A 56,430-nucleotide genomic window follows, 5' to 3' on the forward strand; every position below is an offset into this window, starting at 1 on the left:
CGGAAACCGGCTGCGCGCCTGCCTTTTCAGGGCGTGGCTTCACTTGTGCGGTGCATCACGACTTGGGCGGATCGCCGCGATTTGTGATTTGCATTGCGTCAAGGACGAGACATCGCGGCACGTCGTGGTTCCGCTCCACTCTTGCCTCATTCCAGGGTGTGGGCTAAGCCTCTGCCCGACTGGACATGTCTCCTCCCGTCCGGCTTTCCCGTGTGCGGCTTGCTGCCACGGGGCGTTGCGGCGAACGAACAAGCCTTTAGAATGCCTCAAAGCGATGATGCAGCGCCGCGGCCGGATCGGTCTCGGCCATGCGGCAGCGCGGCGGGGCGAAGGCGGTGACGGCGGCCCGTTCGGGCAGGCAGTCGCCGCGAGGCCAAAGTGAGGCTAAAGTCCCCGGGGAGCCGCCGACGGCGGGTTTCCGGTCTGTTGGATCGACAAGCGGATTGGATCGGACGTCTGATGGAAGACCTTCTGAGACAATATGCGGCGATCGTCGTGTTCCTCGGCATCGCGGGCGTGGTTGGGATCGCACTTCTGGTGATGCCCTTCATCGTCGCGTACCGGAATCCGGACAGCGAGAAGCTGTCGGCCTACGAATGCGGCTTCAATGCCTTTGACGACGCGCGCATGAAGTTCGACGTCCGGTTCTACCTGGTGTCGATCCTGTTCATCATCTTCGATCTCGAAGTCGCCTTCCTGTTCCCGTGGGCGGCGACCTTCGGCACGCTCGGCTGGTTCGGCTTCTGGTCGATGATGCTGTTCCTCGGCGTGCTGACCATCGGCTTCATCTACGAATGGAAGAAGGGGGCTCTGGAATGGGATTGAACCCGTCTGGCGGCACTCTCGTCGCTCCCGCGCCGAAGGGCGTGATCGATCCGAACACCGGCCGGCCGGTGGGCGAGGACGATCCGTTCTTCCTCGAGATCAATGACGAACTCGCCGACAAGGGCTTCGTCGTCACCACGACCGACAAGCTTGTGCAGTGGGCCCGGACGGGCTCGCTGATGTGGATGACGTTCGGCCTCGCCTGCTGCGCGGTCGAGATGATCCAGGTGTCGATGCCGCGCTACGACGTCGAGCGCTTCGGTCTGGCGCCGCGCGCCAGCCCGCGCCAGTCCGACGTGATGATCGTGGCCGGTACGCTGACGAACAAGATGGCGCCGGCGCTCCGCAAGGTCTACGACCAGATGCCGGAGCCGCGCTACGTCATCTCGATGGGGTCGTGCGCCAACGGCGGCGGCTACTACCACTATTCCTATTCCGTGGTGCGCGGCTGCGATCGCGTGGTTCCGGTGGACATCTACGTCCCCGGCTGCCCGCCGAGCGCGGAAGCGCTGCTTTACGGCTTCCTGCTCCTGCAGAAGAAGATCCGCCGCACGGGCACGATCGAGCGGTGAGCGCGATCGGACGGTGCGGGCTTCCGGCCTTGCCGGTGCGGAACTGATCGGAGACGGCGATGGACGAAACGCTGAAGGAACTCGGCGACTATCTGGCGGAGAAGCTCGGCTCCAGGATCGCGTCCTCGACGATCGCCCATGAGGAGCTGACGATCGGGGTCGAGGCCGAGAACCTGATCGCGGTCGCCCGGTTCCTGCGCGACGACGGCCGGTGCCGCTTCGTGAGCATCATCGACGTGTGCGGCGTGGACTGGCCGGCCCGGCCGCGCCGGTTCGATTCCGTGGTGCACCTGCTGTCGCCCACCCAGAACCTGCGCATCCGCATCAAGACGGAAACCGACGAGGTCACGCCGATCCCGTCGCTGACCGAGCTCTATCCGGGTGCGGACTGGTTCGAGCGGGAATCCTACGATCTGTACGGCATCCTCTATTCGAACCATCCGGATCTGCGCCGCATCCTGACGGACTACGGGTTCGACGGGCATCCGCTGCGCAAGGACTTCCCGGTCACGGGCTTCGTCGAGGTGCGCTACGACGACGAGCGCAAGCGCGTCGTCTACGAGCCGGTGCGCCTCAACCAGGAATTCCGCACCTTCGACTTCCTGTCGCCGTGGGAAGGGCCGCACTACGTGCTGCCGGGCGACGAGAAGGCGAAGCCGAACTGAGCTGCCGCCGACAGGCGGGGGCTGACGACAAGAGACGAACGAGCAGGGCGAGCCGGGACGAGATCATGACGGAATGCGAAGCGGGATCGGGGACGACGGGACGGGCGGCGGCGATGCCGGCGCGGTCCCTGCCGTTCCGGTTCCGCGCCGCCGGTTCCGCCCCGCGCCATGCCGATGCGCGCGTGGACGCCATGCGCATGGACGACGTGTGTTGGAGAGTGGCCGGCCGGTTCGGCCGCCCGTCCGCGACGAAGCAGGATAGAGCCGATGCCTGAGGCCGAGGTCCGCAATTTCAACATCAATTTCGGTCCGCAGCACCCTGCGGCCCACGGCGTTCTGCGCCTGGTGCTGGAACTCGACGGCGAAGTCGTGACCCGGGTGGACCCGCATATCGGGCTCCTCCACCGCGGCACCGAGAAACTGATCGAGCAGAAGACCTATCTGCAGGCCGTGCCCTATTTCGACCGGCTCGACTATTGCGCGCCGATGAACCAGGAGCATGCCTTCGCGCTCGCGACCGAGCGCCTGCTCGGCATCACCGTGCCGAAGCGTGGCCAGCTGATCCGCGTGCTCTATGCCGAGATCGGCCGTCTCCTGTCGCACATCCTCAACGTCACCACCCAGGCGATGGACGTCGGCGCGCTGACACCGCCGCTGTGGGGCTTCGAGGAACGCGAGAAGCTGATGGTGTTCTACGAGCGCGCGTCCGGCTCGCGGATGCACGCCGCCTATTTCCGTCCCGGCGGCGTCCACCAGGACCTGCCGAACGATCTGCTCGACGATCTCTACACGTTCTGCGATCCCTACCTGAAGCGGCTCGACGACATCGAGGGCCTGCTCACGGAGAATCGCATCTTCAAGCAGCGCAACGTCGATATCGGCGTCGTCTCGCTGGAGGATGCGTTCGCGTGGGGCTTCTCCGGCGTCATGGTGCGCGGCTCGGGCGCAGCGTGGGATCTGCGCAAGTCGCAGCCCTACGACTGCTACGAAGAGATGGAATTCGACATTCCCATCGGCAAGAACGGCGACTGCTACGACCGCTATCTCATCCGCATGGAAGAGATGCGCCAGTCGATCAGCATCATGAAGCAGTGCCTGAACAAGCTGCGTTCCGCCGAAGGGCAGGGGCCGGTTGCCTCGACCGAGGGCAAGGTCGTGCCGCCGAAGCGCGGCGAGATGAAGCGCTCGATGGAAGCGCTCATCCATCACTTCAAGCTCTATACCGAGGGCTACAAGGTGCCGGCCGGCGAGGTCTACGCGGCCGTCGAGGCGCCCAAGGGCGAGTTCGGCGTCTACGTGATCTCCGACGGCACCAACAAGCCCTATCGCTGCAAGATCCGCGCCCCCGGGTTCGCGCATCTGCAATCGATGGATTTCCTCTGCAGGGGGCACATGCTGGCCGACATCTCGGCCGTGCTCGGGTCCCTCGACATCGTGTTCGGTGAGGTGGATCGCTGATGTCCGTTCGTCGTCTGCATCACATCCAGCCGGAGAGCTTCGCGTTCACGCCCGACAATCAGGCGTGGGCGGAGAAGAAGATCCTGGATTATCCCGAAGGCCGCCAGCAGAGCGCTGTGATCCCGCTGCTGATGCGCGCCCAGGAGCAGGAAGGCTGGGTGAGCGAGCCGGCGATCCGCTATGTCGCCAAGATGCTGGACATGCCGAAGATCCGCGTCCTCGAGGTCGCGACCTTCTACACCCAGTTCCAGCTCGCCCCGGTCGGCCGCAAGGCGCACATCCAGGTCTGCGGCACCACGCCGTGCATGCTGCGCGGCGCGGAAGACCTGATGGGCGTCTGCAAGAAGCGCATCGCCCACGAGCCGTTCACGCTGTCGCCGGATGGCGATTTCTCGTGGGAAGAGGTCGAGTGCGCCGGCGCCTGCGTCAACGCGCCGATGGTGCAGGTGTTCAAGGACACCTACGAGGACCTGACGCCCGAGACCTTCAACGCGCTGCTCGACGGCTTCGCCGCCGGCACGCCGCCGAAGCCCGGCCCGCAGGTCGACCGCTGGTATTCGACGCCGCAGGGCGGCCCGACGTCGCTGACGGATACGGCGGCGTTCATGCGATCCACGCCGGTCGTTCCCGGCGCAGACACCGTCTCGGTCGGCCAGAGCGAGCTGACCGGCGTCCCCGAGGAACCGAAGCCGGCCGAGCCGGGCGCGGTTTCGTGACGCGGCAAGGGAGGATCGGGCATGCTTTCCGATAAGGACCGGATCTTCACGAACCTCTACGGCACCCAGGACTGGGGGCTGCAGGGCGCGCTCGCGCGCGGCTCGTGGGACGGCACCAAGGCGATCATCGCCAAGGGCCGCGATTGGATCATCGACCAGATGAAGGCCTCCGGCCTGCGCGGCCGTGGCGGCGCGGGCTTCTCGACCGGCCTCAAGTGGTCGTTCATGCCCAAGAATCCCGGGCCGAAGCCGCATTATCTCGTCGTCAACGCTGACGAATCCGAGCCCGGCACCTGCAAGGACCGCGAGATCCTGCGCCACGATCCCCATCACCTGATCGAAGGCTGCATGCTGGCCTCGTTCGCGATGGGGGCCCACGTCGCCTACATCTATGTGCGCGGCGAGTTCGTGCGCGAGCGGGAGCGGCTCGAGGCCGCCATCGCCCAGGCCTACGAGGCCCGGCTGATCGGCAAGAACAACATCCACGGCTACGACTTCGATCTCTACGTGCACCACGGCGCCGGCGCCTATATCTGCGGCGAGGAAACGGCGCTGCTGGAAAGCCTCGAGGGCAAGAAGGGCCAGCCGCGCCTGAAGCCGCCGTTCCCGGCCAATATGGGCCTCTACGGCTGCCCGACGACGGTGAACAACGTCGAATCGATCGCGGTGGCACCGACCATCCTGCGCCGCGGCGCTTCGTGGTTCTCCGGCCTCGGCCGGCCGAACAACACCGGCACCAAGCTCTTCTGCATCTCCGGCCACGTGAACCGGCCGTGCACGGTGGAAGAGGAGATGGGCATCACCTTCCGCGAGATGATCGACAAGCATTGCGGCGGCATCCGCGGCGGCTGGGACAATCTGCTCGCGGTCATTCCGGGCGGCGCCTCCGTGCCGCTGGTGCCGGCCGAGCAGATCGCCGACGCCAACATGGATTTCGACAGCCTGCGGGCGCTGCGCTCGGGCCTCGGCTCGGCCGCCGTGATCGTGATGGACAAGTCGACGGACGTCATCAAGGCGATCGCCCGGCTTTCGGCCTTCTACAAGCACGAGAGCTGCGGCCAGTGCACGCCGTGCCGCGAGGGCACCGGCTGGATGTGGCGGGTGATGGAGCGCCTGGTGAAGGGCGAGGCCGAGAAGAAGGAGATCGACCTCCTGCTTCAGGTCACGACCCAGGTCGAAGGCCACACCATCTGCGCGCTGGGCGATGCGGCGGCGTGGCCGATCCAGGGCCTGATCCGTCATTTCCGCCCGCTGATCGAGGCGCGGATCGACGCCTATCACAGCCGCACCGTGCAGGGTGCGACGCTGGTGGCGGCGGAGTGACGGCAATGCGTAAGGGTCCGGCTTCGGACGGTTTCGCGGCATCGGCCGCGGCGTCACGGGCAGGTTCCATCGGTCCGGCAACGGGCCGTTTCGAAGACAAGGTCCGCATCGGCGGGCGGCCCTCCACGGCCGCGGCCTGGTGAGCGGGGAGAACGATGGCCAAGATCAGCGTCGACGGAACCGTGATCGAAGTGCCGCCGGAGTTCACGCTCCTGCAGGCGGCCGAGGCGGCCGGTGCCGAAATTCCGCGGTTCTGTTTCCATGAGCGGCTGTCGATCGCCGGCAACTGCCGCATGTGCCTCGTCGAGGTGAAGGGCGGCCCGCCGAAGCCGGTGGCCTCCTGCGCCATGGCGGTGCGCGACCTGCGCCCGGGCCCGAACGGCGAGCCGCCGGAGATGTTCACCTCGACGCCGATGGTGAAGAAGGCGCGCGAAGGAACCATGGAGTTCCTGCTGATCAACCACCCGCTGGATTGCCCGATCTGCGATCAGGGCGGCGAGTGCGACCTGCAGGACCAGTCGATGGCCTACGGCGTCTCCGGCTCGCGCTTCAAGGAGAACAAGCGCGCCGTCGAGGACAAATATATCGGCCCGCTGGTGAAGACGGTGATGACGCGCTGCATCCACTGCACGCGCTGCGTCCGCTTCTCCACCGAGGTGGCCGGCGTCACCGACCTCGGCCTCACCGGCCGCGGCGAGAACGCCGAGATCACGACCTATCTCGAACATGCGATGACCTCGGAGCTGCAGGGCAACGTGGTCGATCTCTGCCCGGTCGGCGCGCTGACCTCCAAGCCCTACGCCTTCAAGGCGCGGCCGTGGGAACTCGGCAAGACCGAATCCGTGGACGTGATGGACGCGGTCGGCTCGAACATCCGCGTCGACAGCCGCGGCCGCGAAGTGATGCGCGTGCTGCCGCGCCTCAACGAGGCGGTCAACGAGGAGTGGATCTCCGACAAGACCCGCTACATCTGGGACGGCCTGCGAACCCAACGTCTCGATCGCCCCTATGTCCGCCGCAACGGCCGTCTGATGCCGGCGAGCTGGACCGAGGCGCTCGGCGCCGTCGCCGCCCGGATCAAGGCCTCGTCGCCCGACCGCATCGGCGCGATCGCCGGCGATCTCGTCTCGGTCGAGGAGCTCTATGCCCTGAAGGATCTGATGGTCCGCCTCGGCGTGAAGAACATCGACGGCCGCCAGGACGGCACCAAGCTCGATCCGGCTTTCGGCCGCGCGAGCTACCTGTTCAATCCCGGCATCCGCGGCATCGAGGCGGCGGACGCGATCATGCTCGTCGGCACCAATCCGCGCGCGGAAGCGGCCGTTCTGAACGCCCGCATCCGCAAGCGCTGGCGGTCGGAGCCGCTGCCGATCGGCGTGGTCGGCGCCCCGGCGGACTTCAACTACGACGTCTCCTATCTGGGCGCGGGTCCGGACACGCTGATCGAGATCGCCGAGGGCCGGCATTCGTTCGCCGAGGTGCTGAAGAAGGCGGAGCGTCCGCTAATCATCGTCGGCCAGGGCGCGCTCACCCGCGACGACGGCGCGGCGGTGCTGTCGCTCGCGGCGAAGATCGCCAGCGAGAGCGGCGCGGCCGGGCCTGACTGGAACGGTTTCGCGGTGCTGCACACCGCCGCCGCACGCGTCGGCGCGCTCGATGTCGGCTTCGTGCCGGCCGAAGGCGGGCTCGACACGCAGGGGATCGTCAGGGCCGCCGGCTCCGGCGCGCTCGACGTGGTGGTGCTGCTCGGCGCCGACGAGATCGATACGGCGGCGCTCGGCAATGCGTTCGTGGTCTATGTCGGCACTCACGGCGATGCCGGCGCGCACCGCGCCGACGTCGTGCTGCCGGGCGCGGCCTATACCGAGAAGTCGGGCGCCTGGGTCAACACCGAAGGCCGGGTCCAGCGGGGCAACCGCGCGGCGTTCCCGCCGGGCGAGGCCCGTGAGGACTGGGCGATCCTGCGGGCGCTCTCGGCGCTCGTCGGGGCGACGCTGCCTTACGACTCGCTTGCGGAGCTGCGTGCGGCACTGGTCGCGGCCCATCCGGTGCTGGGACAGCTCGACGATCTCGTCGCGGCCGATCCGGCGGCGGTGACGGCGCTGGCGTCGGTCGGTGGTGCGGTCTCGTCCGCGCCGTTCCGGCCGGCGATTGCGGATTTCTACCTGACGAACCCGATTGCACGGGCTTCGGCGATCATGGCGGAGTGCTCGGCGCTGGCACAGGCGCGGGTGGCGGAAGCGGCCGAGTAGGCCGCCGACGTCGCGGATTGGGCCACAGGGTTTTGGGCGAAGGGTTTTGTCGATGACGGCTGCGGGTTTCTGGACGGATTACGGGTTCCCGGTTCTGATGATGATCATCGAGAGCCTGGTCCTGATCGTCGTCCTCTTGGTCTGTATCGCCTTCGTCCTTCTGGCGGATCGCAAGATCTGGGCGGCGGCGCAGCTGCGGCGCGGCCCGAACGTGGTCGGTCCCTTCGGCCTGCTGCAATCGTTCGCCGACCTCCTGAAGTTCATCCTGAAGGAGCCGGTGATCCCGGCGACGTCGAACAAGGGGCTGTTCCTGCTGGCGCCGTTCCTCACGGTGCTGCTCGCGGTCGGCGCCTGGGCGGCGATCCCGGTCGCCGACGGCTGGGTGATCTCCGACCTCAATCTCGGCACGCTCTATATCTTCGCGATCTCCTCGCTCGGCGTTTACGGCACCATCATCGGCGGCTGGGCGTCGAACTCGAAATATCCGTTCCTGTCGGCGCTGCGGTCCGCGGCGCAGATGGTGTCCTATGAGGTGTCGATCGGTTTCGTGGTGGTGACGGTGCTCTTGTGCGCCGGCACGCTGAACCTGTCCGGGGTTGTGCATGCCCAGCACGACGCCGGCCTCGCCACCCTGATCGGGCTGCCGTGGCTGACGTTCCTGAACTGGTACTGGCTGCCGCTGTTCCCGATGTTCATCATCTTCTTCATCTCGGCGCTTGCCGAGACGAACCGCCCGCCGTTCGATCTGGCGGAGGCGGAATCGGAACTCGTCGCCGGCTTCATGGTCGAGTACGGCTCGACCCCGTACATGATGTTCATGCTCGGCGAGTACGTTGCCATCGCCTCGATGTGCGCGCTGACGACGCTGTTCTTCCTGGGCGGGTGGCTGCCGCCGATCGACGTCATCCCCTTCACCTGGGTGCCGGGCGTGATCTGGTTCGTGCTCAAGTGCCTGCTGGTGTTCTTCATGTTCGCCATGGTGAAGGCCATGGTGCCGCGCTACCGCTACGACCAGCTGATGCGGCTCGGCTGGAAGGTGTTCCTGCCGATCTCGCTGGCGATGGTGGTGATCGTGGCGTTCGTGCTGCAGCTCACCGGCTGGGCGCCGGGCATGGTTGCGGCGGGCTGAGGCGGGCGCCGAGGCTGGTTTGACGACGGCCGGCATGTGCGCCGGCCTTCTCGGAAGCGGTTCTGGTCAAGTCCGGCCGTGCGGTTCGCCGCCGGCCCGTGAAGTCAAGAGAGGCACAGGCGATGCGTCTGCAACAGGCTGCGAAGTCGCTCATGCTTCAGGAGTTCGTTTCGGCGTTCATCCTGACGATGCGGTATTTCTTCAAGCCGAAGACGACGCTGAACTACCCCTACGAAAAGGGGCCGCTCAGCCCGCGCTTCCGTGGCGAACATGCGCTGCGCCGTTATCCGAACGGCGAGGAGCGCTGCATCGCGTGCAAGCTCTGCGAGGCCATCTGCCCGGCGCAGGCCATCACCATTGAAGCGGGCCCGCGCCGCAATGACGGCACGCGCCGCACGACCCGCTACGACATCGACATGGTGAAGTGCATCTATTGCGGCTTCTGCCAGGAAGCCTGCCCGGTGGACGCCATCGTCGAAGGCCCGAACTTCGAGTTCTCCGTGGAGACCCGCGAGGAGCTCTACTACGACAAGGCCCGGCTGCTTGCGAACGGCGAGCGCTGGGAGCGTGAGATCCAGAATTCCATCGCGGCCGATTCCCCCTATCGCTGAGACGGGGGCATCGCCGCGAGGACGATGACGGACTGCCGCCCCGGCCCCGGCCGGGCGGTGAGGCAAGGCCGAGGCGCCGCGCGGGCGTGTCGGTGAAAGGTGTCAGCGCGCCGCAGGCGCGCTCGGTGGACAGCGCGGATGTGCCCCTCTATCGAGGAGCCCGCGGCAACACCGTCGACGGAAAGGCTCGAGGGGGCAGGGAATGGTCCAGACCCTATTTTTCTATCTGTTCGCCGCTGTCGCGGTGGCCTCCGCCTTTCTGGTGATCTCCTCCCGCAACCCGGTCTATTCGGTGTTGTTCCTGATCCTGACCTTCGTGAACGCCGCCGGGCTGTTCATGCTGGTGGGAGCGGAGTTCCTGGGGCTGATCCTCATCGTGGTCTATGTCGGCGCGGTGGCGGTGCTGTTCCTGTTCGTGGTGATGATGCTGGACGTCGACTTCGTCGCGCTGCGGCAGGGCTTCCTCCAGTACCTGCCGATCGGTGCCCTGGTCGGCCTGATCCTGCTCGTCGAACTGCTGCTGGTGCTGTCGGCCTGGGTGATCAATCCCGAACTGGCGCAGTTGCCGGTCGCGGCGCCGACGCCCGAGGGGCTGAGCAACATCGCGGCCATCGGCAGCCTGCTCTACACGCGCTACGTCTTCTTCTTCCAGACGGCCGGCCTGGTGCTGCTGGTTGCGATGATCGGCGCGATCGTGCTGACGCTGCGGCACAAGGTCGGCGTGAAGCGGCAGAACATCGCCGATCAGAATGCCCGCGGGCCGGCGACGGCCGTCGAGCTTCGCAAGGTCGCGTCCCGCAAGGGTATCTGAGGTTGAATTCGCCGACGGCGGCGGGGCAATCGCGCCCCGGCCCCGCGGCGGGCAAACGAACGAGAGGACCCCGATGGCGGTCGGTCTTTCGCACTATCTCGCGGTGGCGGCGATTCTGTTCACGCTCGGGATCTTCGGCATCTTCCTCAACCGGAAGAACGTGATCGTCATCCTGATGTCGGTCGAGCTGATCCTGCTTTCCGTCAACATCAACTTCGTCGCGTTCTCCGCGTTCCTCGGCGATCTCGTCGGGCAGGTGTTCGCGCTCCTGGTGCTGACGGTGGCCGCCGCGGAGGCCGCCATCGGCCTCGCCATCCTGGTCGCCTTCTACCGCAACCGCGGTTCGATCGCGGTCGAAGACATCAACACGATGAAGGGTTGAGGACGGATGTATCACCTCATCGTCTTCCTTCCTCTGCTGGGGTTCCTGATCGCGGGTGCGATCACCCTGCTCGGATCCCACGCCAACATCCCGCCACCGTCCGGCGGGCACGGCCACGGCGACGATCATGGCCACGGTCATGGCGCCCCGGCGCACGCTGCCCCGGCCCATGCCGCGGCGAGCGCGGCACATGCCGACGGCCACGGTCACGGCGGGCATGACGACCACCACGCCGCAGCGCCCGGTTCGCGCGCGGCCGAGATCATCACCACGAGCCTCCTGCTCGTGTCGGCGATCCTGTCGTGGGTGGCATTCTTCTCCGTCGGCGTCGGCGAGACGCAGGTTCCGACCGTCGACCTCCTTACCTGGGTCACGTCGGGCTCGCTGTCCTTCAACTGGGCGCTGCGGGTCGACACGCTGACGGTGGTGATGCTCGTCGTCGTCAACACCGTGTCGATGCTCGTGCATCTCTATTCGATGGGCTACATGGCCCACGACGAGCACCGGCCGCGGTTCTTCGCCTATCTGTCGCTGTTCACGTTCGCCATGCTGATGCTGGTGACGTCGGACAACCTGATGCAGATGTTCTTCGGCTGGGAAGGCGTCGGCCTCGCCAGCTACCTGCTGATCGGGTTCTGGTTCCAGAAGCCTTCGGCCTGCGCCGCCGCCATCAAGGCGTTCGTGGTCAACCGCGTCGGCGATTTCGGCTTCCTGCTCGGCATCTTCGCCCTCGTCTACATGACCGGCGTGCTGCAGTTCGACCAGGTGTTCGCCGCGGCGCCGAGCCTCGCCGAGAAGTCCATCCACTTCCTCGGCGGCGACTACAATGCCGTCACGGTGATCTGCCTGCTCCTGTTCATGGGCGCCATGGGCAAGTCGGCGCAGTTCCTGCTGCACACCTGGCTGCCGGACGCGATGGAAGGCCCGACGCCGGTTTCCGCGCTCATCCACGCGGCGACCATGGTGACCGCCGGCGTGTTCATGGTGGCGCGGATGTCGCCGCTGTTCTCGCTGTCGGCGGATGCGCTGACCTTCGTCACCCTGATCGGCGCCACCACGGCGTTCTTCGCGGCGACCATCGGCTGCGTGCAGAACGACATCAAGCGCGTCATCGCCTACTCGACCTGCTCGCAGCTCGGCTACATGTTCGCCGCGCTCGGCGTCGGCGCCTACAACGTCGCGGTGTTCCACCTCTTCACGCACGCGTTCTTCAAGGCGCTGCTGTTCCTCTCGGCCGGCTCGGTGATCCACGCCGTCGGCGGCGAGCAGGACATGCGCAAGATGGGTGGCCTTCGCAAGACCGTGCCGTTCACCTTCTGGGCGATGCTGTTCGGCGGTCTCGCGCTGACCGGCTTCCCGCTTACGGCCGGCTACTTCTCCAAGGACGCCATCATCGAGGCCACGTTCGTCGGCACCAACTCGATGCACGTCTACGCGTTCTGGATGACCACGATCGCGGCACTGCTGACGGCGTTCTACACTTGGCGGCAGATGTTCATGACGTTCTTCGGCAAGCCGCGCGCTTCCGCCGAGGTCATGGCGCATGCTCACGAGTCGCCGCTCGTCATGCTGATCCCGCTCGGCGTCCTCAGCCTCGGTGCGCTGTTCGGCGGCATCGTGTTCCACAATCTCTTCATCGGCGAGAGCTTCGAGGAGTTCTGGAAGCATGCCCTCGACATGGAGTCGGTGGAGCATGTGCTGCATGCCATGCACACCGAAGTGCCGGGCTGGGCACGCTGGGCGCCGACGGTCGCGATGCTGATCGGCCTGTTCTCGGCCTGGTACGCGTATATCCGGGTGCCGACCCTGCCGGCCGCGCTCGCCGCGCGGAACAAGGGGCTCTACGAATTCCTGCTCAACAAGTGGTATTTCGACGAGCTCTACGACTTCCTGTTCGTCCGTCCGGCCAAGCGCCTCGGGTCGTTCCTGTGGAAGCGCGGTGACGGCTGGCTGATCGACGGGTTCGGCCCGAACGGGGTTTCCGCCCGGGTCGTCGACATCACCAACCGCGTCGTGCGTCTGCAGACCGGCTACATCTACCACTATGCCTTCGTCATGCTGATCGGCATCGCCCTTCTCGTGACGTGGTCCATGTTCCATGGCGGAGGGAACCCGTGATGAGCGAGTGGCCGATTCTCTCGATCGTCACGTTTCTGCCTCTGGTCGGCGTGCTGTTCATCCTGCTGGTGCGGGGTGACGACGAGGCGGCGGTGATGAACATCCGCCGCGTGGCGCTGATCACGACGGTGTTCACCTTCCTCGTTTCGCTCATCATCTGGGCGAAGTTCGATCCGGCCGATGCCGGCTTCCAGTTCGTCGAGGAGACGGGCTGGCTCGGCGGCTCGATCAACTACAAGATGGGTGTCGACGGCATTTCCATGCTGTTCGTCATCCTGACCACGTTCCTGATGCCGTTCTGCATCCTGGCGAGCTGGGAATCGATCCACAATCGCGTCAAGGAATACATGATCGCCTTCCTGGTGCTGGAAACGCTGATGATCGGCGTGTTCAGTGCCCTGGATCTGGTGCTGTTCTATGTGTTCTTCGAAGGCGGCCTCATTCCGATGTTCATCATCATCGGCGTGTGGGGCGGACCGCGCCGCGTCTATGCCAGCTTCAAGTTCTTCCTCTACACGCTGACCGGCTCAGTGCTGATGCTCCTCGCCATCATGGCGATGTACTGGAACGCCGGCACCACCGACATCGTGGCGCTGCTGAACCACCCGTTCCCGGTCTCGATGCAGACCTGGCTGTGGCTGGCCTTCTTCGCCTCGTTCGCGGTGAAGATGCCGATGTGGCCGGTGCACACCTGGTTGCCGGATGCCCACGTCGAGGCACCCACGGCGGGTTCGGTGATCCTGGCCGGCATTCTGCTGAAGATGGGCGGTTACGGCTTCCTGCGGTTCTCGCTGCCGATGTTCCCGGTCGCGAGCGCGGACTTCGCTCCCCTCGTGTTCACGCTGTCGGTGGTAGCGATCGTCTACACCTCCCTCGTCGCGCTGATGCAGGAGGACATGAAGAAGCTGATCGCCTATTCGTCGGTCGCCCACATGGGCTACGTGACGATGGGCATCTTCGCCGCCAATGTCGAAGGCGTGCAGGGCAGCCTCTTCCAGATGATCTCCCACGGCTTCGTGTCGGGCGCGCTGTTCCTCTGCGTCGGCGTGGTCTACGACCGGATGCACACCCGCGAGATCGCGGCCTATGGCGGCCTCGTGAACCGGATGCCGGCCTATGCGCTGGCGTTCATGGTGTTCACCATGGCGAATGTGGGCCTGCCCGGCACGTCGGGCTTCATCGGCGAGTTCCTGACGCTGCTGGCGGTGTTCAAGGTGAACACCTGGGTCGCGCTATTCGCCACGACCGGCGTCATCCTGTCGGCCTCCTACGCGCTGTGGCTCTATCGCCGCGTCGTGTTCGGCGCGCTCGACAAGGAAAGCCTGAAGTCGATGATGGACCTGTCGCTGCGGGAGAAGGTGCTGCTGGTGCCGCTCATCGCGCTGACGATCCTGTTCGGCGTGTGGCCGGCCCCGATCATGAACGCGACGGCGACCTCGGTCGCGAGCCTCGTGAGCAAGGTCGAGACCTCGGTCGCAGCCGCTCGGGCCGGCGAAGGCGCCGTGGTCGCGGACGGCAAGACGCTGCTGATGCCCGCGGGCGCGGCGACGGCGTCGCCCTGATCCGGGCGGCGCGAAACGAACATTGAGGCGGCTCCCCCGGACCCGATGACGGGTCCGGCGCCGGGCCGAAACGAACGAGACTGAAGGACGAGAGGCAAGACGCAGATGGCGACGCTGCCCGATCTGATGCCGGCTTTGCCGGAGATTCTGCTGGCGCTCGGCGCGCTCGCGCTGCTGCTTGTCGGCCTGTTCTCCGGTGCGAACGCCGAGCGCGTCGTCTCGGCGCTGGCCATCGTGCTCCTGCTGGTGGTGGCGGCGGTGGTGGTCGCCTCCCCGGTGAACGGCGTCACCTTCTCCGGGGCCTTCGTGGCCGATGCGTTCGGGCGCTACCTGAAGGTGCTGACGCTTCTCGCATCCGCCGCCGCGATCCTGGTGTCCGGTCACTACAGCCGGCAGGAAAAGTTCGAGCGGTTCGAATATCCCGTGGTGGTGGTGATCTCGACGATCGGCATGCTGCTGCTGATCTCGGCCAACGACCTGATCTCGGTCTATCTGGGCGTGGAGCTGATGAGCCTCTCGCTCTATGTGCTCGCCGCCATCGACCGCGATTCCGTGCGCTCCACCGAGGCGGGCATCAAGTATTTCGTCCTCGGCGCGCTGTCGTCGGGCATGATGCTCTACGGCATGTCGCTGGTTTACGGCTTCACCGGCCACACCGAGTTCGGCCAGATCGCCCAGGCGGTCGCCAACGGCCACTCCGGCACCGGGTTCGCGTTCGGCATCGCCTTCGTGCTCGCCGGCTTCTGCTTCAAGGTCTCGGCCGTGCCGTTCCACATGTGGACGCCCGACGTCTACGAGGGCTCGCCGACCTCCGTCACCGTGCTGTTCGCCTCCGCGCCGAAGATCGCGGCGATGGCGGTATTCGTCCGCGTCGTGATCGAGGCTTTCGGCACCGTCGACGCCGCCTGGCAGCAGATCGTCGTGTTCGTCTCCATCGCCTCGATGCTGCTCGGCTCTTTCGCGGCGATCGGCCAGACCAACATCAAGCGCCTGATGGCCTATTCCTCCATCGGTCACATGGGCTTCGCGCTTGTCGGGCTCGCGGCCGGCACCGCCGAGGGCGTGACCGGTGTGATCGTCTACATGTCGATCTACCTGCCGATGACGCTCGGCGCGTTCGCGGTGATCCTGTCCATGCGCCGCAACGGCGCGGCGCTGGAGAACATCTCCGACCTCGCCGGTCTGGCGCGGTCGCGGCCGGTGATCTCGTTCGTCCTGGCGATGATCATGTTCTCGCTCGCGGGCATCCCGCCGCTCGCCGGCTTCTTCGCCAAGTTCTATGTCTTCGCCGCGGCGATCCATGCCGGCTTCTACTGGCTCTCGGTCATCGGCGTGCTGTCGTCGGTGGTGGGCGCGTTCTACTATCTGCGCGTCGTCAAGATCATGTATTTCGACGATCCGGCCGAGGCGTTCGAGCCGATGACCGGCTCGCTGAAGTTCGTGCTCGGGGTTAGCGGCTTGGCGGTGATGCTGTTCGTCGCCTTCGCCGGCCCTGTTGTCGACGCCGCGAATGCGGCGGCGGCGAGCCTGTTCTGAGCCTGTGGCAAGCGAAGCGACTCATGGGGCTGCCGGGGAACCCGGCGCCCCCGCGAATGCCGGCTACGCCCTCGGACCCGTCGCGATCGCGGCGGGTTTTCGTCTGGCGGCCTACGACGAACTCGGCTCCACCAATGCCGAGGCGATGGAGCGCGCGCGGAACGGCGATCCCGGCGATCTCTGGGTCGTGACGCGGCGGCAGACCGCCGGCCGGGGCCGACGCGGCCGGGCCTGGGTCGCACCGCCCGGCAATCTCTCGGCCTCACTTCTGAAAGTGATCGAGCTGCCGCCGGCCTGTGGCGCGACGCTCGGCTTCGTCGCCGGCCTCGCGCTCGACGCGGCGCTGGAGCGGCTGGCTCCGAACCTGTCGGTCGACATGGCGCTCGACGGCGCCGAGGGACCGGGCGAGGGCGCGCGGCGCGACCGGCTGCTGCTGAAGTGGCCGAACGATCTGATGCTCGACGGGGGCAAGCTTGCGGGCATCCTGCTCGAGGCCGAAAATCTCGGTGGCGGACGCACGGCCATCGTCATCGGCATCGGCGTGAATGTCGCCCACGAGCCTGAAGGCGTGCCATACAAGGCGACATCGCTGGCCTCCTGTGGCATAGGGATCGATGCGGAGATGCTGTTCGCAGCCCTCGGCGAGAGCTGGGTGGAAGCGGAGCGCGTCTGGGACGCCGGGCGCGGCTTTCCCGCCGTGCGGCAGGCATGGCTGCGCCGGGCCAAGGGGCTCGGCGGTCGGGTCGCGGTGCGGCTCGGCGACAAGGTGATCGACGGATTTTTTGAAACTCTGGACGACGACGGACGCCTGCTGGTGCGGGCGGCCGATGGCTCGCTGAAACAGATCGCGGCCGGCGACGTTCATTTCGGGGTGGCGGCTACAGCGGTTTGATGAAGACGGAAAAAGCGAGCGAACTGGTTTTCCTGGCTCTCGGTGGCGTCGGCGAAATCGGCATGAACATGGCGCTGTACGGGTTCGGGCCCGCGCGCCGCCGGCGGTGGCTGATGGTGGATTGCGGCGTCGGCTTCGGCGGGCAAGCCGAGCCGGGCGTCGACCTTGTGATGGCCGACCCCGCCTTTATCGAAGCGGAGCGGGAAAATCTGCTCGGCATCGTGCTGACCCACGCCCACGAGGACCACTATGGCGGCCTCGTCGACCTGTGGCCCCGGCTCGGGGTGCCGGTCTATGCGACGGCGTTCTCCGCGGCGATGCTGGAAGCCAAGCTCGACGGCGAGCCCGGCGCACCGGATATCGAGATCATCGAGGTCGATCAGGGCGCTCGGTTCGAGATCGGGCCGTTCGATATCGAGTTCGTGTCGATGTCGCACTCGATTCCGGAGCCGAACGCGCTCGTCATCCGCACCCCGGTCGGCACCGTCGTCCACACCGGCGACTGGAAGATTGACCTGAACCCTGGCCTCGGCCTTCCGATCGATCTCGCGCGGCTGGCGGAGATCGGCAAGGAGGGCGTGCGCGCGCTCGTGTGCGATTCCACCAACGCGACACGCGCCGGCCGCTCGCCGTCGGAGCGCGATGTCGCTGCGTCGCTGGCGGAGATCATCGCCAAGGCGCCGGCGCGCGTCGCCGTCACGACCTTCGCCTCCAATGCCGCGCGGCTGAGAGCCGTGATCGCGGCCGCGCAGGAGGCCGACCGCGAGGTCGTCGTGCTCGGGCGGGCGATGAAGCGCGTGCTCGATATCGCCGGTGAACTCGGCTATCTCGACGGCCTGCGTCCGGTGCTCGACGAGGAGGCCTATGGCTATCTCCCGCGCGACAAGGTCGTCGCGCTGCTGACGGGAAGCCAGGGCGAGCGCCGCGCCGCACTCGCGCGCATCGCCGGCGACGATCACAGGCTGGTCGCGCTTTCGCCGGGCGATCTCGTCATCTTCTCCTCGCGCACCATTCCCGGCAACGAGAAGGCGGTCGCCGAGATCGCCAATGCCCTCGCCGAGCGTGGCATCGATATCCTGACTGACCGCGACGGGCTGGTGCACGTTTCCGGCCATCCGCGGCGGGATGAACTGGCGGAACTCTATGGCCTGCTGAAGCCGCAGATGGCGCTGCCGGTGCACGGCGAGGCCCTGCATCTCGCCGAGCATGCCAAGCTTGCCCGTTCGCTAGGGGTGAAGGAGGTCGTCATCCCCCGCAACGGCCTGATGGTGCGGCTCGCGCCCGGTCCCGGCGAGGTGGTCGACGAGGTTCACGCCGGCGTTCTCTACAAGGACGGGCGGCTTCTCGTCGAGCCGGAGCAATCCGGCATGGAAGACCGTCGCCGGATGTCGTTCGCCGGCGTGGTGGTGGTGTCGCTTGCCCTCGATGCGAAGGGCGAGACCGTTGCCGCGCCCACCACGACGCTGATCGGCTTGCCGACGGCGACGGCGGAGGGCGTGCTGTTCTCGGCGATCGTGCAGAAGGCGGTCGTCGGCGCCATCGAGAGCATTCCCCGGCCGCGGCGCAAGGATCATGCCCTGGTCGCGGAAGCGGTGCGTCGGTCCGCTCGCTCCGCCGTCGCGGAGCGCTGGGGGAAGAAGCCGATCTGCCGGGTGGTCGTCGCCGACGTGTGACGCCTGCCGGCCGGACGCTGCGTCCGGCTCAGGCCGGCGCACCTCCGGCGTCGGCCATCGGCAGGGAGTCCGCCGGCGGCCGCATCTGCTCTGCTGCTGCCAGCAGGCGGTTCCGGCCCGCGGACTTGGCCGCGTAAAGTGCGACGTCCGCTCGCTTCATCAGGCTGCTCAGCGTCTCGCCATGCCGATAGCGGGCAATGCCCAGGCTGATGGTGACGTTCAGCTCGTCCGAGATCGTCGAGAACGACGCAGCCTGTACGGCACTGCGCAGCATCTCTGCCCGCTGCATGGCGTGATCGAAACCGACATCGGCGATCAGCAGGCCGAATTCCTCTCCGCCGATGCGCGCGACCCTCAGTCCGGACCGGCCGACGATCTCACCGATGCCGCGCAGCACCGCGTCACCGGCATCATGGCCGAAGCGATCGTTGATTGACTTGAAGTGGTCGATATCGAACAGGACGAGGGCGAGTTCGGAGCGCTCCTGTTCGGCGTGGCGGATCAGCGAGGCCGCGCGCAGGAAGAATGCACGGCGGTTCGGCAGGCCGGTCAGCAGATCGACGGTCGCGAGGCGAACGAGCTCGTTCTGGGCGAGAATAACCCGCTGGGCGGCGCGCAGCCGTGCGAAAAACTCGACCCGCGACGGCGGCTTGCCGATGAAATCATCGGCACCGCTGTCCAGCGCTTCGGCAATCCGGGCGTCGCTGACGCTCGCTGACATGGCGAAGATATAGAGCGGTGAGCGGTCTGCCGGCAGGCGGCGAGCCTCCCGGCACAGGTCGAGCCCGGTCATGTCCGGCAGTTCGAAGCTGGTGATCAGAATGTCGATGCTGTCGTCGGTCGCCAGCGCACCGAGTGCGTCGGTGCCGCAGAGCACCCCGACAGCCTCGTGGCCGACCTCCGAAAGTATAATTGCCAACACATGCTGCGTCGTACGGCTTGGGTCGGCGATCAGAATTCTCATCGCATACCAGCAACTATTCCCGGAGCGGGGCGATATTCTGTCCACCCTGCGCAGGGTGATTGAGGTCAGACATAGCAGCTATGTCGCTCTTCCTCCAGCGAGACTTGAAGCAGATTAAAGAAAGTGGCCGGACTATTTAGCGGAAGAACAGGGGTTGCCACCGTTGAACACGTGGACTGACCGCCGGGGCCTCGTGGCTCGCCCGTCCCGCGGGCGGCATCGCCAGCGCCGCTTGCGTTTCGGCGCCGCGCGCGCAAACTGGCGGAGAGGAAGCGCCGGCGGGATGCCCGCCGAACAACAAGACGGAACAGTCTGACGTGGCGTGGACAAGCGTACTGGCGATCTATTTCGTGATCTGGTGGACGGTGCTTTTCGCTGTGCTTCCGTGGGGCATGCGGACGCAGGAAGAGGAAGGCTCGGTCGTCCCTGGAACGGTGCCGAGCGCCCCGGCGCATCCGCGGATGCTGCGGACCGTTCTTGTGACCACCCTGGTCGCGGCCATCGTGTTCGCCGGGTTCCTCGCGCTGATCAACTCGGGATACAAGCTGGACGACTTCCCCTTCCTCAAGCCCCACGGCGCTCCGGTGGTCGGATCGGAATAGGCGAGCGGCGCCGGAACCGGCCGGGCACATTCTCACCCGGCCCGTCAAGCCCTGTGATGAACGCCGGCCGTCGAACCCCAATCGGCGCGCCCGATTCCCGAACCCCTGCCGCTCCCGCCGCGCACGGATCGTCCCGCCGCGCGGCTGCTGCCGTCATGCCGGATTCCGCGACAGGCCGATGCCACGACGTGATGAAGCACGACAGGATGAAGGGTTAACGGCCGATGAACGACGGCCGGACCGCGAAGGACGTTCGCCATCCGCCGGACAAGTATTGCGCTGTGTTTCAGGAGTACAAAAAAAATAAAGCACGGCGCTAAGGCCGTGCTGATTTAGTTCCGCGTCTTACCCTACAGCCGATAGCGGAGTTAAGGGGTGCCTCCCTCCTGTTTATCAGCGGCTGCTAGCTATTGCTGCGCCGAGGGTCTTCCTCCCAAGACTTAGACCGCGATGCCTCTTAAGCTGCCGTGCCGGCTCGGAGACCGACAGCCTTTTGTTATGAAGCCAACTTAGCTCATTGTTTCGGGCTTGTCATCATTTTGTGCATGACTCGCCCAACTTTTTTGCGTTTGACAGAAAAAGCCACCTTCCGGCCGCCATGCCGCTCTGTTACGGGGACTGGCTTGCGTTTTGCCGCCGGGGCGGCTTCACTCCGGACCGGCTCGCCGGCAACGGCTCCTTCCCCCGTTCGGGACACTTTCGGCCGAAAGGGCAGCGCCCCGGCCGGCCGGCGTCCCGATCGCACATTCTCTCGCGAACCCAGAGCATCCAGCATGCGCCTCTCCCGCTATTTTCTGCCGATTCTGAAGGAAACGCCGAAGGAAGCGGAAATCGTCTCCCACCGGCTGATGCTGCGCGCGAGCATGATCCGCCAGCAATCGGCCGGCATCTATTCCTGGCTGCCGCTGGGCCTGCGCGTTCTCGACCGCATCGCCGATATCGTGCGCGAGGAACAGAACCGCTCCGGCGCCATCGAGGTGCTGATGCCGACGGTGCAGTCGGCGGATCTCTGGCGTGAAAGCGGGCGCTACGACGCCTACGGCAAGGAGATGCTGCGCATCACCGACCGCCACGAGCGCGAGATGCTCTACGGCCCGACCAACGAGGAGATGATCACCGACATCTTCCGCGCCTCGGTCCGCTCGTATCGCGACCTGCCGCTCAATCTCTACCACATCCAGTGGAAGTTCCGGGACGAGGTCCGTCCGCGCTTCGGCGTGATGCGCGGCCGCGAGTTCCTGATGAAGGACGCCTATTCGTTCGACACCGACATGGAGCGGGCGAAGGAAGCCTACAACCGGATGTTCGTCGCCTATCTGCGCACCTTCCGGCGCCTCGGGCTGACGGCGATTCCGATGCGGGCCGACACCGGCCCGATCGGCGGCGATCTCTCCCACGAGTTCATCATCCTCGCCGACACCGGCGAGAGCGCGGTGTTCTGCGACAAGGCGCTGCTCGACCTGCCGATCCCGGGCGAGGACACCGACTTCACGGGCGATCTCAGCCCGATCGTGAAGGCCTGGACGACGCCCTATGCGGCGACGGAGGAAATGCACGACGAGACCGCGTTCGCCGGCGTTCCGGAAGAGCGCAAGGTCGCGGCGCGCGGCATCGAGGTCGGCCACATCTTCTATTTCGGCACCAAATATTCCGAGCCGATGGGCGCGAAGGTCGCCGGTCCGGACGGCACCGAGCGGCCGGTCCACATGGGCTCCTACGGCATCGGCGTCTCCCGCCTTCTCGGCGCCATCATTGAAGCCAGTCATGACGACGCCGGAATCATCTGGCCCGATTCGGTGGCGCCGTTCGACGTCGGTCTCATCAACCTGAAGCCGGGCGATGCTCCCACCGACGAAGCGGTCGCCGTGATCGAGCGTGAACTGGAAGCGGCCGGGCTTTCGGTGCTGACGGACGATGTCGATACCCGTGCGGGCGCGAAGTTCGCGGCGATGGACCTGATCGGCCTGCCGTGGCAGCTGATCGTCGGTCCGCGGGGGCTCGCGACCGGCGAGGTCGAACTGAAGCGGCGCGCCACCGGCGAGCGCGAGACGATCTCGCTCGAGGCGGCGATCAATCGCCTCACCGCCGGCCGGCGCTGACCGCAGCGCCGGTTTCCGGCGGCTGAAACGGACGACCGGCCCAGGGCCGGTCGATCTTGAACGGAGGAAGTGGATGGCGGCGAAAGCCGGTTCGGCCGGAAAGGCGCGCCCGCGTGGCGTCCGCCCGTTCTCGGCACTCGAATGGACGATCGCCGGACGCTACCTGCGTTCGCGCCGCCGCGAGACCTTCATTTCGGTGATCGCCGGGTTCTCCTTCCTCGGTATCATGCTCGGCGTCGCGACCCTGATCATCGTCATGGCGGTGATGAACGGCTTTCGCAACGAGCTGATGTCCAAGATTCTCGGCATCAACGGCCATGTCCTGGTGCAGCCGATCAACGGCACGTTCGACAACTACATGCCGGTGGTGGAGCGGCTTCAGAAGATCCACGGCGTGCGCTTCGCCATGCCGTTCGTCGAGGGGCAGGCGCTGATCTCCGGTCCTTCCGGCGCTTACGGCGCGCTTGTGCGCGGCGTGCGCCAGCAGGACCTCGATCGCCTGCCGCTGATCGCGAGCACCGTGCGCGCCGGCACGCTCAACGGCTTCGACCGTTCGAACGGTGTCGCCGTCGGCGGGCGGCTCGCCATGGCGCTCGGCGTCGCGCTCGGCGATCCGGTGACGCTGGTGACGCCCAAGGGCGAGGCGACGCCGTTCGGCGTGGTGCCGCGAACCCAGGCCTTCCCGGTGGTCGCCACCTTCGAGATCGGCATGTCCGAGTTCGATTCCTCGTTCGTGTTCATGCCGATGGCTGAGGCGCAAGCGTTCTTCAACAAGGAGAACGCCATCACCGGCATCGAAGTCTATCTCAACGATCCCGACGATATCGACCGGCTGCGGTCCGAGATCGAGCAAGCCGCCGGCCAGGCGCTCTATCTGACCGACTGGCGCATCCGGCAATCGACGTTCTTCTCCGCGCTCGAAGTGGAGCGCAACGTGATGTTCATGATCCTGACGCTGATCGTGCTCGTCGCCGCGCTGAACATCATTTCCGGCCTCACCATGCTGGTGAAGGACAAGGGCCGCGATATCGCCATTCTGCGCACCATGGGCGCGACGCGCGGCACCATCCTGCGGGTGTTCGTCATCACCGGCGCCGCCATCGGCACCGTGGGCACGGCCGCGGGGCTCGTGATCGGGCTCATCGTCTGCCATTATATCGAGCCGATCCGGCAGGGCGTGTCATGGCTGACCCGCACGCAGCTGTTCCCGCCCGAGCTCTACTATCTGAGCCAGCTTCCCGCCGACATCGATTCCGGCGAGACGGTCACGGTGGTGGTGATGGCACTGGTGCTTTCGTTCCTTGCGACGCTCTACCCGGCATGGAAGGCGGCACGGCTCGATCCGGTGGAAGGGCTGAGGCACGAATGAGCGACGACGCCAACCATGGTTCCGCGCCGGCTCCCGCCGCCGAGCCCCGGGATGCCGCCACCGAGAGCGTGGGCGCGCGCCCGAACGGGGCACGGCGCGAGGCGCTCGGCCTTTCCGGCGTCGTGCGCCGCTTCCGCGAGGGCGACAACCAGCTCGACGTGCTGAAGGGTGCCAATCTTTCGATCATGCCCGGCGAAACCGTGGCGCTGGTGGCGCCCTCCGGCGCCGGCAAGTCGACGCTCCTCCAGATCGCCGGTCTGCTGGAGCGTCCCGACGAGGGCGAGGTGAGGATCGGCGGACGGTCCTGCGCCACCCTGCACGACCGCGAGCGCACGCGCATCCGCCGCGACTCGGTCGGGTTCGTCTACCAGTTCCACCACCTGCTGCCGGACTTCACCGCGCTCGAGAACGTGCTGATCCCCCAGCGGCTCGCCGGGCTCGACCGCAAGGTGGCGGAAAAGCGCGCGCTGGCGCTCCTGCGCGTGATGCGGATCGACCATCGCGCGACGCACCATCCGGCGCAGATGTCGGGCGGCGAGCGTCAGCGCGTCGCCATCGCCCGTGCTGTCGCCAACGCGCCGCGCGTGCTGCTCGCCGACGAGCCGACCGGCAATCTCGATCCACGCACCGCCGAGCAGGTGTTCGATGCCCTGGACGCCCTCGTCCGGGCGTCGCGGCTCGCCGCGCTCGTCGCGACCCACAACATGGAGATCGCGGCTCGCATGAGCCGGCGTATCACCATCGCCGACGGCCGGATCGTGCCGCTCGACTGAGGGTTTCAGCCCGCGCTATCTGCTGGGCGCAGGCGCGACGGCAGCAGGGCGCCTTCCCGCTGCAGCACCGGCTCCGCCGCGGCGGCGACCAGGTGGGCGTTGATGCGGCGGATGTCGCGCAGGATGTCGAGGTGGAGCGTGTCCGTCTCGATGGTCTCGATCCGCCCCGCGCGCATGCGCTGGAAGTGGGCTTCCGACTCGTTCGCTTCCATTTCGCGGAAGGCTTCCTTTTCGGTCGTGAGCGCCCGGGCGGCGCGGGCATCGCCCGTCATCAGCAGCGACGCGGCATTGCGCAGGTTCACGATCAGCCGGTCGACCATGGCGACGAGCTCGGCCTGCCCCTCCTTGGAGAAGGTGAGGGCGCGTTTCACCCGCTTGTGCGCATCCGTCAGGAGGTTGCGGCTGACGATGTCGCCGGCGTGCTCGATATTGGTGGCGAAGGTCAGGATCTCCGACAGCCGTCGGTGATCGTCGTCGGTGAGCTGTTCGACGTCGAGCGCGGAGAGATACGTGCGGATCGCGGCGTTGATGCGGTCGATCTGGTCGTCCAGCCGCTTGGCGTCGACGATGCGCTTGGTGTCGCCGTTCTCGATCGCGTCGCGCCCGGCCCGCAGCAACTCCTCCAGAATGTCGGCGAGCCGCAGCGCCTCGCGCGCCGCCGCGCCGAGCGCGACCACGGGGATGCCGAGCGAGGCATGGTCGAGATAGAGCGGGCGCGAGGGATCGCTCGCCGCCGGCGCCGAAGGCAGCAGCCGCGTCAGCAGCCCCGCGAACCGGTCCAGCACCGGGAAGAACGCGAGCGCGACGACGATGTTGAACGCGGTGTGGAAGTCGGCGACGGCGCGCGCCTCGTTCGGTTCGATCGACACGATCAGCGGGCCGATCCACGGAAGCGCCGCGAGCACGACGGCGACACCGATCACGCGGTTGATGAGGTTGCCGATCGGCAGCCGCCGCGCGGCCGGGTCCTGGCCGCTGCCCGACTCGAACACCGGGTTCAGCGCTGTGCCGAGATTGGCGCCGAGCACCAGCGCGAAGGCGGCATCCGGGGTGACCACACCCTTCGATGCGAACGACATCGCCAGCAGCACGATCGTGACGCTGGAATGGGCCGCCCAGGTGATGACGGCCGAGAACAGCACAGCGAGCACCGGCTCCGTCGAGACGAGCCCGAGCAGCAGGCGCAGGCTCGGCGTGTCCTCGTAGGGTGTGATGAGGCCGAGGATCGCGTGCAGCGCGATGAGGATGAGGCCGAGCCCGATGAAGGCGCGGCCGAGATCGTGGCTGCGAGAGCCCGACGAGCGGCGGAACATGACGACGCCGAGCAGGATCAGCACCGGGGCGATCGCTGCGACGTCGAACGACAGCAGCTGCACGATCAGCGTCGTGCCGACATTGGCGCCGAGCATCACCGCGAGCGCGGGCACGAGCGCCATCAGTCCCTCGGCGACGAAGCCGGCGACCATCAGTCCCGTCGCGGTGCTCGATTGCAGCAATGCGGTCACGATCAACCCGCTCGCGAACGCCTTGTAGCGGTTCGACACCGCCCGCCCGATCATCTGCCGCAGGTTGGCGCCGAACGCGCGCTGCACGCTGGTCTGCACCATGTGCACGCCCCACAGCAGCAGGGCGACGAAACCGGCAAGGTCGATCAGGGTCAGCGAAACGTCCATCGTGCGGGAACGGCTTTCTCTTAAAGGGCGCGCGGCCCGGCCGCATCGAGGCGCAGGCCGGCTGCCGGCGGGGGCGGCAGAATGGAAAGCCGGCTTACCAGCTGGCGCCATATGCCGACAATGAAACCAAATGCGGCCAGGGTTTGTTAACGCTGGGGAGACCGCCACTTTGTCCTTGGCTTGTTCTCCTTGCAATGGGAACGGAAAAAGAACAAATTAGGACCATAAGACGAATTCATGAGAACGAACGCAGATAGAGACGAACCGAACATGGAGGCCCCGATGAAACAGACGGCGCAGGACATGGCAGCTCTGATCGCGCTTACCCTTTTCGCGGCGACGCTCGTGGTGTGGATCGACGCCATCTCCGCCTTCGCGTGACCCGCGCCTCCGGCATGTGGACAACCCGAAACGGGGTCGACATTCCGGCGTCACGGGAGAACAACGGGAAGGGTGGGACGGCAGCACGGTCGCCACGAGCGGGCGATGCGGCGGCGATCACGCGACGGAGGCAGCGATGGCGGGCACACGGTTGGCGGACGGCTCGGCCGGTTTCGTTCACCTCAGGGTACATTCCGCCTATTCGCTGCTTGAGGGCGCGTTGCATGTGAAGGATGTGGTCGGTCTCGCCAAGGCCGATCGCCAGCCCGCAGTAGCCGTGACGGACAGCGGCAACCTGTTCGGCGCGCTCGAATTTTCCGCCAAGGCGTTGGAGTCCGGCGTGCAGCCGATCATCGGCTGCGAACTCGGCGTCGATTTCGGCGACGAGGAGCCGACGCGCCGCAACGGTGTGCGCGAGCGGCTGCCCAGCGTGGTGCTGCTCGCCTCGACACCGACGGGGTTCGCCAACCTCGTCCGTCTCGTGAGCCGCTCGTTCATGGAGACGGACAACAGCGTCGAGCCCCACGTCGGCATCGAATCGCTCCTTCAGGAGAGCCCGGGCCTGATCGCCCTCAGCGGCGGCCCCCGCGGCCCGGTGGACCGGGCCATCCTCGCTGGCGGCGGCGCGCTGGCCCGGTCGCGTCTGGAACGGCTCGCCGCGATCTTCGACCGGCGGCTTTATGTGGAATTGCAGCGCCATCAGCTGACGGCCGAGCAGGCGGTCGAGCCCGAGCTGGTCGACCTCGCCTACCGGCTCGGCCTGCCGCTGGTCGCCACCAACGAGGTCTATTTCGCCAAGCGCGACGATTACGAGGCACACGATGCGCTGCTGTGCATCGCCGACGGCCGCACGCTGATCGAGGACGACCGGCGGCGGCTGACGCCTGAGCACGCCTTCAAGTCGCGCGCGGAGATGGCGTCGCTGTTCGCGGACCTCCCCGAGGCGATCGACAACACCATGGAGATCGCGCGGCGCTGCGCGGTGGTGGCGACGAAGCGCAAGCCGATTCTCCCCCGGTTCGCAGGCATCGGCGCGGATCCCGAGGAAGCGATGCGCGCCGAAGCCGCGTTGATGCGCGAGCGGGCTCAGACGGGCCTCGCGCAGCGGCTGGAGCGCCACGGAATGGCGCCGGGCCTCGACGAGACCGCGTACCGGGAACGGCTAGACTTCGAGCTCGGCATCATCGAACGGATGAAATTTCCCGGCTACTTCCTGATCGTGTCCGACTTCATCCAGTGGGCGAAGGCCCAGGGCATTCCCGTCGGGCCGGGCCGCGGATCGGGCGCCGGGTCGCTGGTGGCCTATTCGCTGACGATCACCGACCTCGACCCTATGCGGTTCGGCCTGCTGTTCGAGCGCTTCCTGAACCCGGAACGCGTGTCGATGCCGGACTTCGACATCGACTTCTGCCAGGACCGCCGCGAAGAGGTGATCCGCTACGTCCAGGCGAAATATGGCCGCGCGCAGGTCGCGCAGATCATCACCTTCGGAACCCTGCAGGCGCGCGCCGTGCTGCGCGACGTCGGGCGCGTGCTGCAGATGCCCTACGGCCAGGTCGATCGCCTGTGCAAGCTGGTGCCGCAGAACCCGGCCAAGCCCGTCACCCTCGCCGAAGCCGTGCGCGACGAGCCGAAGCTGCAGGAGGCGAAGGCCGAGGAACCCATCGTCGAGCGGCTCGTCGGCATGGCGATGAAGCTCGAAGGACTGTTCCGCCATGCCTCGACCCACGCGGCCGGCATCGTCATCGGCGATCGCCCGCTGGAAGAACTGGTGCCGCTCTATCGCGATCCGCGCTCCGACATGCCGGTCACCCAGTACAACATGAAGTGGGTGGAATCGGCCGGGCTGGTGAAGTTCGACTTCCTCGGCCTCAAGACCCTGACCGTGATCGACGTCGCGGTGAAGCTGCTCGCCAAGCGCGGTATCACCGTCGACATCGCGGCGCTTCCCCTCGACGATCCCGCGACCTACGCCATGCTGGCGCGCGGCGAGACCGTCGGCGTGTTCCAGCTGGAAAGCCAGGGCATGCGCAAGGCGCTGGCCGGCATGAAGCCCGACCGCTTCGAGGACATCATCGCGCTGGTGGCGCTCTACCGCCCCGGCCCGATGGACAACATCCCCCACTACAACCGCTGCAAGCACGGGCTCGAGGAGCCCGACTATCTGCACCCGCTGCTGGAGCCGATCCTGAAGGAGACCTTCGGGGTCATCATCTACCAGGAGCAGGTGATGCAGATCGCGCAGGTGCTTTCGGGCTACTCGCTCGGCGAAGCCGACCTGCTGCGCCGCGCCATGGGCAAGAAGATACGCGAGGAGATGGCCGTCCAGCGCGCCCGCTTCGTCGATGGCGCTGTCGCCAACAGCGTGCCCAAGGCACAGGCCGAGACCATCTTCGACCTCGTGGCGAAGTTCGCCGACTACGGCTTCAACAAGTCCCACGCCGCGGCCTATGCGCTCGTCGCCTACCAGACGGCGTGGCTCAAGGCCAACCACCCGGTGGAGTTCCTCGCGGCGTCGATGACGCTCGACATCACCAACACCGACAAGCTGAATGATTTCCGCCGCGAGGCCGACCGGCTGAAGATCGCCGTGCTGCCGCCGCTGATCAACCGCTCCGGCGCGACCTTCGAGGTGATCGAGGGCAAGATCGCCTATGCACTTGCCGCGGTGAAGGGCGTCGGCCGCTCGATGGTCGACCACATCGTCGAGGCGCGCGGGGAAAAGCCGTTCCGCGATTTCGGCGACTTCGCCCGGCGCATCAACCCGCGTGCCGTCAACAAGCGCGCGCTGGAAGGGCTCGCCTGCGCCGGCGGCTTCGACGATCTGGAGGCGAACCGCGCGCGGGTCGTGAGCGGGCTCGACCATGTGCTTGCCGAGGCGGCGCGGGCGAGCGAGGGCGCGGAAATCGGCCAGTCCGAGCTGTTCGGCGGCGCGGGTCCGCAGCCGCTGGCGCTGCCGAATGTCGATCCGTGGCTGCCGACGGAACGGCTGCAGCGGGAATATGCCGCCATCGGCTTCTACCTCTCCGCCCATCCGCTCGACGAATACCGCCCGATGCTGAAGCAGATGCGGGTGCAGATGTGGAGCGACTTCGTCGAGGCCGTGAAGCGCGGCGCGGCGGCGGGGCGGCTCGTCGGCACGGTCACCCAGCGCCAGGAGCGCAAGACGCGCACCGGCAATCGCATGGGCATCGTCCGGATGTCGGACCCGACCGGGCAATATGAGGCGATCGCCTTCTCCGAAACGCTTGCCCAGGTTCGCGACAGACTGGAGCCGGGCCAGTCGGTGGTGCTGATCGTCGCCGCGGAGGAACGCGAGGAAGGCGTCAGCGTCCGCATCCAGTCGGTCGAATCCCTCGACGAGGCAGCGCGGCGCATGAAGCACGCGCTTCGGGTGTTCGTGCGCGACGAGGCCCCGCTCGACGCCCTGGCGCGGCGGCTTCCCGCGGGCGGCGAGGGCGAGGTGAGCGTGGTTCTGCTGCTCGATGACGGCCGCCGCGAGATCGAGATGCGGCTGCCCGGCCGCTACGCGGTTTCGCCGCCGCTTGCCGGCGCGCTGCGCACGGTTCCGGGCGTGGTCGAGGTGGAGCTGGCCTGAGGTTCCGCCGGCCCGGCCCGGGGCGGCTACGCGCCGCAGCCAGCGTGCCGGAGGCACCGCGAGCCGCTGGGGGTGACGGCGCCGGCCGGGATCGCGGTGCGGGCGCCGGGTGGCCGTGATCCACGAAGGATCACGGCAGGCAAGGCGAAGGGCCATGGCGACGCGGCCGCTTCGCTTCGTCAACGGCCCCGGCGCTTCCGCTCGGGGCCGCCGTCCTGCGGCCGATCAGACGATCTGGGAGAGGCCGGGAATGGCGTCGATCACGTTGTCGACGAGCTCGTCGCCGGCATTCTCGCGGGCAAACGCCACCACTTCCTTGGCGACGATCTGGATCTGGCCCATGTCGAGGCCGGCGGTGGTGAGCGCGTTGAACGCCGCCATCGCACCGAGACCGCCGCCGAACAGGGCGCCGAGGCCGCCGACATCGTCGGTCGCACCGGCGTGCTGCAGCATGGCGTTCGCGCCGGGGATCTTTGCGAACAGCTTGGCGACGTCGTCGTGCGGGCCGTCGTGGTGGAGGAAGCTCAGCATGATCGAGACGGCCTTGCGGGCATGCTCCTCGTCGAGGCCAGTCTTCGCCGTGATCTTGTCGATAAGAAGCTGCATGGTCTTGAATTCCTCCGCGTCGTATCCGCTGTCGCAACCGCCAAAGCGCCGCCAATCAACACAACTTGGGGCCTCTTCACAAGCCGTCGTTTGGAGGATGCGGCCCCGTTTTCCGGCCCCGGCGGACGGTCGGCGCTGTTCCGGCACGGGATTTCGCATCCGTCGCGGGAGCGGACGCGGGCGGCGCGCGCATTCGTGAAGCGGATGCAAGCGCTTGCACGCGCGAATCGCCCCGGCGGCGCCGACGGTATTGCCACCGGCGGTGTCGTCGCGCCGGGTTCTTTCGTCAGTGTCTTCATGACGGGTGCTGGGGGATGGTTGCCCCGTTGCGCGGGCATCTTTGCCGCGGCCTGCGGCGGCGCCTATAGTTGCCGGCGCGGTCCGGGCGACCGGCCCGGACGGACCAAGCGGGCCGGCGGGCCAACAAGGATGAGTGAAGATGGCTGAGGCATCCCAGTCGCTGCTGAAGGAAGACCGCATCTTCCTCGGGCTCGCGAGCGGGCCGGAATATCTCGCGCTGAAGCGCGCGAACCGCCACGGCCTCGTTGCCGGCGCGACCGGCACCGGCAAGACGGTGACGCTGCAGCTCCTCGCCGAGGGCTTCTCCGAGGCCGGGGTTCCCGTGTTCGCCGCCGACATCAAGGGCGATCTGTCGGGTATCGCGGTGCCGGGTGGCGACAAGCCGGCCTTCGAGGCGCGCGCCGCCGAGATCGGTCTCGGGGCGGATTACGGCCATCGCGGCTTTCCGACCGTGTTCTGGGATGTGTTCGGCGAGCGCGGCCATCCGGTGCGCACCACGGTTTCGGAAATGGGGCCGCTGCTGCTGGCGCGCCTTCTCGGCCTTAACGACACGCAGGAGGGCGTGCTCAACATCGCCTTCCGGCTGGCGGACGAGGAAGGGCTTCTCATTCTCGACCTGAAGGACCTGCGCGCGGTGCTGGCGCTGCTGGCAGAGCGTGCGGCGGAGGTCGGCAGACTCTACGGCAACGTCTCGAAGGCGTCGGTCGGGGCGATCCAGCGCCAGCTGCTCGTGCTGGAACAGCAGGGTGGCGACCGCTTCTTCGGCGAGCCGGCGCTCGACATCGCCGACCTGATGCGGACCGATCGCAACGGACGGGGCGTCGTCAACCTGCTGGCCGCCGAGCGGCTGATGGAAAGCCCGCGGCTCTATGCGACCTTCCTGCTGTGGCTGCTGTCGGAACTGTTCGAGGAGATGCCGGAGGCCGGCGACCTCGATCGCCCGAAGCTCGTGTTCTTCTTCGACGAAGCCCACCTGCTGTTCGACGAGGCACCGAAGGCGCTTCTGGAAAAGATCGAGCAGGTCGTTCGCCTGATCCGTTCCAAGGGCGTCGGCGTCTATTTCGTCACCCAGAATCCGCTCGACGTGCCGGACACCGTCCTCGGCCAGCTCGGCAACCGGGTGCAGCACGCGCTCAGGGCGTTCACCCCGCGCGACCAGAAGGCGGTCCGGGCCGCGGCCGAAACCTTCCGGCCGAACCCGGCGATCGACACCGCGCGGGCGATCACCGAACTCGGCGTCGGCGAGGCGCTGGTCTCCACCCTCGACGACAAGGGCGTGCCGTCGATGGTGGACCGCACCCTGATCTGTCCGCCCGCCGGCCGGGTCGGGCCGCTCGGCGATGACGAAAGGCGCCGGCTGATGGCGGCGAGCCCGGTCGCCGGCCGCTACGACACCATCGTCGATCGGGAATCCGCCTACGAGCGTCTGCAGGCGCGCGCGGCTGAGGAGACCGAGGCCGCCGGTGCCCCGCCGGCTGAAGAGGTGGGCGGGGGCCTGTTCGACGTGCTGTTCGGCACGAACCGGGCGCGCGGCAAGCGACTGACGACCACTCAGACGGTGGCGCGCAGCGTCACCCGCGAGGTGACCGGCCGGATCGCCGGCGAGGTCGGCCGGCGGGCGGCCGGCTCCATCGGCAGCTCGATCGGCCGTGCGGTGGTGCGCGGCATCCTCGGCAGCATCCTGCGGTGACCGGTTGCGCCGGCCATCGAGGCGGCTTCGGCCTTGCCGGACGGGCCTGGTTCGGGCAAGGCAGGCCTGGCTGGTTGCGGCCGGCGCCAGCCGCCCGGATTGGCGATACCCGGGCGAGGGGCAGCCGGCCGGGGTGTGCCAGCACAGGCGAACGTCCAAAGCATATCCTTCCACGTCAGATCGCACCGGTCTGCGCGGAATAAGCTCAAGCAGGCCGGTGCTCACCGGCCCGCGACTTCCTGACAGGGGACTTTCATGATCGACGCCGTCCTGGAACGCATCGATGCCGATCTCGAGGCCAGCCTCGAGCGCCTGTTCCACCTGCTGCGCATTCCGTCGATCTCGACGGACCCGGATTATGCCGACGCCTGTGCCGAGGCCGCGGTGTGGTGCCAGGGCGCGCTGGCCGAGCTGGGCTTCGAGGCCGAGGTGCGCCCGACGCCGGGCCACGCCATGGTCGTCGCTCACCGCGCCGACGGGGCGTCCGATGGGCCCCACGTGCTGTTCTACGGCCACTATGACGTGCAGCCGGTCGATCCGGTCGAGCTGTGGCACACCGATCCGTTCGCGCCGCGGCTCGCCACGGAGGCGGACGGCAACAAGGTGATCGTCGCGCGCGGTTCGGCCGACGACAAGGGCCAGCTCCTGACCTTCGTCGAAGCCTGCCGCGCCTGGATCGCGGTCACGGGCAAGCTGCCGGTGCCGGTGACCGTGCTGTTCGAGGGCGAGGAGGAATCCGGCAGCCCGAGCCTGGTGCCGTTCCTCAAGGCCAACGCGGGGGAGCTTTCCCACGACGTCGCGCTGATCTGCGATACCGGCATGTGGGACCGCGAGACACCGGCCATCACCGGCTCGCTGCGCGGCCTCGTCGGCGAGGAAATCGTCGTCACGGCGGCCAACAAGGATCTGCATTCCGGCCTGTTCGGCGGCGCGGCGCGCAACCCGAACCATGTGCTGGCGAAGATCCTCGCCGATCTGCACGACGAGAGCGGCCGTGTCACAATCCCCGGCTTCTATGACGGCGTTCCCGAGACCCCGGCCGAAATCCTCCGGCAGTGGGAGGGGCTGAACTTCACGGCGGCGGATTTCCTCGGCGGCGTCGGCCTGAAGCTGCCGGCGGGCGAGAGCGATCGCAGCGTGCTGGAACAGCTCTGGGCGCGGCCGACCGCGGAGGTCAACGGCATGATCGGCGGCTATACCGGCGCCGGCTTCAAGACCGTCATCCCGTCGAAGGCCTCGGCCAAGGTGTCGTTCCGCCTCGTCGGCGACCAGGATCCGGAGGCGGTCCGCGCCGCGTTCCGGGCCTTCGTCAGCGCCCGCATTCCCGCCGACTGTTCGGTGGAGTTCCATCCCCACGGCGGCAGCCCGGGCCTGCGCGTCTCGCTCGACAGCCCCTACATGGCGCGCAGCCTGGAAGGGCTTTCCGAGGAATGGTCGAAGCCGGCGGTGGTGATCGGCGGGGGCGGCTCCATCCCGATCGTCGGCCACTTCAAGGACATCCTCGGCATGGATTCGCTTCTGATCGGCTTCGGCCACGACGACGATCAGATCCACTCCCCGAACGAGAAATACGATGTCGCCAGCTTCCACAAGGGCATCCGCTCGTGGGCGCGGGTGCTGGCGAAGCTGGCCGGCTGAAGGGAGCGTGGACGTGACTGATGGAATCGGGACGCTGTGCGTCTATTGCGGCTCGAACGCCGGCACGGGGTTCGACTATGTCGGCGCGGCGCGCGCGCTCGGGCACCGCATCGCGGAGGAAGGCCTCCGCCTCGTCTATGGCGGGGCGCGGGTCGGCTGCATGGGCGCGGTGGCGGACGGCGCGCTGGAGGCGGGCGGCACGGTGATCGGCGTGCTGCCGGAGGCGCTGCGCGCCCGCGAGCTGGCGCATCCAGGGCTGTCCGAACTCCACATCGTCGGCTCCATGCACGAGCGCAAGAGCCTGATGGCCGACCTCTCGGACGGCTTCGTGGCGCTGCCCGGCGGGGCGGGGACACTGGAAGAGATCTTCGAGATGTGGACGTGGGCGCAGCTCGGTCACCACGCCAAGCCCTGCGCCTTCCTCAACGTCAACGGCTTCTACGGCGCCCTCGTCGGCTTCCTCGACCAGCTGGTGACGACCGGCTTCGTAAAGCCGGCCCACCGGGACATGCTGATCGTGGCGGACGATCCCGAAAGCCTGATCGAGGCCTGCCGCCGCTATGCGCCGCCCCAGGTCGCCAAGTGGATCGGCCGCGAGGAGCGTTGAGGTTCCAGTGAGCCGCGCGGCCCCTTGCCCGCAGGGGGCCGCGCGCTATTCCAGCGCGGCGAGGCCGTCGAGCGTCTTCAGTACGGCGGCGGGCTTGAGGTCGGGATATTCGTCGGGCTGGCCGGTGCGGTTGATCCACACGGTGCGGAACCCGAACGCCGTGGCGCCTGCGATGTCCCAGCGGTTCGAGGACTGGAACGATACCGCCTCCGGGTAGACTCGGAACCGCGTCGCGACGAGGTCGTAGGCGGCGGGCGCGGTCTTGTAGGCCCGGATCTCGTCGAGCGAGATGACCTCGTCCAGAGCGTCGCCGAGCCGCGCGTTGTCGACCGCCGCGGCCAGCATGGCCGGCGAGCCGTTGGAGAGGATCGCCAGCCGCGCGCCGCCCGCCTTCAGGGCCGTCAGCACGCGATAGACCTCCGGGTAGACGTCGAGGGTGCGGTAGGCGTCCAGCAGCCGGTCGCGGGCGGCCGGGTCGGCGTCCGGCACGGCGGCGAGGGCGAAGTCGAGGGCGTCTTCGGTCAGCTGCCAGAAGTCGCGATAGCGACCCATCAGGGTGCGGATCCAGGAATATTCGAGCTGCTTGCGGCGCCACAGATCGGACAGCCGGTCGGCGGCCGGGCCGACGGCATGGGCGTGGCGGCGCACGGCGGCGTGGACGTCGAACAGCGTCCCGTAGGCATCGAACACATAGACGGCACGGGTCATGAAGGCGCCTCTCCTGTCCGGTCAGGCGGGGTGTCGGGAGGAACCGGGCGGCTGTCGCCGCCGGAACCCGATCGGACATGCACCAGTTTATCGGCCGACGGCCGTTGCCGCCATTCGTCTAAGTCCCTATGTTCCTCGACGCACAGGATTTGCCCGGGGCGTGTTCCGATCAGGCGGATGCGTCTGGCCGACGGACCGTTCCGGGCTGAGCCGCCCGCGGGTGGCTTCGTCGCCCGGCCGCTCCGTCAGGAACGGAACGGGCCCCGCCGAGCCCCGCTCCGCGGCTGCACGCGCAACCGCGCCGACACAGTGAAGGAGATGCCAAGATGGCCTTCGAACTTCCCGAACTCCCCTATGCCTATGACTCGCTCCAGCCGTTCATGTCGGCGGAAACGCTCGAGTTCCATCACGACAAGCACCACCTCGCTTATGTCACCAACGGCAACAACCTGATCAAGGGCACGGAATTCGAGGGCAAGAGCCTCGAAGAGGTTGTGAAGGCGAGCTACGGCAAGAACGCGGGCGTGTTCAACAATGCCGGCCAGCACTACAACCACATCCACTTCTGGAAGTGGATGAAGAACGGCGGCGGCGGCAACAAGCTGCCGGGCAAGCTCGAGGCCGCGTTCGCGTCCGATCTCGGCGGCTACGACAAGTTCCGCGCCGATTTCATCGCCGCCGGCACCACCCAGTTCGGTTCCGGCTGGGCGTGGCTTGCCGTGAAGGACGGCAAGATTGAAATTTCCAAGACCCCGAACGGCGAGAACCCGCTGGTGCACGGCGGCAAGCCGATCCTCGGCGTCGACGTGTGGGAGCACTCCTATTACATCGACTATCGCAACGCCCGCCCGAAATATCTCGAGGCGTTCGTCGACAGCCTGATCAACTGGGACTACGTCCTGGAGCTCTACGAGGCGGCGGTCTGAACGGACCTTGCTCTCACCGAACGAGAAAAGGGCGCCACGTGGCGCCCTTTTTGCTTTGCGGCCGGCGTGAACGTGTCGCGACAGCCACCGAGAACTTTGCAGATCAGGACTTCTTTTGCGCGCACTGATCCGTCAGGATGGTGCCGTGATTGACGTAGCTGTTGGCCTTAGACAGCCAATCCTCACAGGCCGGCTGCGTGGGGAAACAGGCCATGACGTTGAGTTGCTTGCCCTGTTCCTCGGCAGCGCGCACCACATAGCGTCCGATCCAGACATTTTCCGGCGCGTCGCAAGAGGCGTCATTGGCCAGAGACTGGTACTTCGTCGTCATCTGATTTTCTTGGGCGAGACCGGCAGCGGTCGTCATCAAAAGCGCTGCCGCAGTCAGGGCGTACATAGCTCGCATGCGATGCTCCATCGGAGGCGGAATGCCTCCAGCCGACCCGGGAGCGAGACGCGCGGTCAGGAGCGCCCCAGTCCCAGCGACAACTTCAGGTGAAGCCATGACGTCCTTATGAATTTAGGCGCCGAACAATGTGACGGCATGAATTCAGGAATGCGAATGCGGTGAGTTCTTAACATTTGTGCGCAAATTTATTCCAGAAATCAGAGTACTTTTGAGTAAATCTAGATTTATTTCACGAAATTCCGTTATATGCGGCAGTGATAGCCCATCGGGCGCCCGTCGCGATGAAATGGACGAAGCGGTTGCCTTAGATCATCGCTGCGGGTGAAACGTCGCTATCGAACGCGGTGCCGCGCGGCATCCGCGAGCCGGCACGGTTCACCTGGCGAACCCGCAGATGACTTGACGAACCCGCCGTTCACCTGGCCAACCGCAGGGCGCTCAGTCCTTCGACGTGCGCGGGGCGCAGGAATTCTGCACGATCACCTGGGTGATCAGGCCGAGCGCGCGCTCGCGCCATGTGTCGCAGGCTTCCTTTGTCGGGAAGCATCCGACGAACGAGACCGCGTACTGGCCGGTGTCGAAATTGTTGTCGACTTCGCCGGACACCCGCCCCACCCAGCCGAAGGACGGGTTGGCGTCGCATTTCGGCGTCGCCGCCTGATAGCGGGCGATGTCGACCGACACGAAGGCCGAGGCCGGGCTCGCGCCTCCCGCGACAAGAGCGGCGGCGGCCAAGGCCGCCGCGAGCGCACCGCGCACGCGGATTGCAGGACGAAATTCCATCGATGATCCCTCGAAAAGATGGCCGGCAGCGACAGCGAACCGGCCTGCTGCCCGTCTTCCTGCCGTCCGTCTGGCGGATGTCATTCGGCGAACAGCGACGAGCCCCGGGGCGGGCGCGGCTCACAGCTGTTCTGCACCAGCGTGCTGACGAAGTTCTCCATATATCGCCACCGCCATGTCTCGCATGCCTCCTTTGTCGGGAAGCACCCGACGAGCGCCGTGGCGGTGCCGCCGCCGCTGCCGCGCTGGCGGCTGTTGTCTGAGATGGCGTGGCCGGCGAGCCGGCCGATCCACGGCGCGTCCGGATGCTCGCTGCATTGCGGCGTGTCGATATAGGCCTGACGCATGGCGAACGGCGGGCTGAGGCCTCCGCCCTGGCAGGCGGCGAGCGTGACGGCGGCGGCAAGGGCGCCGGCGACGAGCCCCGGCCGTCGGCGGCCGAACGCGGTCATGACGGATCGGGCAGGGCGGAGCGCCGTCATTGCGGGGTGTAACCCTTCGTGCAGACCGAGACATAGGTCCAGTCCGGCCAGTCGGAATTGAGCCAGTAGAGCCAGTTGCGGCAGTCGATCTCGCGCAGGAAGCAGCCCCACTGCGAGGTCGTCTGGGTGTAGCCCCAGATGGTCTCGCGATTGCCGGCATAGCGGCCGAACCAGAGATTCGACGGGCCGAAGGTCGCGGCGGCGAGCGCGCACTGCATCGGCAGCGGCCGCGGCTTGATCGGCGGGGGCGGCGATGCCGCGGCGAGAGCCGGGCCGGCGGCGAACAGCACGGACGCGGCGATGGCGAGCGCGGCGGCGCCACGCCGCCGTTGCCGCCCGCCCGCCATGGCGGGGTGCGAAACCGCTTCGGTCTTCGTCACTGCGCGCGCCATGGCGGCTCCGTCCGGTTGCTGCACCGTCGAGGAATCGAAACCGCGCAGGCGCGATTTCGTTCACGTCGCGGTTTCTTCAACCCGGCAGGATAGTGGAGCCGCCCGCGGTGGCAATACGGGCAGCACCGCGTCGGGACGGACGGCCGCGCGTCGTCCGCCGCGCGCCGGTTATGCGGTCCGACCGCTCCGGCCTCACCTCAGGCGCGGCCGGTCACGGCGAGCGCGAAGGCCTGCACCAGCGCCACTTCCTCCAGCCGCGCGAAACGCCCGGCCGCGCCGCCGTGCCCGGCGTCCATGTTGGTGCGCAGCAGCAGCGGGTTGGCATCGGTCTTGGCGGCGCGCAGCCGCGCCACCCATTTCGCCGGCTCCCAGTAGGTCACGCGCGGATCGGTCAGGCCTGCAAGCGCCAGGATGGCCGGATAGGCCTGTGCGCTCACGCCGTCATAGGGCGAATAGGCCTTGATGCGCCGGTAGGCCTCGGCGTCCTCGATGGGATTGCCCCATTCCGGCCATTCGGGAGGCGTCAGCGGCAGGGTGGCGTCGAGCATGGTGTTCAGCACGTCGACGAACGGCACCTCGGCGATGATGCCGCCGAACATGTCCGGCGCCATGTTGGCGACCGCGCCCATCAGCATCCCGCCGGCCGAGCCGCCCTGGGCCACGATCCGGCCTGGCGCGGTGAAGCCGAGCGCGGCGAGGTGGCGGGCGACGGCGATGAAATCGGTGAAGGTGTTGACCTTCGCCTCGCGGCGCCCGGCCTTGTACCAGCGGAAGCCCTTGTCCTTGCCGCCGCGGACGTGGGCGATGGCATAGACGAAGCCGCGATCCACCAGCGACAGCGCGTTGGTGGAGAACGAGGCGGGAATGGAGATGCCGTAGGCGCCATAGCCGTAGAGCAGGCAGGGCGCACTGCCGTCGAGCGCGATGTCGCGCCGGTGGAGCACGGAGACGGGCACTGTCTCCCCGTCCGGCGCCACGGCCTCCAGACGCCGGGTGACGTAGAGCGCCGGATCGTGTCCCGACGGCACCTCCTGCTCCTTGCGCAGCACGCGGGTGCGCGCCTCCATGTCGTAATCGTAGACCTGCGCCGGCGTGGTCATCGAGGAATAGGTAAAGCGCAGCGTGGTGGTGTCGGCCTCGTAGCCGCCGGACATGCCGAGCGAATAGGCCTCCTCCGCGAAGGCGATGGCGTGCTCCGCCCCGTCCTCGATGCGGCGCACCACGATGCGCGGCAACCCGCCTTCCCGCTCCAGCCGCACGATATGTCCGGCAAAGGCGGTGTGGGACAGGATCAGGCACCCCGGCCGGTGCGCCACCAGATCGCGCCACGTCTCGCGGCCCGGATCGGAAACCGGCGCGGTGACGAGCTTGTAGTCCTCCGCGTCGCCGGCGTTGGTGAGGATGACGAAGCTGTCGCCGCCGCCGTGGTCGATGGAATAGGTTTCGGCCGTCACGCGCGGCGCGACGAGAACGAGGCGTCGCTCCGGGTCCTGCTGGTCGATCAGCCAGCTTTCGGAGGTCTCGTGGTCGTGGACGTCGACGCTCAGGAACCGGCCGGACTGGGTTTCGCCGACCGAGACGAAGAAGCCGGGATCGGCTTCGGCATAGATCAGGCTGTCGGTCTCGGCCGGAGTGCCGAGCACATGGCGGTAGACGGCCGCCGGGCGGTGCTCCTCGTCGAGGCGGACATAGAGGAAGGCGCGGGAATCCGCCTCCCAGACGGCATCGCCGGAGGTGTCCGTCACCACGTCGCCGGTGTCGGCGCCGAAGGCGAGGTCGCGCACACGCAGCGTGAACACCTCGCCGCCGGTCTCGTCGGAGCCGTAGAGCAGCAGCGAATGGTCGGGGGAATGGTCGGCAGCGGCGAGGCGGAAATAGCTCTTGCCGGCTGCGAGCGCGTCGCCGTCGAGAAGGGTTTCCTCCGGCCCGCCGGCGCGCGGCGTCCGCACCACCAGCGGATGCTCGCCGCCCTCGCGGTAGCGCATGGCATAGGCATAGGGGCCGTCCGGCGCTGGCACCGAGCTGTCGTCCTCGCGGATGCGGCCGCGCAGTTCGGCGACCAGCGTCTGGCGCAGCCCGGTGAGCGGGGCGAGCACGGCCTCGCAATAGGCGTTCTCGGCGTCGAGGTGGGTGCGGATATCCGGCTCGAGCGCGGAAGGATCGCGCATCACGGTGCGCCACTCGGCGCTGCGCAGCCAGGCATATTCGTCCGCGCGGGTGTCGCCGTGGAAGGTCGTCTCAGCCGGCCGGCGGGCCGCGCGCGGCGGGATACCCGCCGCGGGATCGAGGCGAAGGGCGGAAACGGCGGAGTTTGCTTCGGTCATCGGATGCTTTCGAAGGCGCGTTGGGTCAGAGAAGAGCGGCTGGTGGGCGCGGCGGGGCCGGTCTCCGCCGCGTTCCGAAGTTCAGGTGTCACATTGTCCCGCTAGCTCTGTCCATCGGGGCGGCCCCGCCTGTGGGGCCGGGGGGACGGGGACAATGCCGGTTCGCAAGCTTTGGTCGCGTCAGGTCCTCGCCGCAGCGGCCGCGGCCGTGCTTGCCGCGGGATGCCAGGATGGCACCGCGGCGCTGAATGCGGCCAAGAGTGCCAGGATCGAGACGCTGAAGGATCAGTTCTCCTGTGGCGAGCCGGACAAGCTCTGGATCGGGCGCTTCACGGCAAAGGGCGGGCGGGGAATGCATGGAGGCGACGAAATCGCCTGCTTCAAGCGGCAATCGGATTGCGAGGCGTGGCTTGCGGTCGCCTCCGACGGCAGCGGCGAGATCGTCGAGCGGTCCTGCCGTCCGATCGCGCCGCCAGCATCGCCTGCGCCGGCCGCCTGAGGCGGCGGTTTTCCGCGGCGAGCCTCAATCCTCGTCGGGAAAGAACGTCAGCGCCGTGCCGTTGATGCAGTAGCGCAAGCCGGTCGGCGGCGGTCCATCCGGAAAGACGTGGCCGAGGTGAGCGTCGCAGCGCGCGCAGCGGACCTCCGTGCGGTGCATCAGGAACGAGGTGTCGTCGTGCTCGTCGATGACCTCTTCCTCCACCGGCGTGAAGAAGCTCGGCCAGCCGCAGCCGGCATTGAACTTGGTCTCCGACCGGAACAGCGGCTCGCCGCAGCAGATGCAGGCATAGAGCCCGGCTCGGGTCTCGTCCCAGAACGGGCCTGTGAACGCCCGCTCGGTGCCGGCGCGGCGGGTCACGCGATATTGTTCGGGCGTGAGTTCGGCCTTCCACGCGGCGTCGGACTTGATCACTTTCTCGCGGCGGGCCGGCATCGTGTCGGACATGATCCTCTCCCTTTCGGTGGGGGCGGGAAGCGGCGGCGTGCGGGGCCCTGAGGCCGACGGACGCAGGAACGGATTGACCCACAGATAGGCATCGGACCGGCGATGGGCAATCGCCCGCCCGCCGATGCGGCGCGCCCGCATGGAAGCATCGATTCCGCTCATGCGGCCCTTCCCGTGGCTGCATCCGCGCACGGTTTTCCTTGTGACAGCCGCGCGCGGCCGATATTCACGGTCCACGAACGTTGTGGCCGGCGGGTGCGCCAGGCCCCTGAAGGGTACGCCCCCAGCGGCCGTGCCTGTCTCATTCGCAGCCCGCGACCAAGAGGAGAGCCGATGGGCGGAGGCACGCTGATCGTCGCACTGGCGCCGTTTGCCGCCGCGCTGCTCGCCCCGTTCGTAGAGCGCTCTCTGCGGGAACGCGCGGCGAAGGCGACCGGCTGGATTCTCGCACTCGTGCCCGCCCTGGTGTTCGTCTGGTTCGCGAGCCTCGCCGGGCGCGTTTCGGGCGGCGAGACGCTGCTGTTCTCCGTCGACTGGGTCCCCTCCCTCGGGGTGCGCTACGCGATGGCGATCGACGGGCTTTCGCTCGTGTTCGCGCTCGCGATCACGGGCATCGGCACGCTGGTCGTGATCTATGCCGGTGCCTATCTCGCCGGGCATCCCGGCCTCGGGCGGTTCTTCTCGTTCATCTTCCTGTTCATGGGTGCGATGCTCGGGCTCGTCCTCTCGGACGACCTCATCGCCATGTTCGTGTTCTGGGAACTGACCTCGATCACGTCGTTCCTGCTGATCGGCTTCGATCACGAGCGCGAGGCGGCCCGGCGGGCGGCGCTGCAGGCGCTGATCGTCACCGGCGGCGGCGGCCTTCTGCTGCTCGGTGCCGTGGTGATGATCGCGAACGTCACGGGCTCGACTTCGATCTCCGCGCTCATCTCAGGTCCGGGCCTGCAGCAGACCGCGCTCTACCTTCCGATCCTCATCCTCGTGCTCGGTGGCGCCTTCACGAAGTCTGCGCAGGTGCCGCTGCATTTCTGGCTGCCGAACGCCATGGAGGCGCCGACGCCGGTGTCGGCCTACCTGCATTCGGCCACCATGGTGAAGGCCGGGCTCTATCTGGTGATGCGGCTCCATCCCGCGCTCGGCGACACGGCCGCCTGGACCACCATCCTGCCGCTGTTTGGCGGCGCGACCTTCCTCACCGGCATGGTGCTCGCGGTGCGCCAGACCGATCTGAAGCTGATGCTCGCCCAGACCACCGTCGCCTCTCTCGGGCTGATCATGATGCTGGTCGGCTTCGGCACGCCGGCAGCCATCGAGGCGGCGGCGGCCTATCTCGTCGCTCATGCGCTGTTCAAGGGCGGGCTGTTCATGGTGGCCGGCACAATCGACCACGAGGCCGGCACGCGCGACATCCGCCGGCTCGGTGGCCTACGGCGACACATGCCGCTGACCTTCGCCGCCGCCGCCTGCGGCGCGATGTCGATGGCGGGCCTGCCGCCCTTCCTCGGCTTCATCGCCAAGGAAGAGGTCTATGGCGCGCTCGCCGGGTTGCCCTCGGCGGCCGTGACGGCGGTCGCGGTCGGTTTCGTCGGCAATGCGCTGATGGTGACCATCGCCGCCGCGCTGGTGATCAAGCCATTCCTCGGTCGCGAGGTTCGCGCCGGCGCTACAGATGCAGGTGCCTCCGATACCGCTGCGTCCCATGGACATGCCGGCGGCGGCCACGGTGGGCACGCCGCTGCCGGCCATGTCCACGAAGGGCCGCCGGGCCTCTGGCTCGGGCCGGTGGTGCTGGCGCTCGCGGGGCTCGCAACGGCGCTGCTGGCCCATGCCACCGGAACGCTGCTGATCGGCCCGATGGCGGCGGCGATCGAGGGGCCGGCCGGCGCGGGCGAAGCCGTCGACCTGCACCTCGTTCCCCACGCGCTGGTGCCGGCTTTCGCGCTGTCCGTCCTGACGATCCTCGCCGGGCTCATCCTGCTCGTGCGGCTCGATCTGTTGCGCGCCGCCGTCGACCGTGCCCTCGGCACTGTCGGTTGGGGACCCGACAAGGGGTTCGACCAGGCCGTTTCCGCCCTGATCCGCCTCGCGGTCGCCGCGCGCGACCTTCTGCACGGCGGTCACCTGGAGGCCTATATCAACATCGCGGTGGTGGCGATCATCGCCGCGTTGTTCGCGCCGATGATCGCGTACGGCGCCTGGCCGGCGCTGCCCTGGTCGGTGCTGTGGCCGCGGGGCATGACGATCTACGAACTCGCCATGCTGGCGATTGCCGTCGCCGGCCTCTATGCTGTCCTCGCCGCGCAGAGCCGCCTCGTCGCCATCGTCTCGCTCGGCATCCAGGGCTTCGCGGTGGCGGTGCTGTTCCTGCTGTTCGGCGCGCCTGACCTGTCCTTCACCCAGTTCATGGTCGAGACGCTCTCGGTCGTGATCCTGACCCTGGTGATGACACGCCTCGACCTCGCGCCGAGCGATCATCGCACACCGATGGAGCGCGTGCGTGACGGGGCGCTGGCGGTGCTCGCCGGCACCGGGTTCGGCCTGCTGCTGCTGTGGGTAACCGCGGGTGCGTTCGACGACCGCCTTTCGGCGTTCTTCTCGGCCTATAGCCGGGCGATCGCCCACGGCCGCAACATCGTGAACGTCATCATCGTCGACTTCCGCGGCCTCGACACGCTGGGCGAGATCTCCGTGGTGCTGGTGACCGGGCTCGCCATCCTCGCGCTGGTGACGCTGAAGGCCCGTGCCGGGACCGCGAAGACTGGCACGCACGGGGAGGAGAGGGCATGAACACCGTCATCTTCCGGGCGTTCGCCCCCTACCTCACCGCGCTGATGCTGATCTATTCCGTGTTCGTCACTTTGCGCGGCCACAACGAGCCGGGCGGCGGCTTCATCGGCGGCCTGATCGCGGCCTCGGCCTTCGCCATCTACGGCATCGCGTTCGGGCCGGGTGCCATGCGGCGGGCGACAGTGGTGCACCCGATCAGCGTGGCCGCCTGTGGTCTTCTGCTTTCGGCGCTTTCGGGGCTGCCGTCGCTGGTGTTCGCCGAGCCCTATCTCACCTCCCAATGGGTCAGTCCCACGGTGTTCGGGACGGTGATCGACCTCTCGACCCCGATGCTGTTCGATATCGGCGTCTATCTCGTCGTGGTCGGTGCCTTCACCTCCATCGCCCTGATCCTCGAAGATGGCGAGGTGGGCTGATGGAAGGCATCTTCTCCGTCATGGTCGGGCTGTTCTTCGCCGCGAGCCTCTATCTGATGATGTCGCGGCGCATCGTGCGCATCCTGATCGGCGTCGCGATCCTCGGCAACGCCGTCAACCTGCTGATCTTCACGGCCGGCCGGCTGACGCGCGAGGTGCCGCCGGTGATCCCGCCCGATGCGGTGATTCCGGCCGGCATCACCGCCAATCCGCTGCCCCAGGCGCTGATCCTGACGGCGATCGTGATCTCGTTCTCGTTCTTCGCCTTCCTGATGGTGCTGGCCTATCGCGCCTATCAGGAAATGGGGACCGACGCGGTGGACGAGATGAGGCTGGCGGAGCCCGTCCGGGAACCGCCCCCGCCCGGGGGATATTGAGATGGCGGCAGGAACGGACGGCGCGGCGGTCGACATCGCCGCCGCGATGATCACGGTGCCGACCGCTGCGCGGGACTGGCTCGTCATCGTGCCGGTGGTGCTGCCGCTCGCCTGCGGGGCGCTTGGCGTTATGCTGCGGCGCTTCACGCGGCTGCAGCCGGTTCTGGCCATCGTCGCGCTCGCTCTCGTTGCCGCGGCCGATCTCGCCCTCCTCGCGCGGGTGATGGTCGAGGGGCCGGTGACCATGGTGATGGGGCGGTGGCTGCCGCCGTTCGGCATCGCCTTCACCGTCGACCCGGCCGGCGCCGCGCTCGCGCTCACGGCGGCGGTCTGCGGCCTCGCGGGCGCGTTCTATGCGCTCGCGGACGTGGACGGGCCGGCGCGCCGCGCCGGGTTCTTTCCGTTCCTGCTGCTGATGCTGGCCGGCGTCTCCGGATCGTTTCTGACCGGGGATATCTTCAATCTCTATGTCTGGTTCGAGGTGCTGCTCATCTCGTCCTTCGGCCTGCTCGTGCTCGGCGGCACGCCCCGGCAGATCGACGGCACAGTGAAGTACGGCCTGCTCAACCTGATCGCGACGACGCTTTTTCTGATCGCGACCGGCTACCTCTACGGCCTCATCGGCACGCTCAACATGGCGGACATCACAATTCGTCTCGCCGGGCGGCCGCTCGATGGGCCGGTGATCGTCATCGCCGCGCTCTATCTCGTCGCCTTCGGCATGAAGGCGGCGGCCTTTCCGCTGAATGCGTGGCTGCCGGCCTCCTACCACACCCCGAAGATCGTGGTCGCCGCGGTGTTCGCCGGGCTTCTCACCAAGGTCGGCGCCTATGCGCTGCTGCGCACGCTGGCGATGCTGATGCCGGCGGAGCGGGCGGCGCTCGCCCCGGCTCTCGCCTGGATCGCGGCGCTGACGATCCTGACGAGCGCGCTTCTCAGCCTGGCGCAGACGGAGATCCGGCGCAGCCTGGGCTTCATGGTGATCACGGGCATCGGCTTCGTGCTGGCGGGGCTCGCGGTCGGCGGCGAGCGGGCGCTGTCGGGCTCGCTTCTCTACGCGGTCCACTCGATGCTGGCGATGACGGCGATCTATCTGACGGTCGGGGCCGTCGAGCGGGTGGCGGGCTCGTCGTCGCTGGCGAGGCTAGGCGGGCTCTACCGCGACTATCCTTGGCTGTCGGCGGCGTTCTTCCTTTTGATGCTGGCGGTCGCCGGCCTGCCGCCGATGTCCGGCTTCTGGCCGAAGGCGGTCCTGGTCGGGGCGGCGCTCGATGCCGGGGCGGGGTGGCTCGCGGCGGCGATGCTGGCGGGCGGACTTCTGACCACGCTTGCCCTCGGCCGCATCTGGCTGCTGGCGTTCTGGCGCCCAGCCGCCGACGGCCGGAAGGCGTCGGCGGTCCGCTTGCCGGCGGCGGTGATCGGGCCGATCCTCGCGCTGGTCGCGATCGTCACCTGGCTCGGGCTCGCGCCCGAGACCGCGCTCGCCATCGCCACACGCGGTGCGGCCGGGCTGGTCGATCCCGGGGCCTATCTCGACGCCGTGTTCGGGGGAGGGCGATGATGCCGATCGTGTTCGCCAACGTCCTGCTCGCGCTCGCCTGGGCGGCGGTCACCGGCGGGTTTTCGGCGCTCAATCTCGCCTTCGGATTCGGTCTCGGCGCGCTGGCGCTCGTTCTGATCCGCGAATGCACCGGACGGCCCGGCTATCTCGGCCGGATCGCCCGCGCCGCCGCCCTGGCGGGGCTGTTCCTCGTCGAACTCGCCAAGTCGGCCGTCCGGGTCGCGGCGATGGTGGTGTCACCCCGGCTCGACCCGCATCCGGCGATCGTCGCCTTCCCGCTGACGGTGACCTCGGACATCGAGATCGCGCTTCTGGCAAACCTGATCACGCTGACGCCAGGGACATTGTCCGTCGACGTCTCCGACGACCGCAGGGTGCTGTTCGTGCACTGCATCGACGCGCCGGATCCGGCCGCGGTGATCGCCGACATCCGCGACGGGTTCGAGCGCAAGATCCTGGAGGCCTTCAGATGATCGCCGCGGACGCCATCGACCTCGCCCTGTTCCTGCGGATCGCGACCGGAATCGCGCTGGTGCTGTTCTCCGCCGCGTTCGTGCTGATGGTGGTGCGCATCGTGCGCGGGCCGACGCTGCCCGACCGCATCATCGCGCTCGACATGCTGGTGGCGGCGGTGGTGGGCTTCATCGCCACCATCGCGGTGCGCACCGGCCAGATGCTCTATGTCGACGTGGCGATCTCGCTCGCGCTGGTCGGCTTCCTCTCGACCGTCGCCTTCGCGCGGTTCGTGCTGGCGCGGGGACGATCCCGGGAGGCCGGCGACGCCGATACCGCCGGAACGGCCGCTGAGAAGGAGACCGCACCATGAGCGCGGTGGCGATCGTGCTTTCAGGCGTCCTTCTGGTGGTGGGCGCAATATTCGCGCTGCTGGCCGCCGTCGGAATCCTGCGGTTCGGCGACATCTACATGCGGATGCATGCGGCGAGCAAGGCGGGGGCGGTGGGCTCCGGCCTTGCGCTGGTGGCGGTCGCGGTGCATTCGGGCGATCTGGCGGTGGCGACACGGGCGATCGCCGGCGCGATCTTCCTGCTTCTGACCTCGCCCATCGCCGCGCATCTGATGGCGCGCGCGTTCTACAAGGCGGGCTATCGCCCCTCGCCGCGCACCCGGCCGGACGCGCTGGCGGACGCCGCGGAGGGGCGGCAGCGCGACGCCTGACGGCCGCCGACATCCGCCGCGGGCCGCGCGATTCGCGCCGGCGCCCGGCGCGGCGGAATGGCCGGCGATGATCTGTTCCCGTTATTGCCTGTGCTGCTGACGTTCGAAACGCACGCGCTCGTCTTTTTATTGCCGTATTCGCGCACTCACCCGGCCTAATTCATGGTGAGTTACGTCCTTCACAAGCAATCTGCCGGTGAAAGGTGTTTAGCGAGAGTAAAGCTTGTTGACTTTCCTGAACGAGCCTTCTAGTCATCATCGACAGGGCGCTATGGGGCAGGTGCGCGAACAAAACGCGCGCCGTGAACGGGCAAAGTTCAAGATTGGCGCGGTCGCGGGAGCGCGCTGCATAAAGGTGAAAAATGAGCGAGATTGCTGAAAACGGCAGCCTGATCGATCTGGCGGCGGATATCGTCTCCGCCTACGTGAGCAACAATACGGTTCCGGCTCACGAACTTCCGGCGATCATTGCCGAGGTTTATTCTGCTCTGCAGAAGACCAATGGCGGTGTCGTCGAACTCGCGCCCGAGCCGGTGAAGCCCGCCGTTCCGGTCAAGAAGTCGGTGACGCCGGAATATATCGTGTGCCTGGAAGACGGCAAGAAGTTCAAGTCGCTGAAGCGGCACCTGCGCACCCACTACAATCTCTCGCCGGAAGAGTACCGCGAGAAGTGGGGCCTGCCGGCCGACTATCCGATGGTTGCGCCGAACTACGCGGCGGCCCGGTCCGAGCTTGCCAAGAAGATGGGCCTCGGCCAGCAGCGCCGTCGCGGCAAGTGACCGACGCCTGATCGTCTTCGATGCACGGCAGCCGCACCGGACCGGTTCGCCGCCTCGCGGCGGCATCGCAGGGTGCGCTGCCGGTGCGTCTGGAGACTGGGGCCGTTCGGCCCCTCAGCGCCACGTCAGGGCGCAAGATGAGCGTGTGGCGTTCGGAGGTGTCGTCGCTCCGGACGTGGCCCTCCATCGCGGAGGGAGCGCGGGAGATCCTGCTGCTTCGCCGGATGGGGAGCGAACCGCGGGGCGCTCGGGACCCCGGCGGGTTGGCGGCCGGTTCGTTCGCCGCCAGTTCGGCGGCTCCCGGCCTGTGAGTTCCGGGTTCGTTGATCATCGGTCGTGAGCAAAGCTCATCGCTTTGAATCCGAGGCGATTTCTTGTCGATCGGATGATTCCGTCCGATCGGAAAGCGCTCGAGAGATCAGCGTCGGCTTATGGGCTATGGTCTCCTAGTGCATAAGACCTTGGTGCATCACGTCCTGACGGTCGACCTGGGGCGATAGATCAAGGCCGGCGCGTTTCTGGATCACGGGATCCTTATCCAATCCTCACCCCACGAAACCCTTTTCGATTCGATTCTGTTTGATCAGACCCTGATTGATCAGATGCTGCTCAACAAGAGCTTGCTCCATAAGATCTTTGTCGAAAATTCCCGGTCGACTGGATCCGGGCTGCTTTAGGGTAAAAGCCCGTTCAGATCGAACCGATCTGAACGACAAGGATATGCTCAACCCTTTGAATCTGGAGCGAATTCTTGTCAATCGGATGGTTCCATCCGATCGGAAAGCGCTTCAGACGCCGCTGCCCGGTCACGCGCGCCGAGGTGCGCTGCGTCGAATGACGTTGGCCAAATGACGTCGACGAAGTGGCCTCGACGAAGTGGCTTCGGCCAAAGCAAAATCCGGCAGCCTCAGCACCAATTGGTCAAGCCACGCCGGCCAGGTAAGGCCACGCCATGCCGTGCCGCGACGCCATGCCGCCAATCCATGCCGCCAATCCATGCTGCCATGCCATGCCGCCAGGCGGGTTGACTTGCCGCGTCGACTTGCCGCGTCGACTTGCTGCGTCGACTTGCGGTCCGCGACGCGCGGGTCCGTCGCCGGAGCCGTGGGTCCCCGCACGACCTGGCGAGGCGGGCCGGCCTTGCTGTGCCGGGCGGCGGCGGGGCGGTGCCGGTTCCCATGGCGCCACCGCCACGTTTCGGCCGGGGCGGCCCCACATTCGGCGCCCGGGTCGGCTCCACAGTCCGTGCTGTGTCACCCTTGCCGTATTTGTGCGGCCGAAGGCCTTCCGCGGTGGAAGGCGGTCCCGTCCGGCTGCGCTCAGCGATCGGGAGCGGGCGGCAGAGACCCGGGGCCGTCGCGGCGCGGAGCGGGCGGCAGGCCGCCGCAGCGGGTGGTGGCGAGGGCGCGCCGCTCGGCATCGAGCGCCTGCCGCAGGCCGAGATGCCGGTTCGGATCGTAGGTCCAGCGGCCGGCAGCACCGTCGCGCCGCTCGCGTCTGAGGGCGCGGACCAGCAGGCGAACGACGTGCCATCGGCCCGCGACGCTGAGGTCGGCGATCTCACGGGGCATCAGCGGCAGGAGACGCGGCAGCATAAGCTGCCGGTCGTAGCGCTCCGCGACGGGGGCGCCTCTCGATCCGAGCGGGATCGGCGCCGGCGATCCGGCGGGCCGGTGCGGGGTGTCGGGATGGGCGGGCCGGAACGCCCCGTCGGAGCGAAAGCAGCGGCGGCTGGGGGGCATGTCTGGTTCTCCCTGGCGTTGACGGGCCGGGCGGCCCGTTCGCCAGTGTCCGGCCTGCGGTTGCGGCGAGGATAAAATTCCTATCATTTCGCGCTGCGCCGGGCGCCGCGCGGTCGATTCGCGGGGGCGGCGGCATCTGTCCGCCCGGCGCACGGCCGCGCTGCAGGGCGGATCGCCCCCCGGGGGCGCTCAAGGGAGGCGACTCGGCGCCGCCCTCGACGGCGCATTGCGATTCCCGCTCTGAAGTTGTTCCTGTTTTGTTCTGGTTGCGGTAGAACACCGGGATGGCCGGAAAAGCCCGGCCGCCGAGCCACCGGCGCGCGCGGATCGCCCCGAGGCCGCGGGCGGCCAAGGACCGACCAATGGGCCGACCAACGGGCCGACCAACGGGCCGACCAACGGGCCGACCACGGGGCCGACCACCGGGCCGGCCCGGCGGCGGACCCGGCAAAAACTTATCCCCGCCGATACCGGCGCGCTCACAGTGAAAGGTATAAATTCCTATCGACGGGCCGGCGACAGTGTGGAGGGAGAGGGTGCGTGTGTTGGCAACGAGCGGTGCGAGCGGCGTCGAAGGGGTTTCCGCGGTCGTGCCGGTGACGGTCGAACCGGAGGCCATGCGGCGCATTCTGGAGGCGACGGTGGCGGCGGTGTTCCATCTGCCGGTGGCGGAGCTCGACGCGCCGACGCGGCGGCGCGCGCCGGTGGCGTTCGGCCGTCAGGTGGCGATGTACATCGCCCATGTGGGGATCGGGCTTTCGCTGACGGAGGTGGGCCGGCTGTTCGGGCGCGACCGCACGACGGCGGCCCACGCCTGCCGGCTGATCGAGGAGCGGCGGGACGATCCCGATCTCGACGGCCGGCTGGCGATGATCGAGGCAATGATCGGCGCGTGGCGAAGCGGGCTCGCGGCGCTGGAGCGGGGCACGTGACGGGCGCGGGCGATTTGCGGGCGCCCGCCGGAGGTGCGGGCGGGGTGGCACCGGATGGGCGGTGCGGGGCGGTCGAGCGCGGGGCGCGGCCGGACCGACCGTGCGCGCTCCGGGGCACCGGAGGCGGCCTCCTGGTGGAACGTCGCGCCGTGGGACATGGCCGTGTTCCGGGAACGGGCGGTTTCCGGCAGCAGGCGGGCTGCGAGAGGCCGGCCGGCGGTCACCGCGAGCGGAGACGCGCCGGGCGGGAGGATGCCGGCCCCGGAGCGAAGGGCAGCTATCAATGGCGGGGGGCTGTGGGACGGAACTGGCGCGGGAGGGGACGGCTGCCATCGGCGGGGAGGAGATGAGGTGTCGGTGCGGTTGGGCCGGAGGTGGCGACTGTTGGTGGCGAGGGAAGCGGTGCTGGGGGACGAAGCCGGTTCCCGAGGGGACGGCTGCCATCGGCCGGGAGGAGACGAGGTACCGGTGCGGTTGGACGGGGGGCGGTGAGAGGCTTCTGCCGGTGGGTGGACGCGAACGTGGTCGGGAGTCGCGGGACGCATGCCGTGCCAGCGGCGAGGGATGTGAGAGGCGGCGGGCGGGTATGAGGACGACGGGCACGATGATGGACACGATGGTGCGGCCTTCGAAGCGATCGCCCGGGGCGGGTGGCCGGGGCGCGATCCGCCGGAGCGACGGCGGACGGGGCACCGGCGGGCATGATGTGGGTGGGGATGGCGCGGCCGGGCGCAGTGCGGGCGGCCATGACACGGGCGGCCATGACACGGGCGGCCATGACACGGGGGGCAATGACACGGGTGGGCATGACACGGGTGGGCATGACCTGGATGGGCATGACCTGGGCGGGCATGACCTGGGCGGGCATGACCTGGGCGGGCATGACAAGGGTGGACTTGGGACGGGGCGACTTGGGATGGGAGGACTGGGGACAAGCCGGGATGACCCGCGGGGGCGTGGCGCAGTCCGTGATGGCGCCGCCGGGGATGGCGATGGTGGGCCAACCGAAAGTGGGTCGAGCGAACGTGGGCAGGACACAGGCCGACGTGGCGCCGACGGGTTTGGCAGGGCTCGATATCACACGGGCGGGGAGCGCCGGGACGGGCAGGGGGCAGGCGGACAGGTGCCACGCGGACAGGGAGCAGACGGACGCGGGGCAGACGGACAGAGTGCCGTCGGGTTGCCTGTTGTCGGGCCTGGCGCTGTCGAAAGCGGCTCCGGGGAGGCTGACTCGGGCGAGGTTTGTGCGGGCAAGGCTGGCACGGGCAAGGCTGGCACGGGCAAGGGCGGCACGGGCAAAGCTGGCACTCGCGAGCTTGGCACGGTTCGGTGTGGCACGATCGGGGGAAGCCGGGGCGCACACGGCGCAGGCGGACACGGCGCAGGCGGACACGGGGCAAGCGGACACGGGGCAAGCGGAGATCGGGCAGGCGGAAAGTGCGCCGTCGAACGTCCTGATGTCGAACCTGGCGCTGTCTGGCTTCCGGCTGTCGTGTTTGGCGCTGTCGGACACGGCTCCGGCGAGGCTCGCTTGGGAGAGGTTAGCCGGCGCGAGGCTGGTTCGGGCTTAACTGGGTCGGGTGGGGCTGGCACGGGCGGGTGTGGCGTGGACGGGCGGGACGTGGGGGGCGGCCGATGAAACGGGTGCGGTCGGCGGCGGCCGCCGGACTGGGCCGGCCGGTCGGGAGCGGGGGCGTGTCTAAGGGCCGCGACAGCGCCATAACGGACATTAAGGCGGCTAAGGAGATCGTGCCGGGCGGCATCTCGCAGGGTGGCATCGAGGGGAGCGGCCTCTCGCGGCGTGGTCGGGCTGGTGGGACCGCTGGGGATGCGGGCCGGGTGCGGCGGGACGGCGGCGGCGGGCGGGCGCCGGCCGGGCTTGCCGCCGACGTGGTGCTCGACATCGCCGAGAGCCCGCTCGGCTGGCTGAGCCGCAGGCCCGGACGGGACGGGCGGCCGCTGCTGTCATCGGCCCAGGTGGAGGCGGGCGAGCGGCTGCGGCTGGATTTCACCCGGGGCGGGCTGATGCCGCGGGTGACGCAGGCTTGGCAGGCCGGCGGCGCGCGGGCGGCGCGGCGGTCGGGGGGACGCGGGACGGCGGGCGAGCTCGGCGATGCGGCGCTCGATGCGCGTGCGCGGTTCAACCGCGCGGTCTCGGCGGTCGGCCCCGAGCTCGGCGGCGTGCTGACCGACGTGTGCTGCTTCCTGAAGGGACTTGAGACGGTCGAGGCCGAACGCGGCTGGCCGGTGCGCTCGGCCAAGATCGTGCTGGCGCTGGCGCTGTCGCGGCTTGCCGCGCATTACGGGCTTTCGGAGGCCGCGCGCGGACCGGAGGCGGCGCGGATGCGATCCTGGGGTGCCGAGGGCTACCGGCCGGAGATCGGCTGAAGCGCGGCTTCGGCGTCGTGACGGATGCGGCGCACCATGGCGGAAAGGCCGTTGGAGCGCTGCGGCGTCAGATGCTCGCGCAGGCCGAGCCGGCGGAACAGCGCGTCGGCGTCCTCCGCGAGGATGTCGCCGGCGGTGCGGCCGGAATAGAGCGTGACGAGGATGGCGACCAGCCCGCGCACGATGTGGGCGTCGCTGTCGCCGAGGAAGGAGAGCACCGGGCCGTCCGGCCCTTCGGCGACCGAGGGCACGATCCACACCCGCGAGGTGCAGCCCTGCACCATGTTTTCCGCGGTCCGCAGCTCTTCCGGGAACGGCGGCAGCGAGCGGCCGAGATCGATGACGTAGCGGTAGCGCTCTTCCCAGTCGTCGAGGAACGCGAAGGTTTCGGTGATCTCGTCGATGGTCATCGCGTGGTCCGTTTGGCGTGGCGGGCCGGGTCGTGAGGCCCGAATGCGTCGTCCGGCGGCGAGGCGACACCGCGGAAATGTGCCGGCGGAGGCGGTCCGCCCGGCCGGGAGCCGATCCGGCCGACGCGCCTTCCCTTCGGGCGGGGTGCACCGATGCACGGGATGGGCTTCCAGCTGCGTGTGTTCCTGCGCGGCATGGTCTTGCGACGGATATAGTCGCTTGGCGGCAGGACGCAACCGCGCCGGACGCTGGCGGACGCCATCAGCCCTGCGGGGGCGGCGAGCGGCCGGTGCCGTGCCAGGGTTCCTCGCGGTCGCCGGCGGTCAGCGTGCCGCGCAGGGCGGGATCGGAGGGAAGCGGTGCCGCCGCCGGTTCGGAGCCGACGAGGGCGGAGACATAATCAATGCCGGCGCCGAGCACGTCGCCGAAGCGGGACAGGACGCCGACGGCGCCGTTGCAGATGTCGGCCTGCTGATCGCAGAACGAGACGATGCGGCCGAGGGTTTCCCACGCGCCGCCCTGATCGGCGGTCTGGCCGGCGGCGGTCTCGCCGGAAAGGGCGTGAGTCGCGATGGCTTGGGGCGCGATGGCTTGGGGCGTGCGGCGGACGGGCTCCTCGGCGGCGCGGGCTTCGTGCGCCGGCACGGCTGTCCCGGCGGCGGGAGCCGCGCCTTTCTCCGGCGGAAACAGGATCGGCGCCATGACGAACACGAGGCCGAGCCAGAACACGCATCTGAAAAGGAACACCATCGAACCGCCCGCCGTGTGATTCGCCCGGTCGTCACTCCCCGGCCTGCCGATGGCCGGAGCCCTCGCTTCACGGACCCGCGGGGCCGTTCCCGCAGTTCCCCATAGGTCAGTGTTTCATCACTGTTTCATGCGCGGCTGAATCCGGCGTTTTCGCGATTGTCGCAATTCGATCCATCGACGGAATTCTGCGCAGGCGCGGGCGAGGACCGGTGCCGGCGAGGGCCGCCGGCCCGACTTGAGGGTTCCTTAAGGCCGCGATGGCAGCCTGATCGCGCCCGGCCGGCAGAGGGACGGCCGGTTTCGACCTCACCCGCGAAGGGACCGCCGCCGATGATCCGCACCGTCATGCTTCCCGCGCCGCCTGCGACCGCCGATGCGGACCGCGCGTGCGCGTGCGCGGAGCGGCGACCGTGAGCGCGCGCAAGGCGGCAGCCCCGGGCCGTGGGGGCACGCAGGGCCGGGCGAAGCCCGCGCGGCCGGCGGCGGGCCAGGCGGCGGGCAAGGAGGGCAAGGCGGCGGGCGGCAAGGCAGCTGGTGCTTCGGTGGCGCGGGCGCGCCGGCCGGGCGGCTTCGTATCGCGCTGGCTCATGCGCGGGCTCGGGCTGATCGGCCGGGGCTTCGCGGCCCATCCGGTGGCGACGCTGGCGGTGGCGGGCGGGCTTGCGGCGGGCGCGGCGATCTATGTCAACGTGGTGCTGATGCAGCCCGGGCCGCATCCGGCGCCGCTGTTTGCCACGCGGCCGGACGCGACCGAGATGGTGGCGGTCGCCAATGCCGGCGGGGTGAACGGCGGCCTGGTGCGCGATATCGAGCAGGCGCTGGTGGACCGCGGCTATCTCGCCGGGCCGGCGGGCGACGTGCTCGATGCGGGGACGGTCGAGGCGATCAGGGCCTTCGAGGCGGCGCAGGGGCTGGAAGTGACGGGCCGGCCGAGCGAGACGCTGCTGGCGCTCCTGACGGTCGCGCCGAACAAGCGGCCGGCGGGTGACGCGATCGCGGCGGCGATGTCGGCGGCCGACGGGCCGGGAAAAAGCGCGTCGGGCAAAGGCTCGGCTGGCAAGACGGCGGCAGGCAAGACGGCTGCAGGCAAGACGGCGGCGGGGACAGGTGTGGCCGGAAATGGCGATGCCGGCAAAGGAAATCCGGGGAAAGGCCCGGCGGCGAAGACGACGGTGGTGAAGACGGACGCGAAGGCGACGGCGGCCTCCGGCGGCACGGCGATGGCGCCGGCCGACGTGAAGCGCGTGCAGAAGGCGCTCGCCGATCTCGGCTACGGGCCGCTGCAGATCGACGGCCGGCTCGGCGGCCGGACG

Annotated in this window: 50 protein-coding genes (1 of these 50 cut by a window edge); 37 read left to right on the plus strand and 13 right to left on the minus strand. The window is 68.1% G+C overall.

The window, feature by feature from the left end:
• Window positions 1–459 precede the first annotated feature (459 nt).
• From BUF17_RS14040 to BUF17_RS14115, 16 genes are all read left to right on the plus strand, one after another.
• Entirely contained in the window at window positions 460–825 is a 366-nt protein-coding gene (locus BUF17_RS14040) for an NADH-quinone oxidoreductase subunit A (protein WP_073629700.1), read from the plus strand.
• Window positions 816–1,397, plus strand: a complete 582-nt coding sequence (locus BUF17_RS14045; protein WP_073629702.1) for a NuoB/complex I 20 kDa subunit family protein — start codon at window positions 816–818, stop codon at window positions 1,395–1,397. Before BUF17_RS14040 ends, BUF17_RS14045 begins: the two co-directional genes overlap by 10 nt.
• 59 nt (window positions 1,398–1,456) lie before the next feature.
• Window positions 1,457–2,062 (plus strand): NADH-quinone oxidoreductase subunit C, encoded by a 606-nt coding sequence (locus BUF17_RS14050; RefSeq protein ID WP_073629704.1) that lies wholly within the window; start codon window positions 1,457–1,459, stop codon window positions 2,060–2,062.
• 267 nt (window positions 2,063–2,329) lie between these two features.
• On the plus strand, window positions 2,330–3,520 hold the full coding sequence (locus BUF17_RS14055; RefSeq protein WP_073629705.1) for an NADH-quinone oxidoreductase subunit D: 1,191 nt from the start codon (window positions 2,330–2,332) through the stop codon (window positions 3,518–3,520).
• Window positions 3,520–4,236 (plus strand): NADH-quinone oxidoreductase subunit NuoE, encoded by a 717-nt coding sequence (gene nuoE, locus BUF17_RS14060; protein WP_084564677.1) that lies wholly within the window; start codon window positions 3,520–3,522, stop codon window positions 4,234–4,236. Before BUF17_RS14055 ends, nuoE begins: the two co-directional genes overlap by 1 nt.
• A gap of 21 nt (window positions 4,237–4,257) precedes the next feature.
• Window positions 4,258–5,559, plus strand: a complete 1,302-nt coding sequence (nuoF, locus tag BUF17_RS14065; protein ID WP_073629707.1) for an NADH-quinone oxidoreductase subunit NuoF — start codon at window positions 4,258–4,260, stop codon at window positions 5,557–5,559.
• A 155-nt stretch (window positions 5,560–5,714) separates the two neighbouring features.
• Complete coding sequence (nuoG, locus tag BUF17_RS14070; protein ID WP_073629709.1) at window positions 5,715–7,811, plus strand: NADH-quinone oxidoreductase subunit NuoG; 2,097 nt, start codon at window positions 5,715–5,717, stop codon at window positions 7,809–7,811.
• Between the two features lie 52 nt (window positions 7,812–7,863).
• Window positions 7,864–8,940, plus strand: a complete 1,077-nt coding sequence (gene nuoH, locus BUF17_RS14075) for an NADH-quinone oxidoreductase subunit NuoH (protein ID WP_073629711.1) — start codon at window positions 7,864–7,866, stop codon at window positions 8,938–8,940.
• Window positions 8,941–9,062: 122 nt separating this feature from the next.
• The gene (gene nuoI, locus BUF17_RS14080; protein WP_073629713.1) at window positions 9,063–9,551 is read left to right on the plus strand and encodes an NADH-quinone oxidoreductase subunit NuoI; all 489 of its coding nucleotides are present in this window, start codon (window positions 9,063–9,065) and stop codon (window positions 9,549–9,551) included.
• 202 nt (window positions 9,552–9,753) lie between these two features.
• Complete coding sequence (locus BUF17_RS14085) at window positions 9,754–10,362, plus strand: NADH-quinone oxidoreductase subunit J (protein ID WP_073629715.1); 609 nt, start codon at window positions 9,754–9,756, stop codon at window positions 10,360–10,362.
• Between the two features lie 73 nt (window positions 10,363–10,435).
• Complete coding sequence (gene nuoK, locus BUF17_RS14090; RefSeq protein WP_073629717.1) at window positions 10,436–10,744, plus strand: NADH-quinone oxidoreductase subunit NuoK; 309 nt, start codon at window positions 10,436–10,438, stop codon at window positions 10,742–10,744.
• A gap of 6 nt (window positions 10,745–10,750) precedes the next feature.
• The gene (gene nuoL, locus BUF17_RS14095) at window positions 10,751–12,862 is read left to right on the plus strand and encodes an NADH-quinone oxidoreductase subunit L (protein ID WP_073629719.1); all 2,112 of its coding nucleotides are present in this window, start codon (window positions 10,751–10,753) and stop codon (window positions 12,860–12,862) included.
• Window positions 12,862–14,424: an NADH-quinone oxidoreductase subunit M gene (locus tag BUF17_RS14100; protein ID WP_073629721.1), complete on the plus strand. Its 1,563-nt coding sequence runs from the start codon at window positions 12,862–12,864 to the stop codon at window positions 14,422–14,424. Before nuoL ends, BUF17_RS14100 begins: the two co-directional genes overlap by 1 nt.
• A gap of 105 nt (window positions 14,425–14,529) precedes the next feature.
• Window positions 14,530–15,960 carry an NADH-quinone oxidoreductase subunit NuoN gene (nuoN, locus tag BUF17_RS14105; protein WP_073629723.1) on the plus strand — a complete coding sequence of 477 codons (1,431 nt, stop codon included), beginning with the start codon at window positions 14,530–14,532 and terminating at the stop codon, window positions 15,958–15,960.
• A gap of 4 nt (window positions 15,961–15,964) precedes the next feature.
• Window positions 15,965–16,852 carry a biotin--[acetyl-CoA-carboxylase] ligase gene (locus BUF17_RS14110; protein ID WP_073629725.1) on the plus strand — a complete coding sequence of 296 codons (888 nt, stop codon included), beginning with the start codon at window positions 15,965–15,967 and terminating at the stop codon, window positions 16,850–16,852.
• The gene (locus tag BUF17_RS14115; protein ID WP_073629727.1) at window positions 16,852–18,525 is read left to right on the plus strand and encodes a ribonuclease J; all 1,674 of its coding nucleotides are present in this window, start codon (window positions 16,852–16,854) and stop codon (window positions 18,523–18,525) included. The genes BUF17_RS14110 and BUF17_RS14115 overlap by 1 nt, the downstream gene beginning before the upstream one ends.
• Window positions 18,526–18,553: 28 nt before the next feature.
• Here the strand turns inward: BUF17_RS14115 and BUF17_RS23400 are convergent, their stop codons facing one another.
• Window positions 18,554–19,489, minus strand: coding sequence for a GGDEF domain-containing response regulator (locus BUF17_RS23400; protein ID WP_073629729.1), 936 nt, complete (start codon window positions 19,487–19,489; stop codon window positions 18,554–18,556).
• Window positions 19,490–19,806: 317 nt separating this feature from the next.
• On the opposite strand from BUF17_RS23400, the gene BUF17_RS14125 reads away from it, so the two are divergent.
• The 4 genes from BUF17_RS14125 to BUF17_RS14140 all read left to right on the plus strand — a co-directional run bounded on the left by BUF17_RS14125 (window position 19,807) and on the right by BUF17_RS14140 (window position 24,332).
• A complete protein-coding gene (locus BUF17_RS14125) occupies window positions 19,807–20,091 on the plus strand; it encodes a DUF1467 family protein (protein ID WP_073629731.1) in 285 nt (94 codons plus the stop codon).
• A 773-nt stretch (window positions 20,092–20,864) separates the two neighbouring features.
• Window positions 20,865–22,190, plus strand: a complete 1,326-nt coding sequence (gene proS, locus BUF17_RS14130) for a proline--tRNA ligase (RefSeq protein ID WP_073629733.1) — start codon at window positions 20,865–20,867, stop codon at window positions 22,188–22,190.
• Between the two features lie 73 nt (window positions 22,191–22,263).
• Window positions 22,264–23,559, plus strand: a complete 1,296-nt coding sequence (locus BUF17_RS14135; RefSeq protein ID WP_073629735.1) for a lipoprotein-releasing ABC transporter permease subunit — start codon at window positions 22,264–22,266, stop codon at window positions 23,557–23,559.
• On the plus strand, window positions 23,556–24,332 hold the full coding sequence (locus tag BUF17_RS14140; protein ID WP_084564681.1) for an ABC transporter ATP-binding protein: 777 nt from the start codon (window positions 23,556–23,558) through the stop codon (window positions 24,330–24,332). Before BUF17_RS14135 ends, BUF17_RS14140 begins: the two co-directional genes overlap by 4 nt.
• Before the next feature lie 5 nt (window positions 24,333–24,337).
• On the opposite strand, the gene BUF17_RS14145 is transcribed toward BUF17_RS14140, so the two are convergent.
• Window positions 24,338–26,005 (minus strand): Na/Pi cotransporter family protein, encoded by a 1,668-nt coding sequence (locus BUF17_RS14145; RefSeq protein ID WP_073629737.1) that lies wholly within the window; start codon window positions 26,003–26,005, stop codon window positions 24,338–24,340.
• Window positions 26,006–26,522: 517 nt separating this feature from the next.
• On the opposite strand from BUF17_RS14145, the gene dnaE reads away from it, so the two are divergent.
• Window positions 26,523–29,984 (plus strand): DNA polymerase III subunit alpha, encoded by a 3,462-nt coding sequence (dnaE, locus tag BUF17_RS14150; RefSeq protein ID WP_073629739.1) that lies wholly within the window; start codon window positions 26,523–26,525, stop codon window positions 29,982–29,984.
• A gap of 225 nt (window positions 29,985–30,209) precedes the next feature.
• Here dnaE and BUF17_RS14155 read toward each other — a convergent pair whose 3' ends face one another.
• Window positions 30,210–30,590, minus strand: a complete 381-nt coding sequence (locus tag BUF17_RS14155) for a hypothetical protein (protein WP_073629741.1) — start codon at window positions 30,588–30,590, stop codon at window positions 30,210–30,212.
• 439 nt (window positions 30,591–31,029) lie between these two features.
• Between BUF17_RS14155 and BUF17_RS14160 the strand changes: the two genes are divergently transcribed.
• From BUF17_RS14160 to BUF17_RS14170, 3 genes are all read left to right on the plus strand, one after another.
• Window positions 31,030–32,580, plus strand: coding sequence for a helicase HerA-like domain-containing protein (locus BUF17_RS14160; RefSeq protein WP_073629743.1), 1,551 nt, complete (start codon window positions 31,030–31,032; stop codon window positions 32,578–32,580).
• 255 nt (window positions 32,581–32,835) lie between these two features.
• Window positions 32,836–34,218 (plus strand): M20/M25/M40 family metallo-hydrolase, encoded by a 1,383-nt coding sequence (locus BUF17_RS14165; protein WP_073629745.1) that lies wholly within the window; start codon window positions 32,836–32,838, stop codon window positions 34,216–34,218.
• Between the two features lie 25 nt (window positions 34,219–34,243).
• Window positions 34,244–34,825, plus strand: coding sequence for an LOG family protein (locus BUF17_RS14170; RefSeq protein WP_073630074.1), 582 nt, complete (start codon window positions 34,244–34,246; stop codon window positions 34,823–34,825).
• Window positions 34,826–34,870: 45 nt separating this feature from the next.
• Here BUF17_RS14170 and BUF17_RS14175 read toward each other — a convergent pair whose 3' ends face one another.
• The gene (locus BUF17_RS14175) at window positions 34,871–35,533 is read right to left on the minus strand and encodes a haloacid dehalogenase type II (protein ID WP_073629747.1); all 663 of its coding nucleotides are present in this window, start codon (window positions 35,531–35,533) and stop codon (window positions 34,871–34,873) included.
• A gap of 326 nt (window positions 35,534–35,859) precedes the next feature.
• On the opposite strand from BUF17_RS14175, the gene BUF17_RS14180 reads away from it, so the two are divergent.
• Window positions 35,860–36,459, plus strand: coding sequence for a superoxide dismutase (locus tag BUF17_RS14180; RefSeq protein WP_073629749.1), 600 nt, complete (start codon window positions 35,860–35,862; stop codon window positions 36,457–36,459).
• A 103-nt stretch (window positions 36,460–36,562) separates the two neighbouring features.
• Here the strand turns inward: BUF17_RS14180 and BUF17_RS14185 are convergent, their stop codons facing one another.
• From BUF17_RS14185 to BUF17_RS14205, 5 genes are all read right to left on the minus strand, one after another.
• Window positions 36,563–36,856 carry a hypothetical protein gene (locus BUF17_RS14185; protein WP_139282535.1) on the minus strand — a complete coding sequence of 98 codons (294 nt, stop codon included), beginning with the start codon at window positions 36,854–36,856 and terminating at the stop codon, window positions 36,563–36,565.
• Between the two features lie 450 nt (window positions 36,857–37,306).
• Complete coding sequence (locus BUF17_RS14190) at window positions 37,307–37,651, minus strand: hypothetical protein (protein ID WP_073629753.1); 345 nt, start codon at window positions 37,649–37,651, stop codon at window positions 37,307–37,309.
• Window positions 37,652–37,731: 80 nt separating this feature from the next.
• Window positions 37,732–38,103 (minus strand): hypothetical protein, encoded by a 372-nt coding sequence (locus tag BUF17_RS14195; RefSeq protein ID WP_139282536.1) that lies wholly within the window; start codon window positions 38,101–38,103, stop codon window positions 37,732–37,734.
• A 26-nt stretch (window positions 38,104–38,129) separates the two neighbouring features.
• On the minus strand, window positions 38,130–38,525 hold the full coding sequence (locus tag BUF17_RS14200; protein ID WP_073629757.1) for a hypothetical protein: 396 nt from the start codon (window positions 38,523–38,525) through the stop codon (window positions 38,130–38,132).
• A 197-nt stretch (window positions 38,526–38,722) separates the two neighbouring features.
• Window positions 38,723–40,849 carry a S9 family peptidase gene (locus BUF17_RS14205; protein ID WP_073629759.1) on the minus strand — a complete coding sequence of 709 codons (2,127 nt, stop codon included), beginning with the start codon at window positions 40,847–40,849 and terminating at the stop codon, window positions 38,723–38,725.
• Window positions 40,850–41,003: 154 nt separating this feature from the next.
• On the opposite strand from BUF17_RS14205, the gene BUF17_RS14210 reads away from it, so the two are divergent.
• Window positions 41,004–41,348 (plus strand): hypothetical protein, encoded by a 345-nt coding sequence (locus tag BUF17_RS14210; protein WP_073629761.1) that lies wholly within the window; start codon window positions 41,004–41,006, stop codon window positions 41,346–41,348.
• 24 nt (window positions 41,349–41,372) lie between these two features.
• On the opposite strand, the gene msrB is transcribed toward BUF17_RS14210, so the two are convergent.
• Window positions 41,373–41,795, minus strand: a complete 423-nt coding sequence (gene msrB / locus BUF17_RS14215; protein ID WP_073630075.1) for a peptide-methionine (R)-S-oxide reductase MsrB — start codon at window positions 41,793–41,795, stop codon at window positions 41,373–41,375.
• A gap of 333 nt (window positions 41,796–42,128) precedes the next feature.
• Here msrB and mbhE point away from each other — a divergent pair, with 333 nt between their 5' ends.
• From mbhE to BUF17_RS14255, 8 genes are all read left to right on the plus strand, one after another.
• Window positions 42,129–44,585, plus strand: coding sequence for a hydrogen gas-evolving membrane-bound hydrogenase subunit E (gene mbhE / locus BUF17_RS14220; RefSeq protein WP_073629763.1), 2,457 nt, complete (start codon window positions 42,129–42,131; stop codon window positions 44,583–44,585).
• Window positions 44,582–45,001, plus strand: a complete 420-nt coding sequence (locus tag BUF17_RS14225; protein WP_073629765.1) for an MnhB domain-containing protein — start codon at window positions 44,582–44,584, stop codon at window positions 44,999–45,001. The genes mbhE and BUF17_RS14225 overlap by 4 nt, the downstream gene beginning before the upstream one ends.
• Entirely contained in the window at window positions 45,001–45,378 is a 378-nt protein-coding gene (locus BUF17_RS14230) for a Na+/H+ antiporter subunit C (RefSeq protein ID WP_073629767.1), read from the plus strand. The genes BUF17_RS14225 and BUF17_RS14230 overlap by 1 nt, the downstream gene beginning before the upstream one ends.
• A 1-nt stretch (window position 45,379) precedes the next feature.
• Entirely contained in the window at window positions 45,380–46,939 is a 1,560-nt protein-coding gene (locus BUF17_RS14235; RefSeq protein WP_073629769.1) for a Na+/H+ antiporter subunit D, read from the plus strand.
• A complete protein-coding gene (locus BUF17_RS14240; RefSeq protein WP_073629771.1) occupies window positions 46,936–47,412 on the plus strand; it encodes a Na+/H+ antiporter subunit E in 477 nt (158 codons plus the stop codon). Before BUF17_RS14235 ends, BUF17_RS14240 begins: the two co-directional genes overlap by 4 nt.
• A gap of 14 nt (window positions 47,413–47,426) precedes the next feature.
• Window positions 47,427–47,765: a cation:proton antiporter gene (locus tag BUF17_RS14245; RefSeq protein ID WP_428977653.1), complete on the plus strand. Its 339-nt coding sequence runs from the start codon at window positions 47,427–47,429 to the stop codon at window positions 47,763–47,765.
• Entirely contained in the window at window positions 47,762–48,115 is a 354-nt protein-coding gene (mnhG, locus tag BUF17_RS14250) for a monovalent cation/H(+) antiporter subunit G (RefSeq protein ID WP_073629775.1), read from the plus strand. Before BUF17_RS14245 ends, mnhG begins: the two co-directional genes overlap by 4 nt.
• 362 nt (window positions 48,116–48,477) lie before the next feature.
• Window positions 48,478–48,894, plus strand: a complete 417-nt coding sequence (locus tag BUF17_RS14255) for a Ros/MucR family transcriptional regulator (RefSeq protein ID WP_073629777.1) — start codon at window positions 48,478–48,480, stop codon at window positions 48,892–48,894.
• A 1,319-nt stretch (window positions 48,895–50,213) separates the two neighbouring features.
• Here the strand turns inward: BUF17_RS14255 and BUF17_RS22965 are convergent.
• Entirely contained in the window at window positions 50,214–50,636 is a 423-nt protein-coding gene (locus tag BUF17_RS22965) for a hypothetical protein (RefSeq protein ID WP_073629781.1), read from the minus strand.
• A gap of 536 nt (window positions 50,637–51,172) precedes the next feature.
• Between BUF17_RS22965 and BUF17_RS14270 the strand changes: the two genes are divergently transcribed.
• On the plus strand, window positions 51,173–51,568 hold the full coding sequence (locus BUF17_RS14270) for a helix-turn-helix domain-containing protein (RefSeq protein WP_244530890.1): 396 nt from the start codon (window positions 51,173–51,175) through the stop codon (window positions 51,566–51,568).
• A 1,695-nt stretch (window positions 51,569–53,263) separates the two neighbouring features.
• Window positions 53,264–53,956, plus strand: coding sequence for a DUF6456 domain-containing protein (locus BUF17_RS14280; protein ID WP_244530891.1), 693 nt, complete (start codon window positions 53,264–53,266; stop codon window positions 53,954–53,956).
• On the opposite strand, the gene BUF17_RS14285 is transcribed toward BUF17_RS14280, so the two are convergent.
• Both BUF17_RS14285 and BUF17_RS14290 read right to left on the minus strand, forming a co-directional pair.
• Window positions 53,935–54,366: a SufE family protein gene (locus BUF17_RS14285; protein WP_073629787.1), complete on the minus strand. Its 432-nt coding sequence runs from the start codon at window positions 54,364–54,366 to the stop codon at window positions 53,935–53,937. The genes BUF17_RS14280 and BUF17_RS14285 overlap by 22 nt on opposite strands.
• 262 nt (window positions 54,367–54,628) lie before the next feature.
• Window positions 54,629–55,117, minus strand: a complete 489-nt coding sequence (locus tag BUF17_RS14290) for a hypothetical protein (protein ID WP_073629789.1) — start codon at window positions 55,115–55,117, stop codon at window positions 54,629–54,631.
• Between the two features lie 410 nt (window positions 55,118–55,527).
• Between BUF17_RS14290 and BUF17_RS14295 the strand changes: the two genes are divergently transcribed.
• Window positions 55,528–56,430: the 5' portion of a peptidoglycan-binding domain-containing protein gene (locus tag BUF17_RS14295; protein WP_139282538.1), read on the plus strand. Its footprint extends 111 nt past the window's final position; the window shows 903 of its 1,014 coding nt (coding positions 1–903); it begins with the start codon at window positions 55,528–55,530; its stop codon lies beyond the right edge, outside the window.

Origin of the sequence: Pseudoxanthobacter soli DSM 19599 (assembly GCF_900148505.1) — a bacterium.
Lineage (GTDB): Bacteria > Pseudomonadota > Alphaproteobacteria > Rhizobiales > Segnochrobactraceae > Pseudoxanthobacter > Pseudoxanthobacter soli.

What these genes read in the sequence shown, in the direction of transcription:
- BUF17_RS14135 (WP_073629735.1), top strand. Translation starts at nt 22,264, where the DNA reads ATGGCGGCGAAAGCCGGTTCGGCCGGAAAGGCGCGCCCGCGTGGCGTC.
- BUF17_RS14255 (WP_073629777.1), top strand. Translation starts at nt 48,478, where the DNA reads ATGAGCGAGATTGCTGAAAACGGCAGCCTGATCGATCTGGCGGCGGAT.
- BUF17_RS14045 (WP_073629702.1), top strand. Translation starts at nt 816, where the DNA reads ATGGGATTGAACCCGTCTGGCGGCACTCTCGTCGCTCCCGCGCCGAAG.
- mbhE (WP_073629763.1), top strand. Translation starts at nt 42,129, where the DNA reads ATGGGCGGAGGCACGCTGATCGTCGCACTGGCGCCGTTTGCCGCCGCG.
- BUF17_RS14175 (WP_073629747.1), bottom strand. Translation starts at nt 35,533, where the DNA reads ATGACCCGTGCCGTCTATGTGTTCGATGCCTACGGGACGCTGTTCGAC.
- BUF17_RS14040 (WP_073629700.1), top strand. Translation starts at nt 460, where the DNA reads ATGGAAGACCTTCTGAGACAATATGCGGCGATCGTCGTGTTCCTCGGC.
- dnaE (WP_073629739.1), top strand. Translation starts at nt 26,523, where the DNA reads ATGGCGGGCACACGGTTGGCGGACGGCTCGGCCGGTTTCGTTCACCTC.
- BUF17_RS14185 (WP_139282535.1), bottom strand. Translation starts at nt 36,856, where the DNA reads ATGTACGCCCTGACTGCGGCAGCGCTTTTGATGACGACCGCTGCCGGT.
- BUF17_RS14290 (WP_073629789.1), bottom strand. Translation starts at nt 55,117, where the DNA reads ATGGTGTTCCTTTTCAGATGCGTGTTCTGGCTCGGCCTCGTGTTCGTC.
- BUF17_RS14115 (WP_073629727.1), top strand. Translation starts at nt 16,852, where the DNA reads ATGAAGACGGAAAAAGCGAGCGAACTGGTTTTCCTGGCTCTCGGTGGC.
- BUF17_RS14160 (WP_073629743.1), top strand. Translation starts at nt 31,030, where the DNA reads ATGGCTGAGGCATCCCAGTCGCTGCTGAAGGAAGACCGCATCTTCCTC.
- BUF17_RS14200 (WP_073629757.1), bottom strand. Translation starts at nt 38,525, where the DNA reads ATGGCGCGCGCAGTGACGAAGACCGAAGCGGTTTCGCACCCCGCCATG.
- BUF17_RS14205 (WP_073629759.1), bottom strand. Translation starts at nt 40,849, where the DNA reads ATGACCGAAGCAAACTCCGCCGTTTCCGCCCTTCGCCTCGATCCCGCG.
- BUF17_RS14165 (WP_073629745.1), top strand. Translation starts at nt 32,836, where the DNA reads ATGATCGACGCCGTCCTGGAACGCATCGATGCCGATCTCGAGGCCAGC.
- nuoK (WP_073629717.1), top strand. Translation starts at nt 10,436, where the DNA reads ATGGCGGTCGGTCTTTCGCACTATCTCGCGGTGGCGGCGATTCTGTTC.
- nuoI (WP_073629713.1), top strand. Translation starts at nt 9,063, where the DNA reads ATGCGTCTGCAACAGGCTGCGAAGTCGCTCATGCTTCAGGAGTTCGTT.
- BUF17_RS14235 (WP_073629769.1), top strand. Translation starts at nt 45,380, where the DNA reads ATGGCGGCAGGAACGGACGGCGCGGCGGTCGACATCGCCGCCGCGATG.
- nuoL (WP_073629719.1), top strand. Translation starts at nt 10,751, where the DNA reads ATGTATCACCTCATCGTCTTCCTTCCTCTGCTGGGGTTCCTGATCGCG.
- BUF17_RS14140 (WP_084564681.1), top strand. Translation starts at nt 23,556, where the DNA reads ATGAGCGACGACGCCAACCATGGTTCCGCGCCGGCTCCCGCCGCCGAG.
- BUF17_RS14190 (WP_073629753.1), bottom strand. Translation starts at nt 37,651, where the DNA reads ATGGAATTTCGTCCTGCAATCCGCGTGCGCGGTGCGCTCGCGGCGGCC.
- msrB (WP_073630075.1), bottom strand. Translation starts at nt 41,795, where the DNA reads ATGTCCGACACGATGCCGGCCCGCCGCGAGAAAGTGATCAAGTCCGAC.
- BUF17_RS14155 (WP_073629741.1), bottom strand. Translation starts at nt 30,590, where the DNA reads ATGCAGCTTCTTATCGACAAGATCACGGCGAAGACTGGCCTCGACGAG.
- nuoF (WP_073629707.1), top strand. Translation starts at nt 4,258, where the DNA reads ATGCTTTCCGATAAGGACCGGATCTTCACGAACCTCTACGGCACCCAG.
- BUF17_RS14100 (WP_073629721.1), top strand. Translation starts at nt 12,862, where the DNA reads ATGAGCGAGTGGCCGATTCTCTCGATCGTCACGTTTCTGCCTCTGGTC.
- BUF17_RS14085 (WP_073629715.1), top strand. Translation starts at nt 9,754, where the DNA reads ATGGTCCAGACCCTATTTTTCTATCTGTTCGCCGCTGTCGCGGTGGCC.
- nuoE (WP_084564677.1), top strand. Translation starts at nt 3,520, where the DNA reads ATGTCCGTTCGTCGTCTGCATCACATCCAGCCGGAGAGCTTCGCGTTC.
- BUF17_RS14055 (WP_073629705.1), top strand. Translation starts at nt 2,330, where the DNA reads ATGCCTGAGGCCGAGGTCCGCAATTTCAACATCAATTTCGGTCCGCAG.
- BUF17_RS23400 (WP_073629729.1), bottom strand. Translation starts at nt 19,489, where the DNA reads ATGAGAATTCTGATCGCCGACCCAAGCCGTACGACGCAGCATGTGTTG.
- BUF17_RS14225 (WP_073629765.1), top strand. Translation starts at nt 44,582, where the DNA reads ATGAACACCGTCATCTTCCGGGCGTTCGCCCCCTACCTCACCGCGCTG.
- BUF17_RS14180 (WP_073629749.1), top strand. Translation starts at nt 35,860, where the DNA reads ATGGCCTTCGAACTTCCCGAACTCCCCTATGCCTATGACTCGCTCCAG.
- BUF17_RS14145 (WP_073629737.1), bottom strand. Translation starts at nt 26,005, where the DNA reads ATGGACGTTTCGCTGACCCTGATCGACCTTGCCGGTTTCGTCGCCCTG.
- proS (WP_073629733.1), top strand. Translation starts at nt 20,865, where the DNA reads ATGCGCCTCTCCCGCTATTTTCTGCCGATTCTGAAGGAAACGCCGAAG.
- BUF17_RS14240 (WP_073629771.1), top strand. Translation starts at nt 46,936, where the DNA reads ATGATGCCGATCGTGTTCGCCAACGTCCTGCTCGCGCTCGCCTGGGCG.
- BUF17_RS14050 (WP_073629704.1), top strand. Translation starts at nt 1,457, where the DNA reads ATGGACGAAACGCTGAAGGAACTCGGCGACTATCTGGCGGAGAAGCTC.
- BUF17_RS22965 (WP_073629781.1), bottom strand. Translation starts at nt 50,636, where the DNA reads ATGCCCCCCAGCCGCCGCTGCTTTCGCTCCGACGGGGCGTTCCGGCCC.
- BUF17_RS14230 (WP_073629767.1), top strand. Translation starts at nt 45,001, where the DNA reads ATGGAAGGCATCTTCTCCGTCATGGTCGGGCTGTTCTTCGCCGCGAGC.
- BUF17_RS14285 (WP_073629787.1), bottom strand. Translation starts at nt 54,366, where the DNA reads ATGACCATCGACGAGATCACCGAAACCTTCGCGTTCCTCGACGACTGG.
- nuoH (WP_073629711.1), top strand. Translation starts at nt 7,864, where the DNA reads ATGACGGCTGCGGGTTTCTGGACGGATTACGGGTTCCCGGTTCTGATG.
- mnhG (WP_073629775.1), top strand. Translation starts at nt 47,762, where the DNA reads ATGAGCGCGGTGGCGATCGTGCTTTCAGGCGTCCTTCTGGTGGTGGGC.
- BUF17_RS14195 (WP_139282536.1), bottom strand. Translation starts at nt 38,103, where the DNA reads ATGACCGCGTTCGGCCGCCGACGGCCGGGGCTCGTCGCCGGCGCCCTT.
- nuoG (WP_073629709.1), top strand. Translation starts at nt 5,715, where the DNA reads ATGGCCAAGATCAGCGTCGACGGAACCGTGATCGAAGTGCCGCCGGAG.
- nuoN (WP_073629723.1), top strand. Translation starts at nt 14,530, where the DNA reads ATGGCGACGCTGCCCGATCTGATGCCGGCTTTGCCGGAGATTCTGCTG.
- BUF17_RS14210 (WP_073629761.1), top strand. Translation starts at nt 41,004, where the DNA reads ATGCCGGTTCGCAAGCTTTGGTCGCGTCAGGTCCTCGCCGCAGCGGCC.